A 51251-nucleotide genomic window follows, 5' to 3' on the forward strand; every position below is an offset into this window, starting at 1 on the left:
TCATCTATTGTGCTGCCGGGGCTGCGCCAGTATTCGTGGCAGGGCGACCAGGCCATCGTCGGTATTATGGCGCAGTTGGGGGTGGTTACGGAGTTCGGAGCCGAAGGCGTAACGCTGACCCAGCAAGCCCCAGCGCTAGCCGTAGAGCAGGACTTTACCCACTGCCCCGATCTGGCCCAGACCGTAGCCGTGGTGGCCGCCGCTACGGGCGTGCCCTTAGTTCTCACGGGCCTGGAGAGCTTGCGGATTAAAGAAACCGACCGGATTGCCGCGCTGCAAATTGAGCTGGCCAAATTCGGCGGGGCGCTGCTGGATGAGGGTGACGGCCGGTTTCGGGTGCCCAGCGCGGCATTTCAGGTATCGGGTCAGAGCATCGACACCTACCACGACCACCGGATGGCTATGGCTTTCGCGCCCTTGGCATTGCGCGGTCCGCTCACGATACTGGCCCCGGCGGTAGTGCGTAAGTCGTATCCGCAATTTTGGCGGGAGCTGGGCACGGCAGGTTTCACCGTAACAGAGCAGACCTGAAATATCTAGGATAGTGGGAGCAGACTCTGGAAGTAGGCGGCTGAGTGTTGCAATCTGCTTCCATACCAGCTAAACAGCTCGCCATCGACAATGCGTACCGTGGCCGAGGGACAAAGCGCCTGGAACTCGGCCACATGCTTTTCGGCAAATGGGTAAGGCTCCGAGGAAAGTAGGATAGCCTCTGGGGATACCGCCGCCAGCTGGGCCGCCGTGACATCCGGATAGCGCGTAGCGTCGGCAAACACATTACGAAAGCCCGCCCGCTGTAGCATCTCATCAATGAACGTACCACCGGCCGCTACCATGTAGGGCTTGCGCCAGATGAAATAAGCTGCCGAAACCGGCCGGGGCGCTGGTTGCAGCGCGGTGAATGAAGCTTCTATCGTGTCGGCCAGAAGCTGGGCGCGGGCAGCCGTGCCGATGATGGTGCCCAGCTGCCGAATCATGCGCAAGGAATCTTCCAGAGTGGTAATGTCGCTCAGCCAGACTGGGTGCTTTTCGGCTAGTTGTTCGATGCCCGACTGGTAGTTCTCTTCCTTGTTGCCAATAATCAGGTCGGGCTTCAGCGAGTCAATTTTGGCAAAATCAAAATTCTTGGTACCCCCGATTACCGTCGCTTGCTGGCGTGCCTCGGCCGGGTGAATGCAGAATTTGGTGACGCCTACTACGCGGCTTCCCAGCCCCAGGTCGAAGAGCAGCTCCGTTTGGGAAGGCACCAGCGAAACGATGCGCTGCGGCGGATATGCCACCGTCACGCGCCGCTGCATCTGGTCGGTGAAGGTGAGCGGCGGCTGAATGAAAGGCAGGTCCAAGAGCGGAGGATTAACAGGAGTGGGGGTAGCGCTACCTAGAGCAGCTTATAGTTTTTAAACTCAAATAGCCGCTTGCCAGTCTGCTTTTCAACCCAGTATAGAAGTTTGTTTTTAAACGAGAAGCGCTTCTGCGCGACGTCGATGGCCACCTGCCAGTTCAGGCGGGCAATGCGCGACTTCATCACGCCGGGATGCGTACCGGTGAATTTCTCCAGCGAGTCGAAGTCGTCGAAGTTGAATACTTCCGTGGTGGCCAGAGGCTGCTCTTCTGGCGGCAGGTCGCCGTGCCAAAACTGGTTGATGTGCTTCATTTTCTGCAGCATCTGTTTCGGGTTTTTTACCCAGCCATAATGATACACGAAGGCGTCGGCCGGTTGTACGCGCAGCTTTTCGCCGTTGCGCCGAAACCCTTGGGCATCTTTGAAAGCCGTGATGGTTTTGTCGTTGCGAATCAGCCGCACCTCGTGCCCGTACCAGCGCCGGGAGTCGCCCACGTAGTCGAAGGTGCCGTAGAAGTGCAGATACTTAAACAAGAGGCCCTCCACCCGCTCGTCGGTGAGGTAGCGCTGGGCCGCCGCCCGAATAGCCGCGTGGTACTGCTCATGCACTACTTCATCGGCCTGAATATAAAATGCCCAGTCGGCATCGGGCGAAATTTGCCGGAAGGCCTTGTCGGTTTCAATAGCCAACACGTGGCCGCCCTTGCGCAGCGCCGGGTCCCAGGTCGAGTGCACGATGCGCAGCTTGGGCGAATTGATAGAGCGAATCAGCTCTTCCGTGCCGTCGTCGCTGTCCCCGATGCTGACCACCATTTCATCCACCACGGGCAGAATAGACGCAATGGCCTCCACCACCGGGTAGTCATTAAGAACCGCGTTTCGAACAATCGTGAAGCCGGAAATTTTCATGGGCAAGGTGAAGCAAGAAGAGGCACGGTACAGAAACGCATGGCCGGCATTGCCCGAAAGCAAGCCAGCCATGCGTTTCTATTAGCGGCCAAAGATAGGCTTAGCTGAAGTAGCGGAAATCGTGGTTGTCTTCGATGCGCAACAGCGTTTCGTAGATCAGCTTGGTCACGTTGTCCACGTCGTCGGCATGCACAGTTTCTACGGTTGTGTGCATGTATTTGAGAGGAAGCGAGATAAGTGCCGAGGCCACGCCCGAGCCCGAGTAGGCAAACGCATCCGTATCGGTGCCGGTGGCGCGGGTAGCCGCTGCCCGCTGAAACGGAATGTCGGCTTCCTGCGCGGTCCGGATAATGAGGTCGCGCAGGTTGTTCTGCACGGCGGGCCCGTAGGTGATTACCGGCCCTTTGCCGCAATGCAAGTCGCCAGCCGTCTTTTTTTCATACATCGGCGACTGTGTGTCGTGGGTCACATCGGTGATGATGGCCACGTTGGGGTTGATACGGTGCGCAACCATTTCCGCTCCGCGCAAACCGATTTCCTCCTGCACCGCATTCACGATATAGAGGCCGAATGGCAATTTCTTGCCGTTTTCCTGCAGCATGCGGGCCACTTCCGCAATCATGAAGCCGCCCACGCGGTTGTCGAGCGCCCGGCCTACGTAAAACTTCTCGTTCATCACCATGAACTCGTCCTCGAAGGTGACGACCGAGCCCACATGCACGCCCATCGCCTCTACTTCCTTCTGGGAAGAGGCGCCGCAATCCAGGAAAATCGTTTCAATGGTTGGCGCTTTGTCCTGCTCCACCTTGCGGACATGGATGGCGGGCCACCCAAATACGGCTTTTACCACCCCTTTATCGGTGTGAATGTTTACCCGTTTGGAAGGGGCTACCAAGGCATCCGAACCACCATTGCGGCGCAGATAGATATAGCCTTCCTTGGTGATATAATTAACGAAATAGCTGATTTCGTCGGCGTGGGCTTCAATAACGACCTTATAGGCAGCTTCCGGATTGATAACACCGACGACCGTACCATAGGTGTCCACAAAGTACTCGTCGATGTAGGGCTTTATATAGTCAAGCCAAATCTTCTGGCCTTCTTTCTCGAAACCGGTCGGTGAGGCATTATTCAGGTACTTCTCTAAGAAGTCAAAGCTCGCTGTACGCATGGATAATAGAGACAAGCCGCACTACGCGCGGATGAAAAGTTAGACCTGTCCCACTACTATGAGATGCGTGAGGCATGCCATAGTAGCGGGGCAGGGCAGTTACGATATTAGGGTTAAAATCGATTTAATCTACAGCGGAATATTTCCGTGTTTCTTGCGTGGTAGTACATCCACTTTGTTTTCCAGCATCTTAAAGGCCCGAATTAGTTTCTGACGGGTCCAGGAAGGCAGAATCACTTCATCTACAAACCCACGATGGGCTGCCCGATACGGCGTGGCAAACTTCTGCTGGTATTCGTCCACCTTCTCCGCCAGCTTGGCCTCAGGGTCGGCCGCGGCCGCAATTTCACGCTTGAAAATAATTTCGGCGGCACCCTTCGCACCCATTACTGCAATTTCGGCCGTGGGCCAGGCGTAGTTCATGTCGGCCCCGATATGCTTGGAGTTCATCACGTCGTACGCGCCGCCATAGGCCTTGCGGGTAATCACGGTGATGCGCGGCACGGTGGCTTCACAGAAAGCGTAGAGCAGCTTGGCCCCGTTGGTAATGATGCCGCGCCACTCTTGGTCGGTGCCGGGCAAGAAGCCAGGCACGTCTTCCAGCACCAGCAGCGGAATATTGAAAGAGTCGCAGAAACGCACGAAACGGGCCGCTTTCGTCGAGGCGTTAATATCGAGCACGCCCGCCAGCACCGCCGGCTGGTTGCCCACAATGCCGATGCTGCGGCCGCCCAAGCGGGCAAAGCCGACCACGATATTCTCGGCGAAATTCTGGTGTACTTCCAGGAAGGAGCCCGCGTCGATAATACCTTCAATCACTTCCCGGATGTCGTAGGGCTGGTTTGGGTTTTCGGGAATAATGGTATCCAGCACCGGCCGCGACTCATCCCCGGCGGCGGTGTAGGGCAGGGCAGGAGCCGTTTCCTCGCAGTTCTGGGGCATGTAGCTCAACAGGGCCTTCAACTGGTTGATGCAGGCTACCTCGTTGGCGCAGCTAAAGTGCGTCACGCCGCTTTTAGCCGAGTGCGTGCTGGCTCCGCCCAACTCTTCGCTGGTCACGGTTTCGTGGGTCACGGTTTTCACCACGTTTGGGCCCGTCACGAACATGTAGCTCGTGTTTTCGACCATCAGGATAAAGTCCGTAATGGCGGGCGAATACACCGCGCCACCGGCGCAGGGCCCCATAATGGCCGACAGTTGCGGCACCACACCCGAGGCCAGGGTGTTCTTATAGAAAATGTCGGCATAGCCACCCAAGCTCACCACACCCTCCTGAATCCGGGCCCCGCCCGAGTCGTTGAGGCCAATAACGGGCGCACCGTTTTTCATGGCGAGGTCCATGATTTTCACGATTTTCTCGGCGTGCGTTTCCGACAAGGAGCCGCCAAACACCGTGAAGTCCTGCGAGAAAATATATACCAAACGGCCGTTCACCGTGCCATATCCCGTCACCACGCCGTCGCCGAGGTAATATTCCTTATCCAGACCGAAGTCTTTGGAGCGGTGCATCACGAATTTGCCGATTTCCTCAAACGAGCCTTCGTCCATCAGCAAGTCTACCCGCTCCCGGGCCGACAGCTTGCCTTTGGCGTGTTGGGCGTCGATGCGGGCCTGGCCGCCGCCGAGCAGCGCCTCCTGATTTTTGCGGTCGAGGATTTCTAGTTTGCTTAGTTGGGCTTCAGCGTGCGGATCGGACATTCGAGGAAACTGGTGGGGTGAGTAATGAAGTCAAAGGTAACGTAAGAGCGCAAAAAAAGCCGCACCAGATTATGCCATCAAGTTGAAGCGGTTCAGGAAGTGGGTATAATTAATTCAGAACGTCATGCCTGATCTGGCGTACGCTTGTCGAAGCATCTCTACCGCTTCGTAGAATAGCTCTAATGAAGCGGTAAAGATGCTTCGACTTCGCTCAGCATGACGTTCGACAGACTTTCTAAATAGCTTTATTATAAGATAGAATGCATCAAAAATAAAAAAGCCAGCCCTTCTCAGGACTGGCTTTTTCTTTTCTCCAAGCAGACTACTTGCCCTTCTCATTGTCCGGCGACTCCGGAGCCTCTTCAGGCCGTTCGTCGCTGGCAAGATTGGTCGCCTCGCCGCTCTTGCTCACAGCGAACACCAACTCTTCAGCGCCTTCCGTGAAGTCGGCGGTGATAACGTCGCCCTGTGCGATTTCCGCTTTCAGGATTTCCTCCGCAATCGGATCTTCGACATACTTCTGGATAGCCCGGTTCAGCGGCCGTGCGCCGTATTTGGGGTCGTAGCCTTTCTCCGCCACGAAGTCCTTGGCGGCCTCGGTCAGCTCTACCTTGTAACCCAGCGATTGAATGCGCGAAAGCAGCTTGGCCAGCGAGATGTCGATAATCTTGTGGATATCCTTCTTGTCAAGGGAATTGAAGACGATAACGTCATCCAGGCGGTTGAGAAACTCGGGCGAGAAGGTTTTCCGCAGGGCATTGGTAATGGTGCCTTTGGTAATCTCGTCCATGTTCTCGTTCCGCGTCTTGGTGCCGAAACCAATACCCGCCCCGAAGTCCGCCAAGTCACGTGCTCCAATGTTGGAGGTCATGATGATGATGGTATTCCGGAAGTCCACCTTACGGCCCAAACCGTCGGTCAGGATACCGTCGTCGAGTACCTGCAGGAGCAGGTTATACACGTCGGGGTGCGCCTTTTCAATCTCGTCGAGCAGAATAACCGAGTAAGGCTTGCGGCGGATTTTCTCCGTCAGCTGGCCACCTTCTTCGTAGCCTACGTAGCCGGGAGGTGCTCCCACCAGGCGCGATACACTGAATTTCTCCATGTATTCGCTCATGTCTACGCGTACCAGGGCGTCTTCTTTGTCGAACAGATAGGTAGCCAAGACCTTGGCTAACTCTGTCTTACCTACGCCCGTTGGGCCAAGGAATACGAACGAACCAATGGGCTTCTTGGGGTCCTTCAAGCCCACGCGGGTGCGCTGAATGGCTTTCACCAGCTGCTTGATGGCTTTGTCCTGACCAATTACGCGGCCCTGAAGCTCTTCGCCCATATTGAGCAGCTTCTGGCTTTCGTTCTGGGCCACGCGGCTCACAGGAATCCCGGTCATCATGGCAATTACCTCGGCCACGTTTTCCTCCTTCACTGTGTAGCGCTTCTTCTTGGTCTCGTCCTCCCAATTCTTTTTGGCAGTGTCGAGCTGCTCCAAGAGTTTCTTCTCCTTGTCGCGGAGCTGGGCGGCTTCTTCGTACTTCTGCGACTTCACCACGCGGTTTTTCTCCGTCTTAATATTCTCGATGCTCTCTTCGAGCTTGAGAATATCCTCGGGCACCACAATGTTATTGATGTGCACACGCGCGCCAGCCTCATCGAGAATATCGATGGCCTTATCGGGCAGGAACCGGTCACTCATGTAGCGGTCCGACAGCTTTACGCAGGCCTCAATGGCCTTGTCGGTGTACACGACGTGGTGGTGGTCCTGGTATTTGTCTTTGATGTTATGCAGAATTTCGATGGTTTCCTCCGGCGTGGTGGGGTCCACCATTACCATCTGGAAACGACGGGCCAAAGCACCATCTTTCTCGATATACTGCCGATACTCGTCCAGCGTAGTAGCACCGATGCATTGAATCTCGCCGCGGGCCAATGCTGGCTTGAACATGTTGGAGGCATCGAGCGAGCCCGAAGCGCCGCCGGCCCCCACAATGGTGTGGAGCTCGTCGATGAACAAGATAACGTCAGGAGACTTCTCCAGCTCGTTCATCACAGCCTTCATTCGCTCCTCAAACTGGCCCCGATACTTGGTGCCAGCAACGAGGGAAGCAAGGTCGAGCGTAACGACGCGCTTACCGAACAGCACGCGCGACACCTTTTTCTGGATGATGCGCAGGGCCAGGCCTTCGGCAATAGCCGTTTTACCAACACCAGGCTCCCCAATCAGAATCGGGTTGTTCTTTTTGCGGCGCGACAGAATTTGGGCAACCCGCTCAATTTCCTTCTCACGGCCCACGATGGGGTCGAGCTTGTCGTCTTCGGCCAGCTTGGTCAGGTCGCGGCCAAAGTTGTCGAGAACGGGCGTGCGCGACTTCTCACCGGGCTTTTTGGCGGCCGAGCTGCTGCCCGAAGCGCCCCGGCCGGCGCTGCCGCCAAAGAGCTTGTCGTTGTCGTCGTCGTCAGTGTCGGGGGCGCGGTCGGTGGGGGCAGTGTTGCCATGATAGTCCAGCGAGTCGCGAACGGCTTCGTAGTTCACGTTGAATTTGCTGAGAATTTGGGACGAAATATTGTCTTCATCGCGCAAAATCGAAAGCAGCAGATGCTCTGTGCCAATGATTTCACTCTTAAAGATTTTGGCCTCCAGGTAGGTGATCTTGAGGACTTTCTCGGTCTGTTTGGTCAGCGGGATGGAGCCGGTGATGCTCGTGCCCTGCGTGGCCGTATTGCGAGTAGCCTGCTCGAGGGCGTACTTCAGCTCTTCTACCGATACGCCCAATTTCTTGAGCAAACCAATAGCAGTGCCTTCCCCTTCGCGAATCATGCCTAGTAATAGGTGTTCGGTACCGATATAGTCGTGACCGAGCCGGATGGCCTCTTCCCGGCTCAAGGATATTACTTCCTTGACTCGATTTGAGAATTTAGCTTCCATGCAGATAAGTAATGAAGAAAAACGGTGTTCCGCAAGCCAACGTTTGGCAGCTGGAAGCGGTTTGGGCCGATATAACCTGAAAACAGGTAAGTACGGGCGAAGGTTCGGCGGCGACAAGTGCACTACGCAAGAAAACTGCCGGCGGCCGGGCCCTGCATAAAAAGCAGGTCTAAGATGCTGAGGCCCGGTACAAAATCTTTACCAAACGTCTGCATATAGGGCTGGACCGACTTCCTGTCAGGTTCGGCTCCACCAACGGCTTTCGGTGTCAGGCAGTCGCGCCGGTCGAGCACGGCTGCAGGAGCATAACGGGGATGATATTCGGTGGTGAACTCCACGGGAGTCCGCAACCGCAGGCAGCGCAGATACAACTGCAAAAAGGCCAGATTCAGGTCGAACAGCAACGAGTGCTTCTGTACGTAAATATCGTGCAGGTAGTCGGCGTAATATTCAAAGTACGGCGTGCCGCCATAAGCGGTTTGCAGGCTGCGCCAGTGCTGATGCACCCAGTTTTGGCGGTAGTCGATTTCGATGGCCGAAGTGCTGATCTTTTCGCTGCGGTTGCCATCGATTACGGGCACTGTTAGCGGTTTTACGCCCTGGGCCGTTAAGATCAGGCAGCGGTTACGGTACGTTTGCTTGTGGTAATGGTCGTGACGCTCCAGCCAGAGCGCATCGGTGCCGGCCAGCTCGGCGAAGAAGGCGGCCGGCGGATTGTATTGAGATTCGAACAGGACGGGCACGGAGAGGTACGTAAGATGTAGGCCGGAGCCAGCCAATAGGCAGCTCGCTACAGATGAAAAAAGCCAGACACAGCCACAGCTCGTCGGCGGCCGCAAGAAACGGAATCTATTTTTCTGGTCTGAACCATTACCTTGCCCAAAGCGCTTCTCCCGGCTGAGGCTATTGCTTATTAACCCGCCAAACTGACACTATGCGTTTCTGCTTTCTGGTACTGGCGCTGCTAACCGCAAGCCCGGTGGTGGCGGCTACCCCGCCGCAGCTGTTGCTCGACGTCGCCCGCTTCCGCAACGAGGATATTGCTGTGAAAGGCGCGGTAGTGGAATTGTATGCCACTGTGCCCGGTCAGTCGCTAACCTATAAGCGGCGCGCGCCTAAAATATTTCAGGCGGCGGCCAGTGTGACGCTGGAAATAATCCGGGAAGATGGCTCGGCCGCGTATCAGGAAACTATTACGCTGAAGCCCCCGGTGCTGAGCGACACTTCAATTAGCCTCAAAAACCCCGTCAGCTTCCAGAAGCGCATCGTGCTGCCCGACGGCAAGTACACACTGCGCGGCCAAGTGCGCGACCAGTACCGGGCCGGCCAGAACAATGTGATAGAACAGCCCCTGCTAATAGAGTCGTCGGGTAAAACACTGGCGCTGAGTGATATTGTGTTGCTGGCCCGGCCAGCCTCAAAATCACCGGAGCAAAGTAACTTTGCGCGCGGCGGCTTCAGCCTGACCCGCACCCCAGGCGGGCACTATGGCCGTGGAGCCGACCGGGTATTTTTCTACGCGGAGCTTTACAACATAAAAGCCGACCAGGTGGTGCAGCTGCGGTATCGGCTGCGCCTGGATGCCGACAAGAAAGACGCCTTGATGACTACTGTACCCATTCGGGGGCTGGCTGGCCAGAATACGCCCGTGCTAGGAAACCTGGACATGGGCAAGCTGCCCGCCGGCAACTACACGCTGACCGTGGAAGCCCGCGACACTAAAAACAAAGTTCTCTTTTCCCACCACACGCCCCTGCACCGCAATACGACCGACTATGCCCCGGCCGGCGTCGTAGCTCCCCGATGAATACGAATACCACCCGAGACTATTCCTGGCGCTACCGGCTCCTGGAATGGCTGTTGCTGGGCCTGGCCCAACTACCGTTTGCCATTCTGTATGCTGTGGCCGACGGTTTTTATGTCCTGTTAAACTACGTCATCCGGTACCGGGAAAAAGTGGTGCTGGAGAATCTGCGCAATTCCTTTCCGGAGAAGTCAGCGCTGGAGATTCAGCAGATTCGGAAGGATTTCTACCGCCACTTCTCCCAGGTATTGGTAGAAACCCTGAAGCTGGCGGCCATGACGGATGCGGAGCTGCGCCGTCGGGTTGTTATCCGCAATCCGGAGCTGCTTTCCGGCCCTTTCGCCGAGGGCCGCACGGTGCTGGCGCTCGGCTCGCACGCGGGCAACTGGGAATGGATTCTGCCCTCCGGCGCGCTGGAGTTTCCGGGGCGGGCCTACGGCGTATACAAGCCCTTGTCCAACTCTTTTTTCGAGGATTTCCTGTACCGGCTGCGCACTCGTAGCGGCGCGAAGCTCATTCCGATGCGGGATACGCTGCGGGACCTGATTCGGCGGCGGGGCGAAGGCCGGGCCATGAGCATGCTCACCGATCAGGCGGCCGGGCCCGAAGACCGACCGTACTGGACCACTTTTCTCAACCAGGAAACCAGCTTCTATACCAGCGCCGACCGCTTGGCAGCTCAGTTCAACTGCCCGGTGGTGTACGTCAACATTCAGCGCGTGAAGCGTGGTTACTATGACCTGATCATTGAGCCGTTGCACGATGGTACTACTCCGCTGGACAAAGAGGCTTTCGTGCTGACGGAGGCCTTCGCCCGCCATCTGGAAAAGAGCGTACAGGCCGCGCCTGCCGCTTATCTGTGGACGCACCGCCGCTGGAAACACAAGCGGTAAGCTCATGTAAGAGGCAAAAGTGAAAGAGGAGGCCTGCAATTGTGACTGCGCAATCCGCGCAGTCACAATTGCAGGCCTCCTCTTTCACTTTTGCCTCTTACAAATACTGCTCAATGTCGCCGGCTCCTTGCCGAACGATGTCGAAATCCTCATTGGTACAGTCGACTACGGTGCTGGCGATGTTGTTGCCGTAGCCGCCATCGATAACCAGATCTACCAAGGAGCGGTATTTCTCGAAAATAAGATCTGGATCGGTGGTGTATTCCAGCAACTCGTCATCGTCGCGCACGGAGGTGCTGACAATGGGGTTGCCCAACTCACGGACCAAGCCCAAGCAAATACTATGGTCGGGTACCCGAATGCCGACCGTTTTGCGCTTCACCCCGCCGTATTTGGGCGCTTTGGGGCTGGCTTCGAAAATAAACGTGAATGGCCCCGGCAGGGCTTTCTTTAAGACCTTATATACGGGTGTAGTGATGCCGTTGGCATAATCGGTGATGTGCGAGAGGTCGGAGCAGATGAAGGATAAGTTGGCCTTATCGGGGTGAATTCCTTTGATCCGGCACAGCTTCTCCACTGCTTTTGCATTGTGAATATCGCAGCCCAGGCCGTAGATAGTATCGGTAGGATAGATAATGACGCCGCCTTTCCGGAGCACTTCCACCGCTTGCAGCAATCGGTTCTGGGGTGGGTTTTCGGGGTGAATGCGGAGCAGCGTGGCGGCCATAGGAAGAACGTGAAGAGTGAAAAAAACAAGAACGCCGGCCGGCGTTTGGATCGGGACAAGGTACTAGCTGCGGTACACAACTACCACTCATTCGCACATTCTGTGTGTAGGGTTACTGCCTATCGGTTAAAAAAGACATAAAAAAAGCCCCGACCACACGGGTCAGGGCTTTTTCTACAGCTATTCTGAAAGCTTATTGTTTCACGAACGAGCGGGTAGCGCTGCCGCCGGCAGTGGTGAACCGCACGGTGTATACGCCAGCCTGCAGGGCCGATACGTCGAGCGTAAGCTCTGCCTGCGTAGCCGTAGCCTGACGCACGCGCTGGCCCAGGGCGTTGAAGATTTCAACGGAAGCCCCTACGCCATCCTTGCCTACACTCAGGGTGAGGCGGTTGGTGGCTGGGTTCGGGAATACGTTCAGCGCGTTCTGCAACGCCTGGTTCTGGTTCGACAGCGTGGTGGCGCCGGTAGCCAGCGAGAAGTTATCGACGGCGTGCAGGCCATCGGAGCCAATGTCGTCGTTGTCTCTCCAACGAATCCACATCGTGCCGTTGTTGGGCCAGTTGAGCGTAGCCACGCCGCCAATGAAGCGTGAGTTGACGGCCGCATTGCCATCCAAAGCACCGGCAGTGGTCGTAGCCGTTGCCAGTTCGATCAGGTCAAGGCTGGTGACCGGCGTCCAGGTAGCAGTAGTGCCACTGTTCAGATTGGTAGCGTCGAGGCTGTATTCGAATACCACTCTTTCGTTGGTGGAAGCGCTGCTGCCCGAACGCCACTGCTCGTTGCGAGCGGTCATGGACACGCGCGTGATGGCGGCACCACTCTTGTTCACGAACACAGCACCGTAAGCGGGAACAGTGCTGCCGGAGCCTATGGAGCCTATCGCACGGTCGTCTACAGCGGGGGTACCGTCAGGAGCGCCAGCGTTGTATACGGCACCGGAGCTGCTGGCATCCGTTACGACAACCAGCGGCAGGAACTCGTTGAGGACAGCCGTGGTGTTGGTGGCAGACCGGCCGTAGCGCAGACCTGTCCAGCCGTCGGGGTAGGTAGTGCCAGCTGGTGTCAAGCCATCAAAATTCTGGGTGTAAATGGCCGTGCCGCCGGTGATGTTGATGGGAGTAGGAGCCTGAGCCTGGGCCGACAGCGAGAAGCCGAGGAGAAGTGCCGCAACCGGCAAGCCGCGCAGACGCGCGAGAGTGGGAGTAAAGAGTGCCACGATAGACAGTTGGAAAAAGGTGAAACGTTGAGGAAAGGGAGAACTGTGAAACGACAGGTTAGGGTATGTAGCCGAAATCCGAGCACAAGATAAGCAAAGGAAAAGGCTTGGAAAGCGGCGCGGTTCCGGGCAGCAACCTAAAAGTGGGATAATGAGCTGCAACCCTCAAATTTCGTGTCGATTGACCTGATGTTACCATTACGTTACGCCGGCTTATGCACCTCAACTCACAGAGCTGATGAAGAAAATGACCGAAAAATGCAGAACCATTCTTGCCAACGGCAAACCCGATAAACAGGCTAAACTATATACCAGCCTTACACAAGCAAACTGGTAGAACAGCGGATAAGCCGTACTTTTACCGTCGCACGCTCAGATCCTGTTTTTGAGGGTATCAAGCTGCTCTTATCTCTGCTTTTTCGGTACTCTGTCTGCCTTTCGTTTCCAATGACCAAACCCCGCATCGACTACAAAGCCATAGCGCTTCGCCGCCGCAACCGCTTCTCCTACACGGTGGGCGTGCTGGGCCTGATCTTCATCACGTTTTTCTATTATTTCTACCAGGTCTTTTTCACGGCCAACGTCGAGACCAAAGGCCAGTCGATGTACGTGCTGGTGCGCCGAGGCCAAACGGCCAAATCGGTGCTCGACTCTATTGACCGCTCCGGGGCCATCGTCGATAAGCTGTCTTTGCACTTCGTGGCCCGGCTGATGAAATATGACAAGCTGGTGAAGCCCGGCCGCTACGAGCTGAAAGACGGCTATACCAACCGGGAGCTTATCTCCGATCTGCGGGCGGGCCGCCAGTCGCCGCTGAAGCTGACGTTTCAGAATATCCGGTTGCGCGACGAATTGGCCCGCAAGCTCAGCACGGCCATCGATACGCGTCCCAACCAGTTCGATTCGCTGCTGAGCAGCCCCCGCTACACCCGCAGCCTGGGTTTCGACACGACCAGTATCCTGGGCATGTTTATTCCAAATACCTACGAGCTGTACTGGAACTCTTCGGCCGATAACCTCATGCAACGCATGAAAAAGGAGTATGAGAAGTTCTGGACGCCGGCCCGGGACGCCAAGCGCGAAAAGTTTGGCCTCACGCGTGCGCAGGTCAGCACCCTGGCCAGCATCGTGGAAGCCGAGCAGCAGCAGCACGCCGACGAGCGGCCCCGCGTGGCGGGCGTCTACCTCAACCGCCTCAAGCGGGGCATGAAGCTGCAAGCCGACCCCACAGTGGTGTACGCCAACGGCGACTTCGGCATTAAGCGCGTCTTGAACGTACATCTGCAAAAAGACTCGCCCTACAACACCTACAAATACGCTGGTCTGCCGCCCGGCCCCATCAACCTGCCCAGCATTGCCAGTATTGATGCCGTATTGAACCCGGAACAGCACAACTACCTGTATTTCTGCGCCAAAGAAGATTTCAGCGGCTACCACGCTTTTGCGGCCAATGAAGCTGGCCATCTGGTAAATGCCCGCCGCTATCAGGCGGCGCTGAGTCGGGCCGGGATTATGAAATAACAGAACTTCGGGCTGTGGCTTGCGCCGCGTTACTCTAATTTATTCAACCTATGTACTCTTCCGACACCCAGATCCGTGTGCGCTACGCCGAAACCGACCAGATGGGCTACGTGTACCATGGCAACTACGCGGCGTATTTCGAAGTAGCCCGCACCGAGGCGTTTCGCCAGCTCGGCATCCGGTATAAAGACCTGGAAGCCGATGGCGTGGGCATGCCGGTAGGGGAGATACGGACCCGTTTCCGCCGACCCGCCCGCTACGACGACCTGCTCACGGTGCGCCTGCTGCTGAAGCAGCCTGCCGAAGGCTCGCGGGTGCTATTCGAGTACGAAATCTACAACGAGGCCAAAGAGCTGCTCACCGAAGGCCACACGCTGATGGTGTTTGTGAGTACGGCTACTGGTCGCCCGGTCCCGATTCCGGCCGAGATTCAGAACAAGCTGGCCCCGTATTTCAGCGACGACGAGCTGGCCGGGCCCATGACGCCCGCGGCGCAGAAGCTGCCCTCGGAAGCTCCGGCTGCTGCCGCTTTCATTCCCAACAAGCCCGCCCACCCAACCGAGTAGCTATGGCAATGCGCATGCCCGTCCGCCGCTACCACCTGCCCGACGTGCGTCGCCGCCGTTCCTACCGCAAGTTCATCGTGTGGCTCAAGCAGCTGCATATTGCCCACGGCCGCGCTTCGGTCTACGATGTCGTCGACCGGATGATTCAGGAGCTGAAGCTGGACAGCATCACCAAGCGGGCCAGCTACATGGCCTTCAACTTCACGGTGGCCCTGTTCCCGACCATCATCTTCCTGTTCACCCTGATTCCCTACATTCCGGTTCCGAACCTGAATATTGACATCCTACAGTTTCTGAGCGACCTGATACCGCGCGAAATGTATGTGGCCGTGTCGGGCACGATTGAGGACATCGTGAACATTCCGCACGGGGGACTGCTGTCGTTCGGTTTTCTGGCGGCGCTGGTGCTCAGTTCCAACGGGCTAATGGCGCTGCTGGATGCCTTCGAGAAGAAATATCCCTCGTTTAAGCGCCGCACCTACCTGCGCAAGCGCGTGATTGCCACCTTGCTGACGGTGGTATTATCGTCGGTGCTGCTACTGGCCATAGCCGGCATTTTCTTTGGCACCTATATTATCGATGCGCTGGTGTTTCACGAAATCGTACCCGAGCAGTTTACCAGTCAACTGATTTCTATTCTGAAATATGGATCGGTGGTCGGGCTGTTTTTGCTCACCACCTGCCTGGTATACTATTACGTGCCGCCCGTGCACGATAAGTGGCCTTTTTTGTCGGCTGGAGCCGTGGTGGCCACGCTGCTCATTTTCCTGGTTTCGTTTCTGTTTATTCTCTACGTCAAGATTTTCGACAGCTACAATCACTTCTATGGCTCCATCGGCACGCTGGTCGGTTTCATGGTGTGGCTCGACTTTGTGTGCATGACCCTGATTCTGGGCTTCGAAGTCAACGTGAGTATTGATGCCGTAACGGGCCGTCTTAAAACCCGGTAAGGCTTTCAGCAAGAACCAGTAAGGATACTACGGGCGCAGTAAAACCGTCGGTTGGTAGGGACTGAGCCGGAAGAAACGGCGAAAAAAACACGCTCAGGTATTGTTCACTAACAAATGCCTGTTAGTTTTGCCGTCCCGAAACCATTCACCGAATACCTATAGAGAGGTGGCAGAGTGGTCGAATGCGACGGATTCGAAATCCGTTATACCTGCAAGGGTATCGGGGGTTCGAATCCCCCCCTCTCTACTGTTTCTGGTTGCTTCAGGCGTGGGGCAACTCTTTTTACCCTACTACGCGTAGTACCCACAGCTAGAGAGCTGGCAGAGTGGTCGATTGCGGCGGTCTTGAAAACCGTTGAGGGTTAAACCTCCGGGGGTTCGAATCCCTCGCTCTCTACATTGCAAAAGGCCCGTTTCCAACCTGGAAACGGGCCTTTTGCGTTTTTATGTAATTTCTACAGTCGTAAAAAGGCTGTGTCGCTGTAATTTTGATGTTGTATTATTGAAATAATTAATATAAAAATATATATTAGAGCGTGGTACACCACTGGTAATCTTGTGTCAGAGTCTTGACGCCGCAGCGGCTAAGCAGAAGGGTAGCTCCCCGTTCCGGGGCAAGTTGTCAGCACATATTACCCAGATGTGGGTATTGTGCGCTGCTAGCAGGTGTTCTACTTTCAAGTAGTGGCCACCAGGAGCCGCGCCTATTCTATTCTTTCACTCTTTTTTTCTCTCCCATGAAAATAACAGCTACAGTGTGGTGGCAGGTTGCAGTAGTGGCCTGCCTGGCGTGTGGATCATTTTCGGTGACCCAGGCCCAGACGCTGGATCCCACGTTTCAGCCTACCGTGCTGAAAAACCCCATTACTACTGCCGATTTTCTTACCCGCGCTCTGGTGGTGCAGCCCGATGGCAAGGTTGTGGTGTCGGGTGCCTACGATTATCTCGATGGCGTAATAACCAGCACGGTACGTCGCTTAAATGCTGATGGCAGCCCTGATGCAGCCTTCCTAGCCAAAACCGGCCTGGGGCCCGATGTTAACTTTGCACAAGCCCTAGCCTTGCAGTCCGACGGCAAAATCTTGGCTGGTGGTGCCTTCGCCCACTACAATGGGGTGGTGACGGGCAGCTTGGCGCGGCTCAATGCCGACGGCAGTGTGGATAAGGGCTTCAACGCAGGTGGAACGGGCTTTTTTGGCGGAGCCGGGGGGAGCGTAATTCGTAGCCTGACCGTGCAGCCCGACGGTAAAATTCTGGTGGGCGGCGGCCTGACCGACTACAATGGTACTGCCGTCGGCAGCGTACTGCGCCTGAACCCCGATGGTACGCTAGACCCCAGCTTCGCCTTGGGTGCGGGCGGAATCACGAACGGCGCTAGTCTGGGGCGGGTGGATGCGCTACAGGTGCAAGCCGACGGCAAAATCGTTGTGGGCGGGCTCTTTTCTTCCGTCGCTGGTACCATCGTCGGCAATGTAGTGCGGCTCAATGCTAATGGCAGCCTAGACAATACCTTCGCTGTCGGATCGGGTTTCAACAACCAAGTACGGGCCCTTGCGCAGCAGCCCGATGGCAAGCTGCTCGTGGGCGGGCTCTTTACGCAACTCAATGGCCAGGCCAGCCCGAGCCTGATACGCCTGAATCTGAACGGTACGGTAGACAACACTTTCCTAGGCGCTACCTTATCTACGGGTGGTGGCGTATACCGGGTGCGCCTGCGAGCCGATGGTAGTCTGCTGGTGGCCGGGCAGTTTACGAGCTACAACGGCGTGGCCCGGGGTAGCATCGCCCGCCTGAGCGCCAACGGTACCCTGGATACGGGTTTTGCCCCGGGAGCCGGCGCCACGGTGGGCAGCACGGCCAATCTGGTGTATGACGTAGCCGACATTGCCGGCGGCCAGCTGCTGGCGGGCGGCCCTTTTCTGAGCTTCGATAACACGGTCCGTACCGGCTTGGTACGGCTTACCAGTATCGGCACTCTGGATGGCACCTACAACCCGGTGTATGAAAAGCGCGGTACCGTCGAGCGGGTGACGCCGCTGGCCGACGGCCGCCTTGTGGTGCAGGGCAACTTTACGAGCTTCAACGGTACGACCGTCACCAATGGCCGGCCGCATCTGCTGAACGCGGACGGTAGCTACAATTCCACTATCAATACCGCTGTTTTGGGTAGCCAGTTTGTGCAGCCCGATGGCCGTATCTACGTAGTAGGTAGCACCGGCACCAACACTGGCACCATCCGCCGCCTGCTCCCGGGGGGAAGTCTGGATGCCTCTTTCAGCGTGGTAAACCTGACTAGTGCTTTCGGAAATATAATAACCACCAATGTCAGGGAGCTAGCCAACGGACAAGTGCTTATCTATGGCTTCTTCGATACCGTAAATGGCCAGGCCCGGGCCAGACTAGCCCGATTAACCGCCTCCGGAGCTCTGGATGCCAGCTTCGTGCTCACGACTACGCCCTGGGAAACAAACCCTCCCAGCAATGTATTCCCTGTCGTTGACGGAGTACAGGAAAACGGCCAAATCCTTGTGCGCTGGTTCGATACCAACCGCGCCTATCTCACGCGCCTCAATACGGACGGCAGCACCGACAATTCCTTCTCGCTGGGTAGTGCGGGCGGCCCCACCAGCTTTTTCACGGCGTACGTGCTACGTGGCGGCAAGCTCCTGGTGTCGGGCAACTTTACCAGCTTCAACGGGCAGGCGGCTCCCAACGGCCTGGCGCGGCTGAATGCCAATGGTAGCCCGGATGCCACGTTTACCGCCGCCAAAGAAGCTGCTAACTCCGGGGTCGTACTCCAGCCCGACAGCCGCATTCTGCTTCTGAAGCGGGTGTTGGCTAACAATACGACGGAGCTTTCCCGCCTGAATGCCGATGGTAGCCTGGATGCCACGTTCCAGACGGTACAGGTGCCGGGTGGCTATTTCTCCGGTACCGGAGTCAACGGCATTGTTTTGCAGCCCCAGGATGGCAAGATTCTGCTGTTCGGGCCCTTCACCCGGGTCAATGGGCAGCAGCGGGTGGGGCTGGCGCGGCTCACCAATTCGTTGCTGACCTCCAACCGGAGCATGGCCGCAGTGCCGGTGCTGCAGGTGTTTCCGAACCCCGCGCACTCCGCCGCTACGCTTCAAACGGACTCCGGCCCTACGGCACGGGAGGCGCAGCTACTCGACCAGCTGGGCCGCCCGGTGCGCACTTTCCAGGTTCCGGCCCGCGCTACTTCGGCTACCCTGAACGTGCAGGGCTTGCCTGCTGGCCTCTACCTGCTGCGCTGCCAGGGTGCCACCCACAAGCTGATAGTTGAATAACAAGCTCTTGAGTAAGCATGGTGCCAGCTGGCAGATGCTAAGCCGGCTTCTTTTTAGCGGCTCTTAAACTGGCTAATGGCCTGGCGGGTAAAATCGGACAGCACCAGCCGGCCACTGATGGCGGCGCGTTGCGGGAGCAGCGTATCCCAGTGCTCGGTACCCTGCCAGCACACCTGCTTCAGCTCGGTCAGGGCCTCAGGGTTGTACTGAGCCAGCTTTTCGGCAAAGGTCTGCACGGCCTGGTCCAGCTCGGTGGTGGTAGCAAATATTTCGGCGTAGAGGCCCCGGTCTTTGGCCCATTCCGCCGAGCGGAACTCCGCCGCATCCAGCGCCAGCTGGGTGTAGGCCGCGTTACCGATTTTGCGCTCCACGGCCGGACCCACCACAAATGGCCCGATGCCGACGACCAGCTCGCTGAGCTTCACGGCGGCCTGGGTGGTGGCAAAGCAATAGTCGGTGGAGGCGGCCACGCCCACGCCGCCGCCGATGGCTTTGCCCTGCACCCGGCCGATGATGATTTTGGAGCAGGTGCGGCAGGCGTTAATCACTTTGGCGAAGCCGGAGAAAAACGCCAGGCCCTGGGCTTCGTCCTCAATGGCTATCAGCTCGTCGAAGCTGGCGCCGGCGCAGAAGGTCTTTTCGCCCTCACTACGCAGGATAATCACCTTCACGGCTGCATCCTGGCCGGCGGCGCTGATGGTGTTGGCCAGCTGGGTGAGCAAGGCACCGGGTAGGGAATTGTGGCTGGGGTGGAAAAAGCTGATGGTGCTAATGCCGTGGATATCGGTTGTGCGCTCGACTTTGCCAGCGGAGAGGGTATCGTTCATGGGGATTTTTATGAATCGGCTGTCATCCTGAGCTTGCGAAGAACCTTATGGAATACGAACGACTTACTCAAACGTGATAAGGTCCTTCGCAAGCTCAGGATGACAGGTGGTAGCTTCTATTCCTGGTCCTTCTTCTTCACCATCGTCAAAATCGTGGCCACGGCTACGGTTTCGCCCGTTTCGTCGCTCACATTCACCAGCCAGCGCACAATGCCTTTGGCCACATCCTCGGCGTCGCGCTTTTCCTGGCCGGTTTTCTCCTTCACCGTCAGCTGTACGCCGATGGTCATGCCGGGATACACGGGTTTAGTGAAGCGGCACTCGTCGAGGCCATAATTCAGCAGCACCGGGCCTTTGCGCGGGTCTACGAACATGCCGGCGGCCTTGCTCAGAATATAGTAGCCGTGGGCCACGCGGCCCGTAAAGAGCGTGCCTTCCAGGGAAGTCGCATCGACGTGGGCGTAGAAATTATCCCCCGACACCTGAGCAAAGCTAGTAATGTCGGCTTCCGTGACGGTGTGGCGGTGCGTGGTGTAGGTCTGCCCGATTTCCAACTCCTCGAAGTAGTGCTGAAACGGGTGCTTGTCGCGCTCAATCTGTTTGGCTTTGGGCTGATATACTTCCGTAATGGCCGTAATCATGCTGGGCGAGCCCTGAATGGCGACGCGCTGCATGAAGTGCTCTACGCCGCGCATACCGCCCATTTCCTGGCCGCCGCCGGCCCGGCCGGGGCCGCCGTGAATGAGCAGCGGCAGCGGTGAGCCGTGGCCGGTGCTTTCCTTGGCCACTTCCCCGTTGATGACCAGAATCCGGCCGTGGTGGGTGGCCGCGCCCAGCACAAAATCCTGGGCCGTGCGCGGGTCGTTGGTGGCCACCGAGCACACGAGCGAGCCTTTGCCCAGATTGGCCAGCGCAATGGCCTCGTCCAAGTCGTTGTAAGGCATCAGCGTGGCTACCGGCCCGAACGCCTCGATATCGTGGGTATCGGTAAACCTGAACGGCTCGGAATTCAGCAGCACGATGGGCGACATGAACGCGCCGGTTTCGCAGTTGGCCCCGATGACGGGCACGTTGTCCAGGTCGCCGTACACGATGGGCGTGTTCTTGGCCAGCTGGCGCACCTGCTCCCGCACTTTGCGCACCTGGTCCATGCCGGCCAAAGCGCCCATGCGCACGCCCTCGGCCTGCGGGTGGCCGATGGTGGTTTGGGCCAATGCTTTGCCCAGAGCAATCTGCACGTCTTCGAGCAGGTTTTCGGGCACAATTACGCGGCGGATGGCGGTGCATTTTTGCCCGGCTTTGGCCGTCATTTCCTTGCGGATTTCCTTGATGAACAGGTCGAATTCGGCCGTGCCGGGCACGCCGTCGGGGCCGAGCACGGCCGAGTTCAGCGAGTCGGCTTCCATGTTGAAAGGCACGGCTTCGGCGAGAATGCGCGGGTGGCCTTTCAGCTTGCGGCCCGTTTCGGCCGAGCCGGTAAAGGTGACGACATCCTGGTACGTAACGTGGTCGAGGATGCCGTGGCCGGTGCCGCACACGAGCTGCAACGCGCCTTCGGGCAATATTTTGGAGGCAATAATCTCGCGCACCACGGCTTCGGTGAGGTAGGCCGAGGGCACGGCGGGCTTCACAATAGCGGGCATGCCGGCCAGCAGGTTCACCGCAATCTTCTCCAGCATTCCCCAGATCGGGAAGTTGTAGGCATTGATGTGAATGGCTACGCCTTCCTTGGGCACCATGATGTGGTGGCCGATAAAGTTGCCGGCTTTCGACAGCGCAATCGGGTCCGACTCCACGTAAAACGGCTTGTCGGGAAATTTACGGCGCAAGGAGGCGTTGGCAAACAGGTTGCCGATGCCGCCCTCAATGTCAATCCAGCTGTCGGCGCGGGTGGCGCCGCTGCGGTAGCTGAGCGTGTAGAAATCCTCCTTTTTGCTGTCGAGGTGCAGGGCCAGGGCCTTGATCATGCGGCCCCGCTCGTGGAAGGTCATCTTGCGCAGCGCCTTATTGCCTTTCTGGCGGGCGTAGTCGAGCATGGCCGCGTAGTCGAGGCCTTCGCTGCTGGTGGTGGCAATCAGCTCGCCGGTGCTGGCATCAAGCAGCTCCTGGTGCTGGCCCGAGCCGGGCATCCAGCGGCCGAGGGCGTAGTTTTCGAGGGTGGGCGTTTTCATATCGGGAAAGGGTAGGAGAGGAGTAGATGTTGAATTTCAGGCGGTCATTCCGAGCTTGCCGAGGAATCTCGCGTGCTGATGTTGTTGAGAACAGAACGTCATGCTGAGCGTAGCAAAGCGAAGCCGAAGCATCTCTACCGCAGTGCTCTATTAAATGCCGTTGCGACGAAGCGGTAGAGATGCTTCGGCAAGCTCAGCATGACGGATTCTATTGCAATGTCAGCACGCGAGATTCCTCGGCAAGCTCGGAATGACGTTTTGGGCCAGGCGTTCAATCAGCTTTACGCTCAGCCCACGTCTGGTAGCCGGCTGTCTGCACCGGTCGGTCGGCGGGGATTTCGCGCAGCGGCTCGCAAGGCTGCAAAGTCGCGTGGCAGTCGGCGGGGAGCTGCATGTAAATCTGGGTGCCCTGGGTTTTCCAGGCCAGCATCTCGTCGGTTACCTGCCGGATGATTTTGTGCGGATTGCCGACCACCAGGCTGCGGGGCGGAATAATTTCGTCGGCTTTGATGAAGCTCAAAGCCCCAATCACGCACTCGTCGCCGATTTCGACTCTATCCATAATGACGGCATTCATGCCTACCAGCACGTTGCGGCCCACGGTAGCGCCGTGAATAATGGCTCCGTGGCCGATGTGGGCCATTTCGCGCAGCCGCGTGGTGGTGCCGGGAAACATATGCACGGTGCAGTTTTCCTGCACGTTGCAGTTGTCTTCGATGATAATCTGGCCCCAGTCGCCACGAATAGCGGCACCCGGCCCGATATACACGTTGCGGCCGATGAGGACGTTGCCGGTAACCGTGGCCTGCGGATGCACGAAAGCCGACTCGTGGACGACCGGAACGAAGCCGTTGAACGAGTAAATCATACCCGCTCGATGATGGCCGCGTAGCCCTGGCCCACGCCGATGCACATGGTTACCAACGCGTAGCGCTTGTTCTGCCGGTGCAGCTCCAGGGCGGCCGTGTTCAGGATGCGCGCCCCGCTCATGCCCAGCGGGTGGCCCAGGGCAATAGCGCCGCCGTTGGGGTTGATGCGCGGGTCGTTATCGGCCAGGCCAAACGCCCGGATGCAGGCCAGACTCTGGGCCGCAAACGCCTCGTTCAGCTCGATAATATCCATCTGATCCAGCGTCAAACCTGCTTTCTTCAACGCCTGCTGCGAAGCCGGCACCGGCCCGATGCCCATAATGCGCGGCTCGACGCCGGCCGCGCCCATCGAAACGATGCGGGCTTTGGGCGTAAGATTATGCTGCTTTAAACCTTCCTCAGAAGCAAACAGCAGGGCCGCCGCGCCGTCGTTCAGGCCCGAAGCGTTGCCGGCCGTGACGGTGCCGGTTTTGCTGAAGGACGGCCGCAGCTTGCCCAGCCCTTCGAGCGTAGTGCCGGCCTTGATGAACTCGTCCTGGTCGAATACCAGCGGCTCGCCCTTGCGCTGGGCAATGCTGACGGCCACTATTTCTTCGGCAAACCGGCCCCGCTGCCGGGCGGCGGCGGCTTTCTGCTGGGAGGCCAGGGCAAACTGGTCCTGGTCGGCGCGGCCGATGGTGTCGCGCTCAGCCAGGTTTTCGGCGGTTTCGCCCATGGCGTCGGTGCCGTAGAGCTCCTCCATACGGGGGTTGATGAAGCGCCAGCCGAAGCTGGAATCGTACATCTGCGCGTCGCGGCCGAAGGCGGTGCTGGCCTTGGAAATCACCAGCGGGCCCCGGGTCATGTTTTCCACCCCACCGGCCACGAACAGGTCGCCGTCGCCGCTCTGAATGGCGCGGGCGGCGGCAATGCTGGCCGAGAGGCCCGAGGCGCAGAGGCGGTTCACGGTTTCGCCGGGCACCGTGGCGGGCAGGCCGGCCAGCAGCAAAGCCATGCGGGCCACGTTGCGGTTGTCCTCGCCGGCCTGGTTGGCGCAGCCCAGTAGCACGTCGGCAATGGCAGCCGGGTCGGCGGTGGGGTTACGCCGGAGCAGCTCCCGGATAACCAGGGCCGCCATATCATCGGGCCGGACGGTGGCCAGGGTGCCGCCGAAGCTGCCGATGGGGGTGCGGATGCCGTCAACTAAATAGGCTTGTTTCACAGGGGTGGTTAGGTTGTTGGTTCTTGGGTTGGGATGCTCAAAATGTCGGTGCCGGTGCGGTAGGCCGTGCCTTTGAACAGGGCCAGCACCGTGCCGTGCTGATTGGTGACGCGCAGCTGGTACACGCCGATTTTATGCTTCAGGCTCTCTTCCCGGGCTTCCACAGTGATGAGGTCGTGGAGCTGGCCGGCTTCCAGGTAGTCCATCGTCACGCTCAGGCCCACGCTGAAGCGGCCGTGGCTGTTGCAGGCAAAGCCGAAGGCCGAGTCGGCGGCGGAGTAGGTGACGCCGCCGTGCAGGTTGCCGAAGCCGTTGAGCATGTCGGGCCGCACCCGAAAGTGCAGGCGGCAGTAGCCGGGGCCCACCTCGTCGATTTCCAGCCCCAGCAGGCGGGTGAAAGCGTCGTGGCGCAGCATGTGCTCCTTCACCGCTTCGGCCGGGTGGTTAGCGTGGGGCAGCGGCCGGCTCATGCTGAAGGAAAAGCTGATTCTGGCGCACCATGCGGCGCAGCAGCGGGCTGGCGCGGTAGCGGTCCTCGTGGTACTCGGCGTAGAGGTCGTCGAGGGTTTTGAGCACGTTTTCGGGCCCCAGTTCGTCGGCCCAGGCCAGCAGGCCTTTGGGGTAGTTCACGCCCTTGGTCATGGCCAGCTCCAGGTCCTCGCGGGAGGCCACGTTCAGGGCCAGCGCGTCCACGGCTTCGTTGATGAGCATGGCCAGAATGCGGTGCAGTACGGTGCGGCCCAGGGTTTCGTCGCGGTTCGGCTCGGGTGGCACGGCATCGGCGGCGTAGCTGTAGAAGCCGCGGCCCGACTTGCGGCCGTAGTAGCCGGCCTCGAACAGGCGCTTCTGGGTGAAGGAGGGCTTGAAGCGCGGGTCGTAGAAAAACGAGGCGAATACCGACTCGGTAACCCGGTAGTTCACGTCGTGGCCAATGAAATCCATCAAGGCAAACGGGCCCATGCGGAAGCCGCCCAGCTCGGTCATGGCCCAGTCGATGGTGGCCAGGTCGGCAATTCCTTCTTCCATAATGCGGATGGCCTCGCCGTAGAAGGGGCGGGCCACCCGGTTCACGATAAAGCCCGGGGTGTCCCTGGTCAGCACCGGCAGCTTGCCCCAGCTTTGCACCAGGTCGCGCACTTCCTCGGCCAGCCCGGCGCGGGTCTGCACCGCCGGAATGACTTCCACCAGCTGCATAATGGGCGCGGGGTTGAAGAAGTGAATGCCGATAAACCGCTCCGGCTTCCGGCAGGCGGCGGCAATGGAGGCAATGGAGAGCGAAGACGTGTTGGAGGCCAGAATGCAGGTGTCGGAAACCAGCATTTCCACTTCCCGAAATAGCTGCTGCTTCACCGCCAGATCTTCCACAATGGCTTCCAGCACCAGCCCACAGTCCCCGAAATCCGACACGTCCTGGGTCAGGTGCAGGCGGGCAAACGTGGCCGCGGCGGCCTCGGTGGTCAGCTTGCCTTTCTCCGCCAGCCTGGTCAGGCTGGCTTGCAGGGCGCTGCCGGCCCGTTGCAGGGCTTCCGCGTTCTGGTCGAGCAGGCGCACGGTGTGGCCGGCCGTGGCCACCACCTGCGCAATGCCCGCGCCCATAGCGCCGCTGCCGATTATTCCGATGATCATCCGTGAAAGTAAAGTGATATAAAGACTTTTGTCATTCCGAGCGAAGCCGAGGAATCTCGCGTGCTGATGTTGAATTACTACTCAGACGTCAGCACGCGAGATTCCTCGGCAAGCTCGGAATGACGTTCTGGATTAGCTCACGCGTGGCACTTGAAGTAGTCGAAGGGCTCCTGGCAGTCGTCGCACTGATAGTGGGCTTTGCAGGCCGTGGAGCCAAACTGGCTGACGAGGTGCGTGTGCGCTGATTTGCAGAGCGGGCAGCGCACGGCCGTGTCCTTGCCGAACAGGTTGAGCATGTGGCCCGTCGCGGTGCCATCCACGGGCGGCGCGATGCCGTAGGCTTCCAGCTTGTCGCGGCCCGCCTGGCTCATCCAGTCGGTGGTCCAGGCGGGGCTGAGCTGGTTGTGAATGGTGAGCCGGGTGATGCCCTCGGCCAGCAGCCGCAGCCGGATGTCGGTGGCAATGGTGTTCATGGCCGGGCAGCCTGAGTACGTCGGCGTGATGCTGACCGTCACCTGCTCGCCCTCCACCCGCACGCTGCGCACGATGCCCAAATCCAGAATGCTGAGCACGGGCACCTCGGGGTCCAATACCTCTTCCAGCAGCTGCCAGACGCGTTCTTCGGTGGGCGCCGCGGCTACCATGTCAGGCCCGGATACGTGCGCTGCATGTACTGCAGCTCGGCCAGGATGTAGCCCAGGTGCTCGGTGTGCCGGCCTTCCTTGCCGCCGGTCATCATAAACACGCCCTGCGGAACGGGCAGCGTAGCTTCCTCAAAAACGTGCGCCAGGTGCGCCTCCATTTTCGGCAGCAGTGCGGCGTAATCGGGAATGAGGCCGGTGGCCTGCAGGGCTTTTTCGGTGGCTGTGGGCGTGGTCAGCTCACCGGAATAGCGCCAGAGGCTGGCCAGGGCTTTGTCGAGACGCTGGCGGCTTTCCTCCGTGCCGTCGCCGAGGCGGATGATCCACTCCGAGCTCCATTTCAGGTGGTAGGCGGCCTCCTTCACCGCCTTTTCGGCAATGGCGGCCAGGCGCTCATCGGCGCTGGCGCGCAGCTGCACCAGGCAGTGGTAGTGGAAGTTGTCGAACAGAAACTGCCGGGTGATGGTGTCGGCAAAGTCGCCGTTGGGCTGCTCCACCAGCAGCGGGTTGCGGTACTGGGTGGCGATGCGCAGAAACGCGAGGTCGTCCTCGGTGCGGCCCTGGCCTTCGAGCTCGGCGGCGTACTGATACAGGCTGCGGGTTTCGCCCAGCAGATCCAGCCCGATGTTGGCCATGGCCAGGTCCTGCTCCAGCACCGGCCCGTGCCCGCACCACTCCGACAGCCGGTGGCCCAGAATCAGGCTCGTATCGGCCAGTTGCAGCACGTACTGAAACAGGAGCTGCCGCAGCTCGGGCGGGTAGGCATTCAGCGCCGACGTATCGGAAGGGGCAACTTGCATAGGGCGAAAGTAAAAAGCGGCCAGCTGACCGCTCCGGGCAGTCAGCTGCTTACCTACATGTGCTTAATGGAGTCCGGCACGTCGTAGAACGTGGGGTGCCGGTACACTTTGTCGTTGGCCGGGTCGAAAAAGGCCTCGGCATCGTCGGGGTTGGAGGCGTGTACGTGCGTCGACTCGACCACCCAGATGCTGATGCCTTCCTGGCGGCGGGTGTACACGTCGCGGGCGTTCTGGATGGCCATGGTGGCGTCGGCGGCGTGCAGGCTGCCCACGTGCTTATGGTCGAGGCCCTGCTTGCTGCGGATAAAAACCTCCCACAGCGGCCATTCGGATTGGGTCATGATTCTGGTGTGGCCTCACCCCCTAGCCCCCTCTCCGAAGGGAGATGGGGAACTAGCTCTAGCAGCTGGCTTGGGCTTTAGGTAAAGCTGATTTTTAGAGTAAAAAAAACTAAAAGCTAGTTCCCCTCTCCCCTAGGAGAGGGGCTAGGGGTGAGGCCACTACGCAGCCTGCGTCGCCATTTTCCGGGCGCGTTTCTTGGCGTGGGCGGAGGCGGCTTCGCGCACCCAGGCGCCTTCCTCGTGGGCTTTCACGCGGGCGCCGAGGCGGTCCTTGTTGCACATGCCGTTGCCCTTTACCACGTTCCAGAACTCCTCCCAGTTTACGCCGCCGAAGTCGTAGCCTTTCTTGGTCTCGTTCCACTGCAGCTCCGGGTCGGGCACGGTCAGGCCCAGAAACTCGGCCTGGGGCACCATCATGTCCACGAATTTCTGGCGCAGCTCGTCGTTGGTGAAGCGCTTGATGCGCCAGTTCATCGACTGGGCCGTGTTCGGCGAATCAGCGTCGGCGGGGCCGAACATCATCAGCGTGGGCCACCACCAGCGGTTCAGCGCTTCCTGGGCCATTTCCTTCTGCACCGGCGCGCCTTCGCACAGCGTCTGCATAATCTCGAAGCCCTGGCGCTGGTGGAAGCTTTCCTCCTTGCACACCCGCACCATGGCCCGGGCATAGGGGCCGTAGGAGGTACGGCACAGCGGCACCTGATTCAGGATGGCCGCGCCATCCACCAGCCAGCCCACCGTACCCATATCGGCCCAGCTCAGGGTGGGGTAGTTGAAAATGCTGGAATACTTGGCTTTACCCGAGTGCAGGTCGGCCAGCATCTGGTCGCGGGAGGTGCCCAGGGTTTCGGCGGCGCTGTACAGGTAAAGGCCGTGTCCGGCTTCGTCCTGCACCTTCGACAGCAGAATGGACTTGCGCTTCAGCGAGGGGGCGCGGGTAATCCAGTTGCCTTCGGGCAGCATGCCCACCAGCTCGGAGTGGGCGTGCTGGGAAATCTGCCGCACCAGCGTCTTGCGGTACGCATCGGGCATCCAGTCCTTGGGCTCAATGCTGATGTCCGCGTCGATGCGGGCCTGAAACTGCTCTTCGAGGTTGATTTCTACCGTTTCCATGCGCTTTCAACAATGTTTAACTAACAATCGTTAGTTAAAAGTAAGGAAAAATTTGGGCTTTACTCTATTGTATACGCTCAACCCAGACAGAACGTCATTCCGAGCGCAGCCGAGGAATCTCGCTTGGCGTCGTTGGCTTACCCCTCCACCGTCGGCACGCGAGATTCCTCGGCTGCGCTCGGAATGACGTTCAACGAAATACTGGTCCGGCTACTGGTCAAAATCCACAGTCACCTTTTCCGAGGTCGGGCGGGCCTGGCAGGAGAGGACGTAGCCTTTGGCTAGTTCGCGGTCGGAGAGGGAGTAGTTCACGTCCATCTCCACCGTGCCTGCCACCACCCGGCAGCGGCAGGTGCTGCACATGCCGTTTTTGCAGGAGTAAGGCGCATCCACGCCGGTTTCGAGCAGGGCATCAAGGACAGTGTTGCCGTAGTACGACATCTCCAGCACCCGGGTCGTGCCGTCGAGCTGCACGGTTACCTGGCTGTGCTTGTCGTCGGCGCCGGCGGGGTGGGGGCGGACCGGGCCCGCCGCCTTTTTGCCGCTGCTGGCCGAGGTAAACATTTCGAAGTGAATCTTCTCCGGGGCCACACCGGCGTCGGTCAGGGCCGCTTTCACGCCCAGAATCATTTCCTCCGGCCCGCAGATAAAGCACTCGTCGATCTGGCTGGCGGGCAGAATCTTGTCGAGAAACAGCTCGGTTTTCTGCTGGTCGATGCGGCCGAACAGCAGATCGGTGGTACCCTGCTCCCGGCTCAGCACGTGGTACACGCTCAGCCGGTTCAGGAACTTGTTCTTCAGCGCCTCGATGCCCTCCTTGAAGATGATGGAGTTGCGGCCCCGGTTGCCATAAATCAGCGTCACCTGGCTGTGGGGCTCGGCCAGCAGCACCGTTTTGATGATGGAATACACCGGCGTAATGCCGCTGCCGGCCGCAAACGCCACGTAGTGCTTGGCCTGGTCGGGGTGCAGCGGGGTGTGGAAGTGGCCGGCCGGCGGCATCACGTCCAGCTCTTCGCCCACCTGCAGGCTATCCACGGCCAACGACGAAAAGCGGCCCTCGGGCACCTTCTTGATGGCTACCTGCCACTCGTTTTCCAGCGGACTGCTGCAAATGGAGTAGGAGCGGCGCAGCTCTTCGCCGTTGTGCTCGCGCCGAAACGTGAGGTACTGGCCCTGGGTGAACCGGAACGTGTCGCGCAGCTCCGCGGGCACGTCCAGCGACACGACTACCGCGTCGGGCGTTTCGCGCTGAATGCGCTTGATCTTGACTTTATGAAATCGACTCATGTAGTTTTTGGTTTTTGGTTCTTAGTTTTTGGCTCGTGGTATTCTGGTACAGCCGGCTGCATTTGCAGTCCATCGGGAGCCAAAAACCAAACACCATCAACCAAAAACCAGCCGCTATTTGGCTATTCCGTTCAGGAGCAGGGTCATGATGTTTTCTTCGAGCTCTTCGGCCGTGATGCCCCGGCCCGGCCGGTACCACAGCTCCACCCAGCGCACCGCCGACAGAATGGTGAACAGCGCTACCGACGTATTCACGGGTTGCAGCTCGCCGGCGGCAATGCCCTGCTCAATCAGCGCCGCAAAGCCCTTTTCGTAGTTCTTGCGGGCTTCCTTGAAGGCTTCGAGCTTGTCGTTGGTCAGGTACTTCCAGTCGTTGTTGGCCACCGAAACGGCCGCGCCATCCTCAATCATGAGCCGGATGTGCAGGTGAATCAGGGCCTTGATCTTCTCGACGTAGGAAGTTTCAGTCTGCTCAATCTGGGCCAGCTGCGACACGTAGGTGTTCGAGACGTGGAAGCAGATCAGCTCCAGAATCTCGTCCTTGGAGTTGATGTGGTTGTACATGCTGGCCGCTTCCATGCCCACCTGCGCGCCCAGATCCCGCATCGACGTACCGCCAAAGCCTTTGGCTTTAAACAGCTTGGCCGCTTCTTCCAGAATCAGCTGGCGCTTATTGTTCTTGACTTTCTTGGTCATTCAGCTGGGGGAATGGTACGCCGCCGTTGGCAATCATTGGTTTACACCAAATCAGAGTCAGGTTGAATTCCTGCGCGGTTTCGAGGGGCAACTTCTGGCAATAGGCTACTAAAAGTAAGGATGCTAGTTTAGATAAACAAACGTTTGTTAGTTTATCGATCCTATGCCACTCGTGAAGTCGTGCTTATAGCAACGGAATACCGCGTCCTTGCCGTGCCATAGCGATTTTAGCCTGGAACATCTCACCCATACGGGCTGCCCGTAGCTTGACCTCTTCCGCTTTTTCGCCCGCAAACAGTTCGTCCACGGCATGGGTGAATAACTGCAGCCAGCGGGCGAAGTGAGGTGCCTCAATGGGTAAGGCAAGGTGGCGGGCACCGGGGTTGCCCCGGTAGCCGCTGGCCTGTCCCAGTAGGGCCGCACTCCAGAAGCGGGTCATGGTGTCGAGGTGGGTGGGCCAGGTGTGCGGTGAGATGCGACTGGCGAAAACGGGGGCCAGCAGGTCGTCCTGGCGCACTTGGGCGTAGAAGGTTTCGACGAGGAGGCGTAAATCGGTGGCAGTTGTTATATCGGGCATGGAGGGCGGCAAGAAACCAGCAGGGCGACAATCGGCGGGGACAAGCCGGCGGGTACGTGGGTAAAGCTACCTGCTAAGCACAATGCTGCCGAAACGAGTTCCGCCGCCTGGGCTTCGGGCTCACCGAAGTTGGTCCCAACTTGTTTTCCCTGCATCAGGACGACGCTATCCGCAAAATTGGCTCCATTGGGCGGACCAATTTTTACGTCGAAACCAAGCTACTCGATGCGCACGGCCACGAAGCCGGCCCCAATGAAGCAGGCGAGTTGTGCCTGCGCGGCCCCGTGGTGACGCCCGGCTACTGGCGCGACCCCGAAGCCACCGCCAAAGCCATTCCCGACGGCTGGTTTCGTACCGGCGACCTGCTGCGACGGGATGAGGACGACTACTTCTTCGTGATGGACCGCATTAAGAATATGTACATCTCGGGCGGCGAAAACGTGTATCCGACCGAAATCGAGCGGTTTTTACTCACGTTTCCGGGTGTGTCGGAAGTGGCGGTTGTCGGGGTGGCTGATGCGCGCTGGGGCGAGGTCGGCAAGGCGTTTATCGTGACCAAGGGACCGGCTATTTCCCCGGATGAGCTGCTGGCGTATTGTGCCGGCAGCCTGGCCCGCTTTAAGGTGCCGAAATACGTGGAGCTGGTAGCCGAGCTGCCCAAAAACGATACCGGTAAAATCAATAAAAAAGTACTCAAAGCCAGCGTATGAGCTTTGTCGCCCGCTTTCTGTTCGCAGTTGTCGTTCTACTTCTAGCCCGCACCCCGGCCATGAGTTTCCAGACGGAAGAACCAGTTCCGATGCGCCAGGTAATTGGCTCCTACGGCTTGCCCGAGCACAGCATCACGCTAGCCGACTCGCTGCAGGTGGCCTACGTAGATGCCGGCCGGGGCCCAAAGACGCTCATCTTTATTCATGGCCTGAGCAGCTACGTGCGCGCCTGGGAGCGCACGATTCCGGCGCTTGGCCAGGGTGCGCGCTGCCTGGCCCTGGATTTGCCCGGTCACGGCAATTCGTCGAAGGGCCACTACTCCGGCTCGATGGAATTTTACGCTGAGGTACTTCACCAGTTTATTCAGAAGCTGCACCTGCGCCACGTCACGCTGATGGGCCACAGCATGGGCGGGCAAATAGCGGTGACGGCGGCGCTGAAATACCCCCAGGAGATAGAGAAGCTGGTGCTGGTGGCTCCGGCCGGTTTTGAGACCTTCACCGCTCCCGAAAAGCAGCTGCTGCGCACTTTCTACACCGTGCAATCCATCCGGAATACGCCCGAAGCCTAAGTACGCATGAATCACAAGTACAACTTCTACCAGATGCCCGCCGCCCTGGACCTCTGGATACAGGAGCGGCTGGCCATGATGCGGTGCGCCGATTTCGAGCAGTATGCCCAAACCGTCGTCAACAGTATGTCGGGGATGCTCGATGGGCCAATTCTTGACCGGTTGCCGCAGGTGATTCAACCCGTGTTGGTCGTCTTCGGAGCCGATGATTTCCTGATTCCGAACCGGGCATTGCACCCGAAACTAACCACGGCAGCCGTAGCTGCCGCGGGGGTGGCGCGGCTGCCGAACGCCCGGCAGGTGCTACTGCCGCAGGCCGGGCATTTTGCTCACTACGAGAAAGCACCGGAGTTTAATGCGTTGGTAAAAGGGTTTATGAAGTGATAGAATGAGCGTAGAGACGCATCTTTACGCTGCGTCGGCGAATAATCCGGCCCTACCGCCCGGGTTACCGTTCAACGACGACCCGCTTGTAGGCGTATCGTCTTTTTCACCTATTCTTACCGCATGAGCAGCGTCACCATTACCAGCCTTAAGGAGCTGGAGCAATACGAAGGCCAGGAGTTGGGCGTATCGGACTACCACACCATCACGCAGGAGCAGATAAACCAGTTTGCCGCCGCCACGCTGGACTTCCAATGGATCCATACCGACGCGGAAAAGGCCCGGGCTGAGTCGCCTTTTGGCGCTACCATTGCGCACGGCTACCTCACGGTTGCGTTGCTGCCGTATTTCTGGACCCAGATCGTGCAGATAGAAAACCTGAAAATACAGGTGAACTATGAAATAGAAAGCTTACGCTTCAACCAGGCCGTGACGGTGAACAGCGAAGTGCGGTTGCGGGCCAAGCTGCTATCGGTGAAAGATCTGCGCGGCATTGCCAAAGCACGTATCGACGTCACGATGGAAATAAAGGACGTCAAAAAACCTGCTTACAGCGGGGTTATCACGTTTTTATATCATTTCCAATAAGCCATTTTTTCGCCGGGTTTTGTCGGGTTCGGGCAAACGGGCACGGCGAAATCCGGTTCTTTTTTATTGGTACTGATCAACGGGAAAACGCCCTTAAAAACCTGTTGAAAACACTGCCTTGGAAGGCGCTCTGTTCCACCCGATTCCTGCGTTTCCAATGAAAAAGAAACTGGAGAAATTCGCCGATTTCGCCTCCGATATTCTGCTCCACGAAATAGCGTGGCTCACGGAAATACAGTAATTTCAGGATGCCGACAACCGCGAGATTCTGCAGACCATTGCCCACAATTGCCAGCACCCGCGCACGCCCGCCGAGTTTCGCACGGCCATCGACAAGCGGAAGTATTCCAACCTGAAACAGTGGATACAGCAGCACCTGGACAGCATCGACGTCGATAAGCACTTGGTGCATATCAATCAGCTCGACCAGAAAATCATGACCGACTCCATTAGTCCGGGGGAGGAAAAGGCCCTGCTCCAAACCATTGCCCGCTATGAAAAGCCCGATTATTACTTTATCAAATTCTACGAGCTGACACTGAGCTACCGGCAGTTTCTGCTCATCCGGATGCGCTACAAGGACTACCAGACGGTGTCGCACTTTATTGAGCGGCAGCGGGGTAGCTCCGAGAAAAGCCGCGCCGTCAGCCAGAAGATTCATGATGCCACACTCGATATCACCACGCAGTATGCCCAGCATACGACCGAGAGCCGGCAGTGGGAGCAGTGGCTGCTCGATACGTTTTATGACGAGCCGCTGGATGGACTGAACCGCTATTTCGCCGTGGTGCGGCTTACGTTTTTATATTTTAATTACTCGGCTTTCGATAAGCTAAAGGTCGTGTATGACGCGCTGGATATGCTGCTGAGGCAGGGCGTATTTTACTCGCGCCGTATTCTGTTTAATTACTGCGCTAACTGCGTGCTGCTGCACTCCAAATTTGACGTGCTGCAGCAGGCTGAAGAGTATGGCTACTTGTCGATTAAGCAGAAAAATAACGACCACCTGCACTACCTCAATAACTACAGTGCTATTCTGCTGCGACAAGGGAAAATACACGAGGCCCTCTGCCTGATGAAGCAGTCGTTTCCGGCGCTAAAGCACACGAATAACCTGCGGAATAAAATTGGCTTCATGTCATTTTACGTGAAGTGCCTGAACCTGAACGGGCAGCCTGCCGACGGCGAAAAGCTGGCCGACAGCTTCCTGCGCGACAACAGCAAGGATATTCTGGCCCACCGCTGGCATATTTTCTTCGTGGCGTATTTCCAGGCGCTGGTATTGCAGGAGAAATATGATAAGCTGCTCAAAACCTGCCGTAAACTTCACCTGCTGCAAAAGGAAGCCGACTACCGCACGCGCCCCAACTACCTGCCCACGCTGCAGTGGTACTACAACGTGAGCCAGTACGTAGAAAACGAAATTGACGATGACCACTTAGTGGAGAATATGGTCAGCTCGGGCCAGCCACATTTCGGCAATCCGCACAAGCAGCGGCTGTTGCTGGATTTGCTGCAGGAAGTGAAGTCGTGCATTCCGCACCTAAGCGTTCGGATAAAGTCCAGGCTGCTGAAAAAGGAAGTAAGTAATTGATATTAAAGTATTTGTATTCGTGTTGAACAAGGGATAGAGGTTAAGTTCACCTTCGTTTTCTGCTGTGCTGGGAAGCAGCTGGTAGGCGAGCCGTGTAGATTCATCCTACACTCTCCACACCCGCAAAAATCCCCCCTAAACACGAGCACATGGCCACTGAATTTCTACTCATTTTGCTGTTTCTTGCCCCAGCGTGGGGAGCAGTGGCACAAAGTGGCGGCATCCGGGGCCGCATCACCGATGGTGCCTCCGGCGAAGGTTTGGCGGGCGTCACCGTCATTCTGGTGGGGAGCAGCAAAGGCACTGCTGCGGGCACCAATGGCGCGTTTGAGCTAACCGGCCTCACGCCGGGTGAGCAGACATTCCGCTTCTCGTTTATCGGCTACTAGGCCACCGATAAAACCGTGACTATAGGTACCGATGTTGTCGACCTAGGCACGGTGGGCTTGAGTCTGGCTCCGGTGGGTATGCAGGAGGTAGTCGTGTCGGCGTCGCGGCGGCCCGAGAAGCTGACCGAGGCGGCGGCTACCATCAGCGTAATTAATTCCCGCCAGATTTCGGAGCTGCCGTCCTTCAACGTGGGCGAACTGCTGGCCCGCCAGAAAGGCGTCGACTACATCCGGACCGGCGTGCTGGGCGCGGGCCTGAACGTGCGGGGCTTCAACAGCGCCTTCAACCCCAAAAACCTGCAGATGAACGATGCGCGCCTCTCCACGCTCATTGCCACCGGTTTGCCGCTGGGGCCGCTGAGTAGCGTGGTGAAGGAGGATATTGAGCGCGTGGAAGTGGTGCTGGGGCCGTCGGCGGCTTTGTGTGGCCCCAATGCCCACAACGGCCTCGTAAACACCATCAGCAAAGACCCGCGCACCTCGGCCGGCACCACCGTGGCGCTGGGGTTGGGCAATCAGAGCGTGTTTTCGGCCCGGCTACGGCATGCTCAGGTGCTGAGCCCGAAGCTGGCGTTTAAGGTAACTGGCGAGTACACCAAGGGCATGGACTTCGACTACGTCGATACCGTCTATTACAACAACACCGCGTTTGCCAAAGCGGCCACGCCCGCTACGCCGGCCGTCCCGGCCCGCTTTCATGCTGAGCAGGAACTGGAGCTGGACCGCAGCTTTAAGTCGCTGCACGGCGAAGCGGCCATGTGCTACAGCCTCACCAATAAGGCCGACGTGATACTGAGCTACGGCGGCAACCAATCGAGCTACGTGGCCCAGACCAACGCCGGCCGCAACCAGATCAAGGATTGGCAGGTGCACTACCTGCACGCCCGCTATGTGTCGCCACGGGTATTCGCGCAGGTATATCATGCCTGGAGCATCACCGACGATACCTACGCCATCAACCAGCGCACCCAAAACTACCTGAGCTTCAAGGGTGCCGGTTTTGGCGAGGAAGAGGCGCGCCGCCGCTCCTACGAAGAGCAGTTGTTCGGAACGACGATGACTTCGGGCGTAGCCCTGAAGCGTGGGGCCGTGTTTAAGGATAACTCGCGCCGCATCAACGGGGAGTTGCAGTACAATAACCAGTTTAAGGGCTTCGATGTGGTAGTGGGCACCCAATACCAGCGCGACATGCCCAACAGCCGCAAGACCTGTCTTTTCGACCGCGACGGGGACATCATCATCAACCAGATTGGCGTCTATACCCAGATAGAGCGGGTGCTGGGGGCGGGCTTCAAAGCCATTGGGGCCACCCGCGCCGACCAGCACGACCGCTACGGCTTCAACTTCATTCCCAAAGCTGGCGTGGTCTGGACCAAGAATGAGCAGTCGTTGCGCCTGACATACGGCAAAGGCATTGCCGCGCCCACCATTCTGAACCTCGACGGCTATTTGTTTGGCGGGCTGCTGCTGGGCAACGCCGAGGGCTTCACGCTCAGCAATGGCACCACGATAGAAAAGCTCAAGGTGCAAACCAGCACCTCGGTGGAAGTGGGCTACAAAGGCCGGGTGACGCCGAAGTTTTTCGTCGATGCCAATGCCTATTACAACGTGTCGGAGAACTTTCTGAGTCCGGCCATTAACATTGCTTCCGCAGCCAACAAGATTACCGTAACCAAGCGCGGCAACACGCCCATGAGCGACGTGGTGCCCGGCACGCCCGAGGCCGGGGCCGCCACCGTGCTGACCTATGTCAACTTCGGCAAAGTCGATACCTAAGGTGCCGATCTGGGGTTGAGCTACTACCTGAGCAACGCGCTGAGCCTGGCCCTGAATTATTCCTGGTTTGGCTACAAGCTCGATACCGGCGACCTGCGCAACGACGGCAACAAGGACGGAAAAGTGCAGGCCCAGGTCGATTTGCCCATCAATACACCCGCCCACAAGATGAGTCTGGCCGTGAACTATAGCCAGAAAAAGTTCTTCGGCTCGGTGTTTACGCGCTGGGTGCAGGCCTACGATTTCTTCTCCGGTATCAACGTGGCGGCGGCGGAAAACGCGGACCTCAAACTCAAGGAAAACGCCCGCTACGGCCGCGCCTGGAACTACGGCCCGCTCGCAGGTTTCACCACCGTGGACGTGCGTGCCGGCTACCGCGCCAACCGCTCCAGGTCAGCAACCTGTTCGACTCGAAGGTGCGGGAGTTTGTGGCTTCTCCTTTCATCGGGCGGCTCTATTCGGTGAAGCTGAAGGTGATGCTACCCGCTGGTGGTAAGTAGCAGCGCCACGCTACACGGGGCGCACTACTTGAAACGCAGGAATCGATTGGGTTTGGAATGCAAAGGCAACGGCCCCTGGTCGTTGCCTTTCTGCTTGAAAAGTGCCCCGGTTCCGGCGGACGCGGCTACAACTCCGGTTCAGCTTTCGCGTACAGTCAAGGCTTCCCACCCCGACACCGTCGTCCTGCGCGGAGGCTTCCTATTGCATGCTCAAATGGGTCTTTTGTAGCGTCTGGGCCCTGCTGCTCGCGCCGCTTTCCGCTGCCGGCTACTCAGTGCTCACGCACCAAGCCACTATCGATTCGACCTGGAAGCGCTGCTTGGCGCCGCTGCTGCAGCGCCGCTACCCCGGCGCTACTGATGAACAGGTGCTGGAAGCGAAATCGTACGCCTATGGGGGCTCCATTATCCAGGATATGGGCTTTTATCCCTTCGGTTCGGAGCTTTTTACCAATCTGACCCACTACGTGCGCAGCGGCGACTTTGTGCGCAACCTGCTCGACGAGGCCCAGGACTCCAACGAATACGCATTTGCCTTGGGCGCACTGGCCCACTATGCCGCCGACCTTAGTGGCCATCCGGCCGGGACCAACAAAGCCATGCCGCTGGTATATCCGGAACTGGGTAAGCAGTTTGGCAAAACTATTACCTATGTCGAAGCGCCCAAGCAGCATACCCAGCTGGAGTTTGCTTTCGATGTAGTGCAGGTGGCGGCCGGCCGCTACCGCACCAGCGACTACCAGCGCGCCGTGGGGTTTCAGGTGAGTAAGCGGGTGCTCGAAACGGCGTTCAAGAAAACCTACGGCTTGGAGCTGGGCCAAGTGATTTTCAATGTCGATTTGAGCATCGGCTCGTTTCGGTTTGCGGTGCGCCAGCTCATCCCGGTGGCCAGCCGGGCGGCGTGGCATTCGCAAAAGAAGGAGATTCGGGAGCTGAGCCCTCGGGCGCGGAGGCGCGAATATGTGTATACCGAGAGTGAGCGGCAGTTTCGGAAGCAATATGGCACGGCCTATGAGCACCCCGGCACCGGGGCGCGGGTGCTGTCGTATTTTGTGCGGGTGCTGCCCAAAATAGGGCCGCTGGCTCCCTTTGCTTTCCGGCCCCCCACGCCCGAAGCGCAGGAGCTATTCAAGGCCAGCTTCCGACAAGTTATCGTGAACTACTGTGCCCTGGTAGAGCAGCAGCCCAAGGATACTACTGCTGCCAGTCCGTTGCTGGTCAACGCCGATTTCGACACCGGCCACGAAACTAAGGCCGGCGAATACGCCTTAGCCGACGAAACCTACGGCGAATGGGTGCGACAACTTGCCAAAGGTAAATTTGAAGGTGTAAGCGGGCCACAAAAGCAGAATATCTTAGGCTTTTTCGGCTCGGTGCCCAAGCAGCCCAAAGACGAAGACGAGAAAGAAGCCGCCAAACAGAGGGAAACCCAGGCAGCCCTGCAACAATTGCGGGCGGCGGCAGTGAAATAGCTGGTTCTGTTTGAGGAGCACCCTCGTAGGCTTACAGCCCGGTTTCCATCAGCCAGCGCACGGCTTCTCCTTCGTCGGTAAATACCTTCACCAGAAAAGGCTGATTAGGCCTAAGCACCAGGGCCGCCGCCTCCCGCAGGCCCGCCTGGCTACTGATGGCCTGCCATAGCTCCGGCGAAACCAGAGATGCCAGCCGCAGTTGGCTTGTGAGCTGCGCAGCCGCAGCCGGCAGCCACTCCTGACTGACCCAGGTTGCAATAGCCACATCGGGAGTAGAGCGGCGGCGGTCCATCAGCCAGCGGTGCATCTGGTGTTCCAGCGCAGCATCCAGCATTGCGTGGTGCCCCGCCTGCAGATCTGCCAGTGGCGCAGCGCCTAGCCAACGCGCCGTCAGAATGCCCAGGTCGGCGCGAAATTGCAGAGTCAGAACAGTTGGATCGGGGGCGCGCATGGGGGATAAGGGAAGTAGTGCGCAAGGTAGGCGGCTTTCGCAACTTAAGCGGCACAAGAAGTTGACTGTGGTACTAGCTAGGACCAGCTCTGCCCGAAACGGATTAGCGAGTGGCGGGTTCCTGCACTAGGCCGCCACTCAGCCGGCGCAGCGTGGTTTCGGCTTGCTTGGCCTGGTAGCGAATGTCAAGCAGGCGTACTTCCGCGTCGAGCTGGGTGCGCTGGGCCTCGCGCAGCACCAGTGGTGTGAGCAGCCCCAGCCGGTAGCGCTCCAGGGCAATGGCTACGTTTTCGCGGGCCAGCAGGATATTGGCCTCTTCCAGATCCAGCAGCTGCAGGCGGTTTTGGTAGCGGGCGTAGGCCTGTTCGGCGTCGGCGTCGAGCTGCAGCTGGGTTTGGTCGAGCAGCAGCTGGCTTTGTTCCTCGCCGATGCGGGCATTTTGCTCGAGGCGGGTACGGTTGAAGCCATCGAAGATGGGAATGGAAGCTACTACGCCGTAGTTGAGGCCTCGGGTAGCGTTGGTGCTCGAGGTGAGCTGCGTGCCGGCGAAAGCGGCGTTGTTGATGTTGCGGTTGAGGTTGTAGCCCGTGGTGAGGCCCACCTGCGGAAACCGCGACGCCCGCACCAGCTTCCGGTCGTAAGTGGCTACTTCAATATTCGTTTTGGCCCGTTGCAGGCGAGGGTTGTTTTGCCGGATGGCTTGCACAATAGCGTCCCGCTCCAAGTTCCGGCTCACCACGATGGAGTCGGCGGGGCTGAAATCCAGGGAAGGGGTGCGGCCCAGCAGATTGTTGAGGTTGATTTTGGCCGTCGTCAGGGCTTCCTGCTGCTGAATCAGCGCCGACTGGTCGGCGTTGTAGTCGACGCGCGCCGTCAGAACTTCTACTTTGGCACTCACGCCCACATCCACGCGAGCCTGCGTGAGGTCGATGCGGGCCTGCCCGATTTTCAAGGCTGCCTCAATCGACTTAATCGTCCCTGATTCGCGCACGACGGCGAAATAAGCGTCGGTGATGCTGCCTACCGTCTCTTCCAGCGTGGCCCGCGTGAGCAGCTGCTGGCTTTGGTTCAGGGCCTGCAGCCGGTCGTAGGCAATGAACATTCCAAAGCCATCAAAGATGGTCCAGGTAGCCGCCACGTTGGCATTGAGCTGGTTGCTGGTGCCGCCATTGACGACGCGGGCCGGGCTAGGATTGCCCAGCGAATCCCGCGTGCCAAACTGCTGCCTGATATTATTACGGTTGAAGTTACGGCTGAAGTTGCCGTTCACTACCGGTAGCTGGCCGGCGTTGCCGCGCGTCACGTTGTTATCCGCAATCTGCTCGTCGGTGCGCGAAAGCCGAATGTTATAGTTGTTTTCTAGCCCAATCTGGATGGCTTGCGCCAACGTGAGCGGCGCGGCGGGGGCCACCGTCTGGGGCTGGGCGGTCTGCCGCGGCATAAGCACGGGCTGCTGGGCCATGGAAGCAAATGGAAGCGCCAGAAAAGCGGCACTCAGCAACCGGGAGATATAGGATCGAAACTGCATTCGGGAAACTATGCTGGAGCTAAATGGCTAGTTCCCCTCCCCAGATAAGGAAGGGCTAGAGGTAGGGTGCGGCTGCGCCCTCTGGAGCGAGGAAAAGCGCCGCTTACGCCGTTACGGCTTCTTGGGGCTCGTCCTTCTTCTTACTGTGCTTCTTGGCCGTGGCGAAATAGGAATACATGACCGGCACTACGTAGAGCGTGAGGCCGGTAGCAAAAAACAGCCCGCCTACCACCCCGATACCCATAGCCCGCCGGCTCAGTGCCCCCGCGCCGGTGGCAATAGCAATGGGCAAAATGCCCAGAATGGCGCATAGCGAAGTCATCAGAATAGGGCGGAAGCGAGCCGTGGCACCTTCCACGAGGCCGGTCATGTAGTCCACGCCTTGCTCCACGCGCTGGTTGGCAAACTCCACAATCAGGATGCCGTTTTTAGTCACCAGCCCCACCAGCATAATGATGCCGATCTGGGAGAAGAGGTTCAGCGACTGGTTGAAGTACCACAAACTGAGCAGGGCTCCCGACAGGGCCAGCGGCACCGTTACCATAATGATTACCGGGTCGCGGAAGCTTTCAAACTGTGCCGCCAGCACCAGATAGATCAGCACCAGGGCCAGGCCGAAGGCAAACAGGAGTGAGGAGGAGCTTTCCTGAAAGTCGCGCGAAGCGCCCGACAGCTCGGTTGAAAACGTATCGTCAAGATTTTTTTCGGCCAGGGCTTCCATTGCCGCGATGCCGTCGCCTAGGGTTTTGCCGGGGGCCAGCGAGGCCGAGAACGTAGCCGAGTTGTAGCGGTTGAAGCGGTAGAGCTGGGGCGGCGTGCTGCTTTCGGTGAGGCGAATCACGTTGTCGAGCTGCACGAGCTGGCCTTCGTTGTTCTTCACCGACAGCAAACGCACATCCAGCGGCTGGTTGCGGTCTTCGCGGGCCACCTGCCCGATAATCTGATACTGCTTGCCCTCCCGGATAAAGTAGCCAAAGCGCTGGCCGCTGAGGCCCGCTTGCAGGGTCTGGCTGATGCTCTGCACCGATACGCCCAGGCTCTGGGCCTTTTCGCGGTCGATGTTGACGCGCAGCTCGGGCTTATTGAATTTCAGGTTCACGTCCACAAACTGGAAGGTGGGGTCCTGGCGGGCTGCGTCCAGAAACTTAGGTACGGCCGCGCGCAGTTTCTCGAAATCCTGGGTCTGAATTACGAACTGCACCGGCAAGCCACCGCCGCCGCCGCCGATACTCTGGTCCTGCGACACGGAGGTACGAGCGGCGGAAAGGCGTTTCACGCCGGAGCTGAGGCCGGCGGCCACCTGGTCCTGGCTACGGCCCCGCTCATCGGCTTCCACGAGCAGCACCCGGGCAATACCCGAGTTGGAGCCCCCACCGAAGCCGGGCGACGTGACGGCAAAAACACTGCTCAGGCTGCTGCCCGAAGAGTCCTGGGCCAATTGGGAAACCTGGGTCATGTAGGCATCCATAAACTCAAATGAAGCCCCTTCCGGACCCGTGGCATTCACGTTGATGCGGCTGCGGTCTTCCACCGGAGCCAGCTCCGAAGGAATCACCTTCATGAAAAACCAGATGCCCACGCCCGTACCCACCACCATTAGCCAGGCCAGCCAGCGGTTGCGCAGAAAAGTCTGGAGGCTGCCTTGGTACCCGCTAATCATGCTGACAAAAAACGGCTCGGTTTTGCGGTAAAACCAGTTATGCTTTTCCTGCCGTTTGAGCAGTACCGAGCACATCATGGGCGTCAGCGTCAGCGAAACGAAGGCGGAAATCAGGACCGAGCCGGCTACCACGATGCCAAACTCCCGGAAGAGGCGGCCCGTGATACCCGTCAGGAACACGACGGGCAGGAACACGGCCGCCAGCACCACCGTGGTGCTGATAACAGCCATCAGAATTTCTTCGGAGCCTTTGATGGCCGCCGTTTTGGGGTCTTCTCCTTCCTCAATGCGCGAATAAATATTCTCCAGCACCACGATGGCGTCGTCGACTACCAGGCCGATAGCCAGCACGATGGCTAGTAGCGTCAGCACGTTGATGGAGAAGTCGAGGAGGTACATCACGAAGAAAATACCCACCAACGACACCGGAATGGCCACCACGGGAATGATAGTGGAGCGCCAGTCGCGCAAAAACAGGAAGATGATAATAACCACCAGCACGAAAGCCTCGATGATGGTATGCTGTACTTCGGTGATGGATTTGCGGATGAACACCGAGTTGTCGAAACCCGGCTTGAGCACCAGGTCCTTCGGCAAATCCTTGCCGTAGAGGGCAATGCGCTGGTTGAACTCGTCGGCAATGTCAATCTGGTTGGAGCCCGGCTGCGGAATTACGGCCAGACCCACCATCGGTGTGCCGTTCACTTTGAATATAGTCTGGTCGTTTTCGGGGTACAACTCGGCGTAGCCAATGTCGGAGAAGCGCACCAGCGAGGCGGCTTCCTTGCGGATAATGAGGTTATTGAAGTCTTCCACCGATGTGAGGCGGCCCATGGTGCGCAGCGTGAGCTGCGTGTTCTGGCCCTGCACGGCGCCGCTGGGCAGCTCCACGTTTTCACGGGTCAGGGCAGTTTGTACGTCTACCGGACTCACGCCCAGCGCGGCCAGCTTCACGGGGTCCATCCAGAGGCGCATGGAGTACTTTCGCTCCCCATACACCCGCACTTCCGATACCCCCGGAATTGTCTGGAGGCGCTCTTTCAGCGTGTTGTTGGCATAGTCCGTCAGCTCAAGCAGCGTGCGCTGGCTAGAGCTAAGGTAGGTCATCACAATGGGCTGGGAGTCGGCATTGGCCTTGCTCACGATGGGCGGATCAATATCGCGCGGCAGGCGGCCCTGCGCCCCCGATACTTTGTCGCGCACGTCGTTGGCGGCGGTTTCCAGGTCGGCATCGAGGTCAAACTCCACCGTAATCTGGGTGCGGCCGTCGCGGCTGTTGGAGGTCAGGTTTTTGATGCCCGCAATGCCGTTCAGGGCTTCTTCGAGCGGCTCCGTTACCTGGCCCTGCATTACGTCGGCCGAGGCTCCGGTATAGGAAGCCGACACTGTAATAATGGGTGGGTCCACGCTGGGGTACTCCCGAACGCTGAGATACCGAAATCCGATAACGCCGAAAATCACGATGACAAGGCTCATCACGATGGCGAGAACGGGGCGGTTGATACTGGTGGAAGATAAGCTCATAGGGTTGTTGCAGGCAGTGGAAGACGCAGTATCTGGCGAAGCGAAGCAGGCAAGGATTCCTCACAAATCAGCACGCCTTCCTCCGCGCGGTGCCGCGTGAAATCTATTGAATCACCTGTACCGCATCTCCTGGCTTCACCTGGAGTATGCCCGTCCGAATCACGGAATCCCCGACGGCCAGGCCGTCGGTAATCTGAATCACTTTATCGGAGCGAATGCCGATTTTTACCTTCTTCGGCACCATTTTGCCGCCTTTCACCGTGTATACGCTGTAGCCGCTGGCCTCCGGAATTACGGCCTCGGTTGGCACCTGTAGCGCGTCAGTAGATTCTCCGAGCTGCAGGTTCACCTTTACAAAAGCACCGGGGCGCAGCTCGTTGCTGGTGTTAGCGAAGCGGGCCCGCACCGGCTGGGTACGACTCACGGGGTCAATCTGCGGGTCGATGGCATACACCTTGGCGTCATATTTCTTATTCGTGCCCTCGTCGGTAATGCTCACCACATCGCCCACCCGCACCATAGAAGCAAAGCGCCCGGGCACGGCAAAGTCAATCTTGACGGGCCGCACGCGTGAAAGGGTCGTTATTTCGGTGCCGGGACTTACGTAGGTGCCCACCGTGGCAGTCGTCAGGCCGAGTACGCCGTCGAAAGGAGCCCGCACGTAGGCTTTGTCCAGCGAAGCCTGCAAGGCTCTCAGGTCGGCCTGCGACGTCTGCAGCTGGTTGTTGGCCTGCTCGTATTCCTGGGCGCTGATATATTCCTTATCAAGCAGCGTACGCTGGCGTTTTTCCTGGTCGCGGAAGAGCCGAATATTGTACTGCTGCTTGTTGATGGCGGCCTGCGCTTCGTCGGCGTTAATACTGAACAATAGCTGCCCTTTGCGCACCGGCTGACCTTCCTTGATTGCCAGGCTGGTGATTTTGCCCGACAACTCGCTTTTAATCACCACCGACTCATCGGCCAGCACCGAGCCGGTAGCTGCCACTTCATCCGAAAGATTCGTGGGCTTCACCAGATATACCTGCACGGGTAGCTTCTGCCCCCCTGGCTTCCCCCCCGGGCCACCTTTGCCACCACTACCGGCTGCACCACGGCCACCGCCACCGCCTTTCGCGTCAGCAGTGGGAGAGGGGAAATACTTAATCTTAACGAACACCAAGGCCGCTACTATGGCTGCCGATATGACGATCCATAAGATGGTGCGCCCGGGGCGCGATGCTGTTGTCGTTTCTTCTTCGTATTGCATGCAATGGGGGAGGGTATGCCACTATCAGGCTGGGCTACCCAACGTGTAGGCAGCCAGGGTTCAACAACGCCAGGTGCCTGGTTAGGGTTTGCCAAAACGGTTGGGGTCGGTTCGGTATAAGGTGTAAGACACAAAAAAAGCCTGCTAGTTGCAGGCTTTTTTTATTAAAAGGCAGTGGGCCTACATGGCTTTCTGGTTGATATAGTTCTTAGCCAGCTCGTTAAGTTTAGTATCAGTGAGTTGTTCCTCTGCCAGTGTTTGGCGTAGCAGCGTGGCGGCGTCGCTGTGGCCAAGGCGCTCGGCAAAGTGAGCGGCTGTGCCGTAGCCCGAAATCTCATAGTGCTCGATGCGCTGTGAAGCCGCAATCAGGGCCGCGTCCATTACCTCATCGGTAGCGCGCTCCGACATAGTTTCCTGGCCTTCCGCAATGAGGCCTTGCATGGCTTTGCAGGTGTGGCCTCCCAGATCAAGCTCCATTGCCTTGCCTATTTTTTCGAGGCGCGCTACCTGGTTTTCCGTCTCGCGCAGGTGGTGCTCGAAGCCCGCCCGCAACCGACCATCTTTGGCGGCGGCGGCCATTTGAGGCAACGCCTTCACCAATTGCTTTTCGGCGCTGTACAGGTCTTTGAGCTGCATCTCATACAGATCATCCAGTGTTTTCAGTTTGTCGAACATAGCAGAGTAGGTAGTTGGGTTGAAGGTGAGAACGAGCCGGTTGGCCAGTAAGTCAACCGGCTCGTTCTTACGAGCGCCAACGGCAAAAGATGATGCTTGCCCTCACCTTTTTGCTAGTGCTGAGCTTGGCGTAGCATAGCCTGTTACCGGCTTTTTGCCGTATTTCACCCTCATGACAACTCCCAAAGAGCCCACCGAAGCCCACCGCAATTTCTTTCGCGACGTGCACGATGTGGTCCGGCTCGTGCCCCCCGGGCGCGTCACTACGTATGGCGCCATTGCCCACTACCTTGGGGCCCGGCACGGGGCGCGCATGGTGGGCTGGGCAATGATGGCCGCTCACCCGGCAGTAGGGCCGGGCACGGTGCCGGCGCACCGCGTCGTCAACCGGCTGGGGCTCCTCACGGGTCGGCAGCATTTCGCTACGCCCACGGCCATGCAGGAGTTTCTGGAGGCCGAGGGAACCCGGGTAGTAGATGACCAAGTACAGAACTTCAAAGCGCTATTCTGGGACCCGAGCACGGAACTGGGCTAGCGCCGCCGCATCTTCTTGACATAATAGTCGCCTTCCTTAACGGGTACATACTGTAGGGAAGGGGTTTCGCCTTCGGAGCGGGCCTTGAGCTCTACGTATAGAGTAGTACCAAACACGGGAATGAAGGACAGGCATTGCGGCTCGGAGCCCGCCAGACACAACGTAACCTCATGGGCCTTGTCGGTCCATGGAATGCGGATGAAGTCATTAGCGGGCAGGGTTTTTAGCTCCTGTCCGTTGAGAAGCACCAGCAGCGGCGCTTGTGGGCCACCCGGCCGACGGTATACAACCACCGACGCCGTATCGTGGCGAGCCAGCTGATCCATGTAATCAAAGTCGGCCACCCGTCCTGTTGCCATGTCCAGCGTGTACTCCTGCTGCTCGCCGTGCGTAGTGACGGCAGCTATGGCCGCGCCTGCCGCGCCGCCTAGGACTGCCGCCGTACTCATAGCTCCCGGATCAGCACTGGCCCAGCCAGCGAAGGTAAAGTCGTCGCCTGCTCGCTTTAAAGGATAGAAATGCTTTTGCCGCAACACATAAGCCCGCTGTCCATCCGAAAAGCCCCATACGTCGCGCAGCACCTCCCGGCCCGATTCGGTAGGGCGGTAGATTTCTACTTCGTCTGTAATGGGCCGGTTGGGGGAGGCTACCTTCTCTACTATCAACCCCGGTACGGCTTGCGGCCGGTTGTTGCGGAAATCGAGAAAAGTGCGATACACTCCTTCTGGCTTGTGTGAGGCCGTGAGAATGGGATAGTCGTAGGGTACTGGTTTGTGGCCACCCCGGTAGCGTACCTGTTCGCTGGTTAGTGGGGTGGCTAGGCGCAGGCGCTGCTGCCAGTCAATGGTGTTCACCTGCGTACAGGCCCGCTGGAGGCAGGCTACAATATTGTCATCGTGATAGGACGTGGTTTCCAGTCCTTTAGCTTCTTGCTGCTCACTGTAGCGCTGCACTACGTAATAGTTGCCATCAGGCTGCTGACAGACAAAATCTATATCCACATCAGCCGTGGCTTTTTCGGAAGTGGCCTTGGTTTGCTCCGCAATGCGCAGCTCATGCACCCGCAACAGCACGGGGCGGCTGCCCGGCTTTGGCGGCAGCTGCACCTGCAGCCAGTTGCCCAGGCCTTCCCGCACGCCACCGGCTATATCGGCCGGCACCCGTATATTGCTCATGCCACGCTGAACCCACCCGATAGTTTGGTGCTGCCGCCGTAGGTCGAGCACCTCCACGATGTGAAAAGCCGCGTTGTCAACTACCAGTTTTTGCTCCCGTAGGCTCACCTGGTAAATAGGTGTTTGAGCCGAAGCTCCACTCATACTAAGGAGAAAAAGTAGAAGCAGCCGTAGGTTTAAGCTCATGGATAAAGGAGTAGATTCAAAGCTAAACAGCAAAGCTGAGCCCACCAAAAGACTTTAGCCAAGTGGTGTAGCACAAGCCGCCAGAAAACTCTACCTGCCGTGCTGCTCTGGACACAAAAAAGGCCACTGCTTGGCAGTGGCCCTAGGCGATAGGTACCCGAAGCGACTATACTACCACGAAGTTGGACTGGGTATTCACGTGGCCAGCGGCCGCCAGAATAGCGCCCCGAACTTCCTCCGGATTGGCGTTTTTGAGCAGATAGCCGTGGGCTCCTTCCGTGTGCAGGCTGTCAATCAGCTCGGGCTCGTCGTGCATGGAAATGATAACGACCCGAACGCGGGGGTATTGGGCCCGCATCAGTCGCACCGTTTGCAGGCCATCGAGCGTAGGCATTTGCAAATCCATCAGCACCACATCCGGCACGATGCCTTGGTCGAGATGCTCCAACAACTCCTGTCCGTCGCCGGCTTCGAAGAGGACTTCCATGTCGGGAAAGCCGCTGATGAGGGCGCGCAAGCCTTTGCGGAAGAGAATATGGTCGTCGACGACGGCTAAACGTATTGTAGGTGTGCTCATATAGAGGTAGTTAGGGCGGGTTTTTGATCGACCGGAAGATACGGAATAGGGAAGGAAATCCAAACTTTACTGCCTGCGCCCGGGGCCGAGTCGTGGCGCAGGGTGCCTTGCAGCACGGCCACCCGGCTGCGCAGGTTGGTGAGTCCAAGGCCGGAGCGGGCGCCGGGCGCGGGGGGCAAGTCGCCGGCGGCCGGGTCGAAGCCCACGCCGTTGTCGCGGTATTGCAGTGAAAGGTAGTCCGGGCCAAAGTCAACGCTCACCTCAATCGTCTCGGCATGGGCGTGTCGCAGGCCGTTACCCAGCAGCTCCTGCACCACCCGAAATACGATCAGCTCCCGCTTGGGGTCGAGGCGGCGGGGCTGGCCGCGTTGCTCAATCGTGACATGTGTTGGCCCGTCGGCCGGCACGGTTCGGGCCAGCGCATCGAGGGCAAACGGAAGACCGAACTTTTGCAGCGCGGCCGGCAGCAGATTACGGGAAATACGCCGCACTTCTCCGATTGCCTGGTCCAGCAAAGCGGTAGCTTCTTCAGTTAAGTTGGGCTGGCCCAGCGCGCTCAAGTGCAGCTTGGCAATGGCTAAAGTAGTGCCTACGCCGTCGTGCAGATCGGCCGCAATGCGGCGGCGCTCTTCTTCTTGCGCCAGCAAGGCCGCTTCCAGTGCCTGTTGCTGCGAGGCGTCGCGCACTTGGCGCAGCTGCTCCTGCTGGCGGAGCAGCCGCCGCTGGTAGCGCAGCACAAACCCCACGATACCCAGTGCCAGTAGTAGCAGCACCGGCGTGGCCAGCATAACGGGAAGCAGCCAGTTGTTCATGACCGGGCGGGCGAAGGCAGGAGCTGGTCCGCGTACCAAAAGGCCAGCGCAAACAGCATATACTGAATCAGATTGACCATAGCATTCAGGGTATAAATCATTTGATGGCTGGCATGGTCAGTGGTAGCCGAAAGCTTGTTTACAAATACATACAACAATACAGTACCCGAAAAATACAACACAATAGCGGTACTTACCAAAAAAAGTGGGTCTTGTTCCAGTCGAATGATGTGCAGCTCATTGAGTAGCTGCTCAAAATACAGTAGCGCCAAACCGATAAGCAAGGCGCTCTGGGCTACGTGTGTGTAGGCATTCACCTGCTGGAAGCCCTCCAGATACAGCGAGTCGCAGAAGGCAAAAACGGTGAACCCCAGCGCCGCCAGCCGCAGCAAGCGGCGCACAACGGGCGATACAAGCGTGAGGTAGTAGATGCGGCAAAACAGCAGCGTCTGCACCAGCGTAAAAACATGCCAGACGGCATAGCTCCACCCCGGCCGGTACAGCTCCACGAGGCCGGAAGCCAGCAAAACCAACTCTGTAAATAGCAGGGAGCCCGTCAGGAGGCGCAGCGGAGGTGGCAAGTGGGGCCACCGCCAGAAGGCCAGCCCCAGCGGAACCAACACCACCAGACTGGCCATCTGCTCCAGGTATTCGCAAAACGTGAGAAGCCACGAAGGAATGTGCATGCAGAGCGTGGCAAAGGTGGGGAAGTAGAAGACGCGGCGCGAGGAAAGTACAAAATCCTGGTTAAAACCACTGAGTAAGTACAAGGTATAGGCGCACCTGGCCGCAGCGCCAGGCTACTTGCGCAGTAGTGGCCACCCTTCGGGAAACGCAACGTGCTCGATGGGCCGGTGGCCGTTCCAAAGCGCGATACTTAGAAATAGGTTGAAGACAATGAGCAGCACGAACTGGATGATGTACATTATCCAGATCAGGTCGGGCTGACCCTGCAGCTGGCCTTCCAGCACGAAAACCATCAGCGTGCCGGCGTAATACAGAATGGAGCCTACGCTGACCATGAACATGGAGTCCTGGCCCAAATCGATATTGCGTAGCTCGCGCAGCGTCTGCTCGAAGTAGGCTACCGCGACGCCGACCAGTAGTATGCTCTGTGCGACGTGCGTATAAATAATTTGGGAGGTACTGAAGCCCCCGTTGAGGTACAGTGATTCGAAAATATAGGTGGCCAAGAACAGCCCCAACGCAGCCCGCAGAATTTGTCGGCTCTGTGCCGAATGAAAGGAATTATAGTAGGCCCAGCTGAGAAATAATGTTTCGCTAAGTGTTGCCAGCTCTAGAAATAGGATGTTATTGTGCAGCACATGACGGCCAAATTCGGCTAGTGCCCCGTTCAGCAGGCAGCCGGGTAGTACGATAAACCAGAACAAAGGCTGATACGCAGGTAACAAGGAGCGCCAGCGGTGCAAACCAATACCCAGCGGTAGCAGGTAGGTAAGCAGAGCAACCACATTAAACTGTTTGGCAAATAGTACCAGCTCCTTGCTATCCAAAGACGGTTGTAATGAAGTAGAGTACTGGAAAAGCGGAAGGTGCCACTATGGAAGGGACGCTAAGAAGAGCACTGGGGTGCAACCCAAATTGTCGCTACGCCGCCCTGGCCGTGTTGAAGGGTTCAATGTGTTGGCGTACCAGCTGCCATCGGTTACTCATCGCGCAGACGCGCAAGGTCAAGACCCGCTGTGCGCCGTTG

The 51251-nt window shown here is 58.4% G+C and carries 47 protein-coding genes, 2 tRNA genes and 1 pseudogene (1 of these 50 only partly in view); 18 read left to right on the forward strand and 32 right to left on the reverse strand.

The genetic code is table 11. The features are described 5' to 3' along the window. Positions 1-531, forward strand: partial view of a 3-phosphoshikimate 1-carboxyvinyltransferase gene (locus E5J99_RS09355; protein WP_245318836.1) — the final stretch only. It extends 612 nt beyond the left edge of the window; 531 of the gene's 1143 nt are visible here — the last part of the coding sequence; its start codon lies beyond the left edge, outside the window; it ends in the stop codon at positions 529-531. Between the two features lie 5 nt (positions 532-536). Here E5J99_RS09355 and E5J99_RS09360 read toward each other — a convergent pair whose 3' ends face one another. The 6 genes from E5J99_RS09360 to E5J99_RS09385 all read right to left on the reverse strand — a co-directional run bounded on the left by E5J99_RS09360 (position 537) and on the right by E5J99_RS09385 (position 8786). Beyond that, on the reverse strand, positions 537-1298 hold the full coding sequence (locus tag E5J99_RS09360; protein ID WP_135497510.1) for a helical backbone metal receptor: 762 nt from the start codon (positions 1296-1298) through the stop codon (positions 537-539). A gap of 80 nt (positions 1299-1378) precedes the next feature. Next, complete coding sequence (locus tag E5J99_RS09365) at positions 1379-2251, reverse strand: glycosyltransferase family protein (RefSeq protein ID WP_135497464.1); 873 nt, start codon at positions 2249-2251, stop codon at positions 1379-1381. 100 nt (positions 2252-2351) lie between these two features. Then, entirely contained in the window at positions 2352-3422 is a 1071-nt protein-coding gene (locus E5J99_RS09370) for a M42 family metallopeptidase (RefSeq protein ID WP_135497465.1), read from the reverse strand. 129 nt (positions 3423-3551) lie between these two features. Continuing rightward, entirely contained in the window at positions 3552-5120 is a 1569-nt protein-coding gene (locus E5J99_RS09375; protein ID WP_135497466.1) for an acyl-CoA carboxylase subunit beta, read from the reverse strand. Between the two features lie 322 nt (positions 5121-5442). Further along, on the reverse strand, positions 5443-8043 hold the full coding sequence (locus tag E5J99_RS09380) for an ATP-dependent Clp protease ATP-binding subunit (protein WP_135497467.1): 2601 nt from the start codon (positions 8041-8043) through the stop codon (positions 5443-5445). Positions 8044-8165: 122 nt separating this feature from the next. Further along, positions 8166-8786 (reverse strand): WbqC family protein, encoded by a 621-nt coding sequence (locus tag E5J99_RS09385; protein ID WP_245318838.1) that lies wholly within the window; start codon positions 8784-8786, stop codon positions 8166-8168. Positions 8787-8977: 191 nt separating this feature from the next. On the opposite strand from E5J99_RS09385, the gene E5J99_RS09390 reads away from it, so the two are divergent. Both E5J99_RS09390 and E5J99_RS09395 read left to right on the forward strand, forming a co-directional pair. Continuing rightward, positions 8978-9850: a hypothetical protein gene (locus tag E5J99_RS09390; RefSeq protein WP_135497468.1), complete on the forward strand. Its 873-nt coding sequence runs from the start codon at positions 8978-8980 to the stop codon at positions 9848-9850. Beyond that, positions 9847-10740, forward strand: coding sequence for a lysophospholipid acyltransferase family protein (locus E5J99_RS09395; protein ID WP_167852053.1), 894 nt, complete (start codon positions 9847-9849; stop codon positions 10738-10740). The genes E5J99_RS09390 and E5J99_RS09395 overlap by 4 nt, the downstream gene beginning before the upstream one ends. A gap of 97 nt (positions 10741-10837) precedes the next feature. Here the strand turns inward: E5J99_RS09395 and E5J99_RS09400 are convergent, their stop codons facing one another. Then, positions 10838-11467 carry an L-threonylcarbamoyladenylate synthase gene (locus tag E5J99_RS09400; RefSeq protein WP_135497469.1) on the reverse strand — a complete coding sequence of 210 codons (630 nt, stop codon included), beginning with the start codon at positions 11465-11467 and terminating at the stop codon, positions 10838-10840. A gap of 193 nt (positions 11468-11660) precedes the next feature. After that, positions 11661-12686: a T9SS type A sorting domain-containing protein gene (locus E5J99_RS09405; protein ID WP_135497470.1), complete on the reverse strand. Its 1026-nt coding sequence runs from the start codon at positions 12684-12686 to the stop codon at positions 11661-11663. A gap of 447 nt (positions 12687-13133) precedes the next feature. On the opposite strand from E5J99_RS09405, the gene mltG reads away from it, so the two are divergent. The 6 genes from mltG (at position 13134) to E5J99_RS09435 (ending at position 19031) form a co-directional block, all read left to right on the forward strand. Beyond that, a complete protein-coding gene (gene mltG / locus E5J99_RS09410) occupies positions 13134-14207 on the forward strand; it encodes an endolytic transglycosylase MltG (protein ID WP_135497471.1) in 1074 nt (357 codons plus the stop codon). Positions 14208-14257: 50 nt separating this feature from the next. Continuing rightward, the gene (locus tag E5J99_RS09415) at positions 14258-14773 is read left to right on the forward strand and encodes an acyl-CoA thioesterase (RefSeq protein WP_135497472.1); all 516 of its coding nucleotides are present in this window, start codon (positions 14258-14260) and stop codon (positions 14771-14773) included. A gap of 14 nt (positions 14774-14787) precedes the next feature. Next, on the forward strand, positions 14788-15723 hold the full coding sequence (locus E5J99_RS09420) for a YihY/virulence factor BrkB family protein (RefSeq protein ID WP_245318840.1): 936 nt from the start codon (positions 14788-14790) through the stop codon (positions 15721-15723). Positions 15724-15883: 160 nt separating this feature from the next. Continuing rightward, a tRNA-Ser gene (locus E5J99_RS09425) sits at positions 15884-15970 on the forward strand. A gap of 65 nt (positions 15971-16035) precedes the next feature. Continuing rightward, a tRNA-Ser gene (locus tag E5J99_RS09430) sits at positions 16036-16120 on the forward strand. Positions 16121-16460: 340 nt separating this feature from the next. Further along, positions 16461-19031, forward strand: coding sequence for a T9SS type A sorting domain-containing protein (locus tag E5J99_RS09435; RefSeq protein ID WP_135497474.1), 2571 nt, complete (start codon positions 16461-16463; stop codon positions 19029-19031). A 53-nt stretch (positions 19032-19084) separates the two neighbouring features. On the opposite strand, the gene E5J99_RS09440 is transcribed toward E5J99_RS09435, so the two are convergent. From E5J99_RS09440 to E5J99_RS09500, 13 genes are all read right to left on the reverse strand, one after another. Beyond that, a complete protein-coding gene (locus E5J99_RS09440; RefSeq protein WP_135497475.1) occupies positions 19085-19858 on the reverse strand; it encodes an enoyl-CoA hydratase/isomerase family protein in 774 nt (257 codons plus the stop codon). Positions 19859-19974: 116 nt separating this feature from the next. Then, entirely contained in the window at positions 19975-22029 is a 2055-nt protein-coding gene (gene paaZ / locus E5J99_RS09445; RefSeq protein ID WP_135497476.1) for a phenylacetic acid degradation bifunctional protein PaaZ, read from the reverse strand. 271 nt (positions 22030-22300) lie between these two features. Further along, positions 22301-22897, reverse strand: a complete 597-nt coding sequence (locus tag E5J99_RS09450; RefSeq protein WP_135497477.1) for an acyltransferase — start codon at positions 22895-22897, stop codon at positions 22301-22303. After that, a complete protein-coding gene (gene pcaF / locus E5J99_RS09455; RefSeq protein WP_135497478.1) occupies positions 22894-24099 on the reverse strand; it encodes a 3-oxoadipyl-CoA thiolase in 1206 nt (401 codons plus the stop codon). Before pcaF ends, E5J99_RS09450 begins: the two co-directional genes overlap by 4 nt. Before the next feature lie 8 nt (positions 24100-24107). Further along, positions 24108-24569, reverse strand: a complete 462-nt coding sequence (locus E5J99_RS09460; protein WP_135497479.1) for a hotdog fold thioesterase — start codon at positions 24567-24569, stop codon at positions 24108-24110. Further along, positions 24544-25725, reverse strand: a complete 1182-nt coding sequence (locus E5J99_RS09465; protein ID WP_135497480.1) for a 3-hydroxyacyl-CoA dehydrogenase NAD-binding domain-containing protein — start codon at positions 25723-25725, stop codon at positions 24544-24546. Before E5J99_RS09465 ends, E5J99_RS09460 begins: the two co-directional genes overlap by 26 nt. A gap of 137 nt (positions 25726-25862) precedes the next feature. Continuing rightward, entirely contained in the window at positions 25863-26369 is a 507-nt protein-coding gene (gene paaD, locus E5J99_RS09470; protein ID WP_135497481.1) for a 1,2-phenylacetyl-CoA epoxidase subunit PaaD, read from the reverse strand. Continuing rightward, on the reverse strand, positions 26363-27166 hold the full coding sequence (gene paaC, locus E5J99_RS09475) for a 1,2-phenylacetyl-CoA epoxidase subunit PaaC (protein WP_135497482.1): 804 nt from the start codon (positions 27164-27166) through the stop codon (positions 26363-26365). The genes paaD and paaC overlap by 7 nt, the downstream gene beginning before the upstream one ends. Positions 27167-27219: 53 nt before the next feature. Beyond that, positions 27220-27507, reverse strand: coding sequence for a 1,2-phenylacetyl-CoA epoxidase subunit PaaB (gene paaB, locus E5J99_RS09480; protein WP_135497483.1), 288 nt, complete (start codon positions 27505-27507; stop codon positions 27220-27222). Between the two features lie 159 nt (positions 27508-27666). Beyond that, the gene (paaA, locus tag E5J99_RS09485; RefSeq protein ID WP_135497484.1) at positions 27667-28620 is read right to left on the reverse strand and encodes a 1,2-phenylacetyl-CoA epoxidase subunit PaaA; all 954 of its coding nucleotides are present in this window, start codon (positions 28618-28620) and stop codon (positions 27667-27669) included. Positions 28621-28830: 210 nt separating this feature from the next. Then, the gene (gene paaE, locus E5J99_RS09490; protein WP_135497485.1) at positions 28831-29910 is read right to left on the reverse strand and encodes a 1,2-phenylacetyl-CoA epoxidase subunit PaaE; all 1080 of its coding nucleotides are present in this window, start codon (positions 29908-29910) and stop codon (positions 28831-28833) included. A 114-nt stretch (positions 29911-30024) separates the two neighbouring features. Further along, positions 30025-30606, reverse strand: a complete 582-nt coding sequence (locus E5J99_RS09495; protein ID WP_135497486.1) for a TetR/AcrR family transcriptional regulator — start codon at positions 30604-30606, stop codon at positions 30025-30027. A gap of 184 nt (positions 30607-30790) precedes the next feature. Further along, positions 30791-31183: a group III truncated hemoglobin gene (locus E5J99_RS09500; protein WP_135497487.1), complete on the reverse strand. Its 393-nt coding sequence runs from the start codon at positions 31181-31183 to the stop codon at positions 30791-30793. 107 nt (positions 31184-31290) lie between these two features. Between E5J99_RS09500 and E5J99_RS09505 the strand changes: the two genes are divergently transcribed. From E5J99_RS09505 to E5J99_RS09520, 3 genes and pseudogenes are all read left to right on the forward strand, one after another. Continuing rightward, positions 31291-31893 carry an AMP-binding enzyme gene (locus tag E5J99_RS09505; RefSeq protein WP_135497488.1) on the forward strand — a complete coding sequence of 201 codons (603 nt, stop codon included), beginning with the start codon at positions 31291-31293 and terminating at the stop codon, positions 31891-31893. A gap of 89 nt (positions 31894-31982) precedes the next feature. Beyond that, positions 31983-32849: pseudogene (locus E5J99_RS22240) on the forward strand (alpha/beta fold hydrolase). A 123-nt stretch (positions 32850-32972) separates the two neighbouring features. After that, positions 32973-33437, forward strand: coding sequence for a MaoC family dehydratase (locus E5J99_RS09520; protein ID WP_135497491.1), 465 nt, complete (start codon positions 32973-32975; stop codon positions 33435-33437). Between the two features lie 76 nt (positions 33438-33513). Here the strand turns inward: E5J99_RS09520 and E5J99_RS09525 are convergent, their stop codons facing one another. Next, on the reverse strand, positions 33514-33849 hold the full coding sequence (locus E5J99_RS09525; RefSeq protein WP_135497492.1) for a hypothetical protein: 336 nt from the start codon (positions 33847-33849) through the stop codon (positions 33514-33516). Here E5J99_RS09525 and E5J99_RS09530 point away from each other — a divergent pair. The 5 genes from E5J99_RS09530 to E5J99_RS09540 all read left to right on the forward strand — a co-directional run bounded on the left by E5J99_RS09530 (position 33841) and on the right by E5J99_RS09540 (position 39168). Beyond that, positions 33841-35031, forward strand: a complete 1191-nt coding sequence (locus tag E5J99_RS09530; RefSeq protein WP_135497493.1) for a hypothetical protein — start codon at positions 33841-33843, stop codon at positions 35029-35031. The genes E5J99_RS09525 and E5J99_RS09530 overlap by 9 nt on opposite strands. Before the next feature lie 149 nt (positions 35032-35180). Further along, positions 35181-35420 (forward strand): carboxypeptidase-like regulatory domain-containing protein, encoded by a 240-nt coding sequence (locus E5J99_RS21845; RefSeq protein ID WP_245318849.1) that lies wholly within the window; start codon positions 35181-35183, stop codon positions 35418-35420. A gap of 15 nt (positions 35421-35435) precedes the next feature. After that, positions 35436-37196 carry a TonB-dependent receptor plug domain-containing protein gene (locus tag E5J99_RS09535; protein ID WP_245318850.1) on the forward strand — a complete coding sequence of 587 codons (1761 nt, stop codon included), beginning with the start codon at positions 35436-35438 and terminating at the stop codon, positions 37194-37196. Between the two features lie 15 nt (positions 37197-37211). After that, complete coding sequence (locus E5J99_RS21850; RefSeq protein ID WP_245318852.1) at positions 37212-37661, forward strand: TonB-dependent receptor; 450 nt, start codon at positions 37212-37214, stop codon at positions 37659-37661. A gap of 241 nt (positions 37662-37902) precedes the next feature. After that, positions 37903-39168 carry a zinc dependent phospholipase C family protein gene (locus E5J99_RS09540; protein WP_135497494.1) on the forward strand — a complete coding sequence of 422 codons (1266 nt, stop codon included), beginning with the start codon at positions 37903-37905 and terminating at the stop codon, positions 39166-39168. Between the two features lie 31 nt (positions 39169-39199). On the opposite strand, the gene E5J99_RS09545 is transcribed toward E5J99_RS09540, so the two are convergent. From E5J99_RS09545 to E5J99_RS09565, 5 genes are all read right to left on the reverse strand, one after another. Beyond that, positions 39200-39619, reverse strand: a complete 420-nt coding sequence (locus E5J99_RS09545; RefSeq protein ID WP_135497495.1) for a hypothetical protein — start codon at positions 39617-39619, stop codon at positions 39200-39202. 103 nt (positions 39620-39722) lie between these two features. Then, complete coding sequence (locus tag E5J99_RS09550; RefSeq protein ID WP_135497496.1) at positions 39723-41147, reverse strand: TolC family protein; 1425 nt, start codon at positions 41145-41147, stop codon at positions 39723-39725. Between the two features lie 103 nt (positions 41148-41250). Next, complete coding sequence (locus tag E5J99_RS09555; protein ID WP_135497497.1) at positions 41251-44331, reverse strand: efflux RND transporter permease subunit; 3081 nt, start codon at positions 44329-44331, stop codon at positions 41251-41253. Positions 44332-44434: 103 nt separating this feature from the next. Then, positions 44435-45577 (reverse strand): efflux RND transporter periplasmic adaptor subunit, encoded by a 1143-nt coding sequence (locus tag E5J99_RS09560; protein WP_135497498.1) that lies wholly within the window; start codon positions 45575-45577, stop codon positions 44435-44437. Positions 45578-45757: 180 nt separating this feature from the next. Next, positions 45758-46252, reverse strand: a complete 495-nt coding sequence (locus E5J99_RS09565) for a YciE/YciF ferroxidase family protein (protein ID WP_135497499.1) — start codon at positions 46250-46252, stop codon at positions 45758-45760. 172 nt (positions 46253-46424) lie between these two features. Here E5J99_RS09565 and E5J99_RS09570 point away from each other — a divergent pair, with 172 nt between their 5' ends. Beyond that, positions 46425-46787, forward strand: coding sequence for an MGMT family protein (locus tag E5J99_RS09570; RefSeq protein ID WP_135497500.1), 363 nt, complete (start codon positions 46425-46427; stop codon positions 46785-46787). Here E5J99_RS09570 and E5J99_RS09575 read toward each other — a convergent pair. From E5J99_RS09575 to E5J99_RS09595, 5 genes are all read right to left on the reverse strand, one after another. Beyond that, positions 46784-48106, reverse strand: a complete 1323-nt coding sequence (locus E5J99_RS09575; RefSeq protein ID WP_135497501.1) for a hypothetical protein — start codon at positions 48104-48106, stop codon at positions 46784-46786. The two genes, E5J99_RS09570 and E5J99_RS09575, sit on opposite strands and share 4 nt — an antisense overlap. A 208-nt stretch (positions 48107-48314) precedes the next feature. Further along, the gene (locus tag E5J99_RS09580; protein WP_135497502.1) at positions 48315-48725 is read right to left on the reverse strand and encodes a response regulator; all 411 of its coding nucleotides are present in this window, start codon (positions 48723-48725) and stop codon (positions 48315-48317) included. After that, entirely contained in the window at positions 48722-49537 is an 816-nt protein-coding gene (locus tag E5J99_RS09585) for a sensor histidine kinase (RefSeq protein ID WP_135497503.1), read from the reverse strand. Before E5J99_RS09585 ends, E5J99_RS09580 begins: the two co-directional genes overlap by 4 nt. Beyond that, a complete protein-coding gene (locus tag E5J99_RS09590; protein ID WP_135497504.1) occupies positions 49534-50223 on the reverse strand; it encodes a hypothetical protein in 690 nt (229 codons plus the stop codon). Before E5J99_RS09590 ends, E5J99_RS09585 begins: the two co-directional genes overlap by 4 nt. A 114-nt stretch (positions 50224-50337) precedes the next feature. Continuing rightward, complete coding sequence (locus tag E5J99_RS09595; protein WP_135497505.1) at positions 50338-51051, reverse strand: hypothetical protein; 714 nt, start codon at positions 51049-51051, stop codon at positions 50338-50340. Positions 51052-51251: the final 200 nt, after the last annotated feature.

The sequence above is a fragment of the Hymenobacter elongatus genome, assembly GCF_004745955.1.
In the GTDB taxonomy this organism is placed as follows: domain Bacteria; phylum Bacteroidota; class Bacteroidia; order Cytophagales; family Hymenobacteraceae; genus Hymenobacter; species Hymenobacter elongatus.

Excerpts from the sequence above, each read along its gene's own strand:
- E5J99_RS09545 (WP_135497495.1), bottom strand. The coding sequence starts at position 39,619 with ATGCGCGCCCCCGATCCAACTGTTCTGACTCTGCAATTTCGCGCCGAC.
- E5J99_RS09415 (WP_135497472.1), top strand. The coding sequence starts at position 14,258 with ATGTACTCTTCCGACACCCAGATCCGTGTGCGCTACGCCGAAACCGAC.
- E5J99_RS09450 (WP_135497477.1), bottom strand. The coding sequence starts at position 22,897 with ATGATTTACTCGTTCAACGGCTTCGTTCCGGTCGTCCACGAGTCGGCT.
- E5J99_RS09570 (WP_135497500.1), top strand. The coding sequence starts at position 46,425 with ATGACAACTCCCAAAGAGCCCACCGAAGCCCACCGCAATTTCTTTCGC.
- E5J99_RS09420 (WP_245318840.1), top strand. The coding sequence starts at position 14,788 with ATGCCCGTCCGCCGCTACCACCTGCCCGACGTGCGTCGCCGCCGTTCC.
- E5J99_RS09560 (WP_135497498.1), bottom strand. The coding sequence starts at position 45,577 with ATGCAATACGAAGAAGAAACGACAACAGCATCGCGCCCCGGGCGCACC.
- paaZ (WP_135497476.1), bottom strand. The coding sequence starts at position 22,029 with ATGAAAACGCCCACCCTCGAAAACTACGCCCTCGGCCGCTGGATGCCC.
- E5J99_RS09565 (WP_135497499.1), bottom strand. The coding sequence starts at position 46,252 with ATGTTCGACAAACTGAAAACACTGGATGATCTGTATGAGATGCAGCTC.
- E5J99_RS09435 (WP_135497474.1), top strand. The coding sequence starts at position 16,461 with ATGAAAATAACAGCTACAGTGTGGTGGCAGGTTGCAGTAGTGGCCTGC.
- E5J99_RS09500 (WP_135497487.1), bottom strand. The coding sequence starts at position 31,183 with ATGCCCGATATAACAACTGCCACCGATTTACGCCTCCTCGTCGAAACC.
- paaA (WP_135497484.1), bottom strand. The coding sequence starts at position 28,620 with ATGGAAACGGTAGAAATCAACCTCGAAGAGCAGTTTCAGGCCCGCATC.
- paaB (WP_135497483.1), bottom strand. The coding sequence starts at position 27,507 with ATGACCCAATCCGAATGGCCGCTGTGGGAGGTTTTTATCCGCAGCAAG.
- E5J99_RS09440 (WP_135497475.1), bottom strand. The coding sequence starts at position 19,858 with ATGAACGATACCCTCTCCGCTGGCAAAGTCGAGCGCACAACCGATATC.
- E5J99_RS09580 (WP_135497502.1), bottom strand. The coding sequence starts at position 48,725 with ATGAGCACACCTACAATACGTTTAGCCGTCGTCGACGACCATATTCTC.
- E5J99_RS09390 (WP_135497468.1), top strand. The coding sequence starts at position 8,978 with ATGCGTTTCTGCTTTCTGGTACTGGCGCTGCTAACCGCAAGCCCGGTG.
- E5J99_RS09525 (WP_135497492.1), bottom strand. The coding sequence starts at position 33,849 with ATGCACCAAGTGCTTATCGACGTCGATGCTGTCCAGGTGCTGCTGTAT.
- E5J99_RS09380 (WP_135497467.1), bottom strand. The coding sequence starts at position 8,043 with ATGGAAGCTAAATTCTCAAATCGAGTCAAGGAAGTAATATCCTTGAGC.
- E5J99_RS09540 (WP_135497494.1), top strand. The coding sequence starts at position 37,903 with ATGCTCAAATGGGTCTTTTGTAGCGTCTGGGCCCTGCTGCTCGCGCCG.
- E5J99_RS09365 (WP_135497464.1), bottom strand. The coding sequence starts at position 2,251 with ATGAAAATTTCCGGCTTCACGATTGTTCGAAACGCGGTTCTTAATGAC.
- E5J99_RS09585 (WP_135497503.1), bottom strand. The coding sequence starts at position 49,537 with ATGAACAACTGGCTGCTTCCCGTTATGCTGGCCACGCCGGTGCTGCTA.
- E5J99_RS09575 (WP_135497501.1), bottom strand. The coding sequence starts at position 48,106 with ATGAGTGGAGCTTCGGCTCAAACACCTATTTACCAGGTGAGCCTACGG.
- E5J99_RS09360 (WP_135497510.1), bottom strand. The coding sequence starts at position 1,298 with ATGCAGCGGCGCGTGACGGTGGCATATCCGCCGCAGCGCATCGTTTCG.
- E5J99_RS09520 (WP_135497491.1), top strand. The coding sequence starts at position 32,973 with ATGAGCAGCGTCACCATTACCAGCCTTAAGGAGCTGGAGCAATACGAA.
- E5J99_RS09495 (WP_135497486.1), bottom strand. The coding sequence starts at position 30,606 with ATGACCAAGAAAGTCAAGAACAATAAGCGCCAGCTGATTCTGGAAGAA.
- paaD (WP_135497481.1), bottom strand. The coding sequence starts at position 26,369 with ATGGTAGCCGCGGCGCCCACCGAAGAACGCGTCTGGCAGCTGCTGGAA.
- E5J99_RS09370 (WP_135497465.1), bottom strand. The coding sequence starts at position 3,422 with ATGCGTACAGCGAGCTTTGACTTCTTAGAGAAGTACCTGAATAATGCC.
- E5J99_RS21845 (WP_245318849.1), top strand. The coding sequence starts at position 35,181 with ATGGCCACTGAATTTCTACTCATTTTGCTGTTTCTTGCCCCAGCGTGG.
- paaE (WP_135497485.1), bottom strand. The coding sequence starts at position 29,910 with ATGAGTCGATTTCATAAAGTCAAGATCAAGCGCATTCAGCGCGAAACG.
- E5J99_RS09555 (WP_135497497.1), bottom strand. The coding sequence starts at position 44,331 with ATGAGCTTATCTTCCACCAGTATCAACCGCCCCGTTCTCGCCATCGTG.
- E5J99_RS09465 (WP_135497480.1), bottom strand. The coding sequence starts at position 25,725 with ATGATCATCGGAATAATCGGCAGCGGCGCTATGGGCGCGGGCATTGCG.
- E5J99_RS09395 (WP_167852053.1), top strand. The coding sequence starts at position 9,847 with ATGAATACGAATACCACCCGAGACTATTCCTGGCGCTACCGGCTCCTG.
- E5J99_RS09375 (WP_135497466.1), bottom strand. The coding sequence starts at position 5,120 with ATGTCCGATCCGCACGCTGAAGCCCAACTAAGCAAACTAGAAATCCTC.
- E5J99_RS09460 (WP_135497479.1), bottom strand. The coding sequence starts at position 24,569 with ATGAGCCGGCCGCTGCCCCACGCTAACCACCCGGCCGAAGCGGTGAAG.
- E5J99_RS09400 (WP_135497469.1), bottom strand. The coding sequence starts at position 11,467 with ATGGCCGCCACGCTGCTCCGCATTCACCCCGAAAACCCACCCCAGAAC.
- E5J99_RS09590 (WP_135497504.1), bottom strand. The coding sequence starts at position 50,223 with ATGCACATTCCTTCGTGGCTTCTCACGTTTTGCGAATACCTGGAGCAG.
- E5J99_RS09550 (WP_135497496.1), bottom strand. The coding sequence starts at position 41,147 with ATGCAGTTTCGATCCTATATCTCCCGGTTGCTGAGTGCCGCTTTTCTG.
- mltG (WP_135497471.1), top strand. The coding sequence starts at position 13,134 with ATGACCAAACCCCGCATCGACTACAAAGCCATAGCGCTTCGCCGCCGC.
- paaC (WP_135497482.1), bottom strand. The coding sequence starts at position 27,166 with ATGCAAGTTGCCCCTTCCGATACGTCGGCGCTGAATGCCTACCCGCCC.